Origin of the sequence: Paeniglutamicibacter sp. ZC-3 (genome assembly GCF_025847175.2) — a bacterium.
Classification (GTDB): domain Bacteria; phylum Actinomycetota; class Actinomycetes; order Actinomycetales; family Micrococcaceae; genus Paeniglutamicibacter; species Paeniglutamicibacter sulfureus.
Map to the genome: position 1 here is coordinate 57,183 of NZ_JAOYTG010000015.1, position 57,671 is coordinate 114,853.

Consider the following 57,671-nt stretch of genomic DNA (forward strand, 5'->3'; position numbering starts at 1 on the left):
TAAAGTACCGCAAGCAGCACCACCCCAATCGGAGTGGCGCAGCTTCGGGCGGTACCACGGTAGCCTTCGGTGAGTACGGTATCCAGGCCCTTACACCGGCCTACGTTACCAACCGCCAGATCGAGGCAGCTCGTATCGCAATGACCCGCCACATCAAGCGTGGCGGTAAGGTCTGGATCAACATTTATCCGGACCGTCCGCTGACCAAGAAGCCTGCCGAAACCCGCATGGGTTCCGGTAAGGGTTCGCCGGAATGGTGGGTCGCAAACGTAAAGCCGGGACGGGTTCTCTTCGAACTCTCCGGCGTCAGTGATGAGGTAGCACGCGAGGCATTGCGCCTGGCAATCCACAAGCTGCCGTTGAAGGCACGCATTGTGCGTCGCGAAGGTGGTGAATAAGGAATGGCAATCGGATCCAAGGATCTAGCAACCGAAGCACTGGACGGCTTTGATAACGCCCGTCTGGTCGAGGAGCTCAAGAAGGCCAAGGAGGAGTTGTTCAACCTCCGTTTCCAGTCGGCCACCGGTCAGCTCGAATCGCACGGCAACCTGAAGTCTGTCAAGCGCGACATCGCACGTATCTACACGGTACTTCGTGAACGCGAGCTGGGCATTCGTGCAGATGTTGTTGTCCCGGTAGAAGAAGCCAAGAAGACCAAGAAGTCTTCCAAGAAGGCCGAAGCTACCGAAGAAGCAACTGAGGAAGCCAAGTAATGAGCGAGAAGGAGAACGTCGTGGATGCAGCTTCAGAGCGCAACGACCGCAAGACCCTCCGCGGGTACGTGGTTTCCGACAAGATGCAGAAGACCATCGTCGTTGACGTCGAGGACCGTGTAAAGCACGCCCTCTACGGCAAGGTCATGCGTCGCAACAAGAACGTCAAGGCTCACGACGAAGAGAACAGCGCCGGTATCGGCGACCTCGTTCTCATCGCCGAGACCCGCCCGCTGTCTGCCGACAAGCGCTGGCGCCTCGTGGAAATCCTCGAAAAGGCCAAGTAAGCCCTTTCGCTGGTTTTCACTCTGACGTGAACCAAGCAAGACACCCCGGAACCGCTGGATCTATCCAGCCGGTGCCGGGGTGTTTTGCGTTTCCCCACATCTACCGCCGGTAGCATGGGTGCCTTGGCGTGAACCGAACCGGTTCCGCGGGAAAGGCAACGGGGGCGGAGTACCGGTGGGAAGTACTCGAAGGGCAAACCCGGCAAGGATGCGGAGACCGCTGGCCCTGCGCCTGGTTCCGGTGCTGGTTCCCGGAGTGCTCCTGGCCGCGCTGCCGCACCTCTCCTTGGGTCCTTTCAGGATCCTGGCGGTGTTGCAGGCACTGCTGCCGCTGTGGTGCTTGGCCGCCCTGCTCGTCTTCCTCTTCCTGGCGTTGCGCCGCGCCGTCGTTCCCGCCGCGGTGTTGCTGGTCCTTGCCGCCGCCTCGCTGGCACCGGTCATGGCGCCCGTCGTGGGGTCGGTGACCGGGACGAGGTGCACGCCGGGGGAGCAGGTGCGCGTGCTTTCGCTGAACGCCGAGCACGGACGCGCCGACACGTCCTCCCTGGCCGAGGTGATCCGCGGTTCGGCCCCGGATGTGCTGGTCCTTGTCGAGTCCAGCGAACCGATGCTCACGGCGCTGGCAGCAAGGTTCCCCACATGGGAGTACACGCACCGGACGGGAAAAGTGGTCACGGGCGGAAGCGTGGACACCGTGATCTTCTCCAGGCACCCGCTGCAGGAACAGGCAGCGGCGGCGCTCCAATCGAACGGTGCGCTCTTCGACGTTCCCGTGGCCGTCATCGAACATCCGCTGGCAGGTCCCATCCGGGTCGCCGGTGTCCATCCGGCGCCGCCGACCTACTCGCCGTCGTCCTGGGCAGGCACCCTTCAAGACCTCGGTTCCTGGAAGCATCAACAGAACGGTATGCCGCTGGTGATGGCGGGGGACTTCAACGCCACGGCCGCGCACCCGCAATTCCGGGCACTTGCAGCCGGCCTCATGGAAGCCTCCCCGAGGTTGGGACCATGGGCGGGGGCCACCTGGCCCGCCGACATGGGCCTGCCCGCGTTCGCGGGGATCGACCATGTCCTGGTTCGCGGTCTGGCGGTGCTCGACTCCGAGCGTTTCTCGGTGCCCGGCACCGACCACCATGGGATCGTGGCGCATCTGGCTTCCTGCCGATGACCCACCGCCCCAAACGGCGCGGAATTCCGGGGGGCGTGTGTGACCAAGGACCACCCGCGGGCACATAGCATACGGTTTCGGGATCGTGCATCCGTGCGGTAGACTTTATTTTCTGTGCGCGTTGTGTATGGGGACTATCCACCTCCTTCATGACGCATAGTGCGGCCGGAGGGTTTTTTACGGGCCCGAAAGTCGTGCGGCATAGCTCTGAGCCTAAGCCTCGGCCCTGCTTCCCCAGCTTCACATGTTTTTCGCCCTTGGGCGTTGTGCATCGTGGTGTTTGGAGGTGGGGGTAAGCAGAAGCTGAGATGGACCATATCCGTTCCGCAAGGCTCCCTAGGAGAACCAGCGAGACGACAGGAGTAAAAAGTGATTCAGCAGGAATCGCGACTGAAGATTGCCGACAACACCGGTGCTAAGGAAATCCTTACCATTCGTGTTCTCGGTGGATCTGGCCGTCGCTATGCAGGCATCGGCGACGTAATCGTCGCCACCGTCAAGGATGCAATCCCGGGCGGAAACGTAAAGAAGGGTGACGTCGTCAAGGCTGTCATCGTTCGCACCAAGAAGGAACGTCGACGCGTCGACGGTTCCTACATCAAGTTCGACGAGAACGCAGCTGTCATCCTCAAGGCTGACGGTGAGCCCCGCGGTACCCGTATTTTCGGTCCGGTGGGTCGTGAACTTCGCGATAAGAAGTTCATGAAGATCGTTTCCCTGGCTCCGGAGGTACTGTAACCATGGGTGCAAAGATTAAGAAGGGTGACCTCGTTCAGGTCATCGCCGGTTCCGACCGCAACAAGCAGGGCAAGGTGCTGAAGGTATTCCCCGCAGCACAGCGCGTGCTTGTTGAGGGTGTCAACCGCGTCACCAAGCACACCAAGGCCGGCCAGACCGAGCGTGGCACGCAGACCGGTGGCATTGAGGTCGTTGAGGCCCCGATGCACATCTCGAACGTCGCAATCGTTGACCCGGAAACCAAGAAGCCGACCCGCGTTGGCTTCCGCGAGGAAACCGTGGAGAAGAACGGCGTGTCCAAGACCGTCCGTGTTCGCTTCGCCAAGTCTTCCGGAAAGGCACTGTAATGACTGAAGCAGCTGTGAACATCCAGCCTCGCCTTAAGGCCAAGTACAACGCCGAAATCCGCGAAACCCTGACGAACGAGTTCAGCTACGCCAACCCGATGCAGGTCCCGGGCCTGGTCAAGGTTGTTGTGAACATGGGTGTTGGCGAAGCCGCCAAGGACTCCAAGCTCATCGAAGGCGCAGTTCGCGACCTCACCGCCATCACCGGCCAGAAGCCGTTGGTAACCAAGGCACGCAAGTCGATCGCACAGTTCAAGCTGCGCGAAGGCATGCCGATTGGTACCCACGCCACCCTGCGCGGAGATCGCATGTGGGAATTCGTGGACCGCTTGGTTTCGCTGGCTCTGCCGCGTATCCGTGACTTCCGTGGCCTGAGCCCGAAGCAGTTCGACGGCAACGGAAACTACACCTTCGGTCTCACGGAACAGTCCATGTTCCACGAAATCGATGTTGATTCCATTGACCGCGTTCGCGGCATGGACATCACCGTAGTGACCACCGCGAAGACCGACGACGAAGGTCGTGCCTTGCTCAAGGCACTGGGCTTCCCGTTCAAGACCGCCAACTAGATCAACTACGTTGCAGGTCCGCGCTTGCGCGGAAACCGTAGCGAGGAAGGGCAGAAGCCCAAATGACAATGACAGATCCTGTCGCAGATATGCTGACTCGTCTGCGTAACGCCAACTCGGCTTACCACGACACGGTTTCCATGCCGTCGTCGAAGCTGAAGGTGCGCGTTGCACAGATCCTCAAGGAACAGGGCTACATCGCCTCGTTCGTTGAAGAAGCAGCAGAGGTTGGCAAGAAGCTGACCATCACCCTGAAGTTCGGCCCGAGCCGCGAGCGTTCAATCGCTGGCGTTCGCCGTATTTCCAAGCCGGGCCTGCGTGTATACGCAAAGTCCACCAACTTGCCGCACGTCCTTGGTGGCCTCGGCATTGCAATCCTGTCCACGTCCTCCGGTCTGCTCACCGACCGCCAGGCAGCCAAGAAGGGTGTAGGTGGGGAAGTCCTCGCCTACGTCTGGTAACGGGAAAGGGAGAAAGAAACCATGTCACGTATTGGACGTCTTCCGATCACTGTTCCTGCCGGCGTAGAGCTCAAGATTGATGGCGACATTGTCTCCGTCAAGGGCTCCAAGGGCGAACTGACGCACACCGTACCCAGCCCGATTGCGGTTGTTCTCGAAGAGAACACCGTAACCGTGTCGCGCCCGAACGACGAGCGCGATTCGCGTTCGCTGCACGGCCTGACCCGCACCCTGATCGAGAACATGATCATCGGTGTCACCGCTGGCTACGAAAAGAAGCTCGAAATCCACGGTACCGGTTACCGCGTAGTGGCAAAGGGTTCGAACCTCGAGTTCGCCCTGGGCTACTCGCACCCGGTGGTTGTCGAAGCTCCCGAGGGCATTGCCTTCGCGCTCGACGGCAACACCAAGATCACCGTCTCGGGTATCAACAAGCAGCAGGTTGGCGAAGTTTCCGCCAACATCCGCAAGCTCCGCAAGCCTGACCCGTACAAGGGCAAGGGCGTTCGGTACGCTGGCGAAATCATCCGCCGCAAGGTCGGAAAGGCTGGTAAGTAACCATGGCTCTGGGAATCAAGGGTAAGAGCAAGGCAGCCGCACGCGGCCGCCGCCACTTGCGTGTCCGTAAGCGCATCACCGGCACCGAGGTGCGTCCGCGCCTGGTCGTCAACCGCTCGGCACGCCACATCTTCGTCCAGATCGTAGACGACAGCAAGGGCATCACCGTTGCTTACGCGTCGACGATGGAAGCCGACTTGCGCACGTTCGATGGTGACAAGACCGCCAAGGCCAAGCGCATTGGCGAGCTCGTTGCCGAGCGCGCCAAGGCCGCAGGCATCGAGTCCGTGGTCTTCGACCGCGGCGGCAACAAGTACCACGGTCGCGTGGCAGCTGTTGCTGAGGGTGCACGTGAAGGTGGGCTGGCACTGTGAGCGAAGCAACTAACAAGAAGGAAACTCAGGTGTCTGAAGCTACTGAGGCAGCTGCTGCTGCTCCTGCCGCCGACAAGGCCGGCGCCGCTCGCGGCGAAGGCCGTGGACGTGGCGGCGAAGGCCGTGGCCGTGGCGAGGGTCGTGGCCGTGGCCGCGATTCGAAGGACAGCCGCAACGACGACAAGGACAAGTTCCTTGAGCGCGTTGTAGCCATCAACCGCGTATCCAAGGTCGTCAAGGGTGGTCGTCGCTTCAGCTTCACCGCACTTGTCGTCGTGGGTGACGGCAACGGTCTCGTTGGCGTCGGCTACGGCAAGGCCAAGGAAGTTCCGGCAGCAATCGCCAAGGGCGTTGAAGAAGCCAAGAAGTCCTTCTTCCGCGTTCCCCGCGTCGGCACCACCATCCCGCACCTGGTGCAGGGTGAAGCCGCTGCCGGCGTTGTCCTCCTGCGTCCGGCTTCGCCGGGTACCGGCGTTATCGCCGGTGGTCCGGTTCGCGCCGTACTGGAATGCGCAGGCATCCACGATGTTCTGTCGAAGTCCATGGGCTCGACCAACCAGATCAACATCGTCCACGGCACCGTTGCCGCGCTGAAGGCCCTTGAAGAGCCTCAGGCAGTAGCAGCACGTCGTGGCCTGCCGTTGGAAGAAGTTGTTTCGGCACAGATGCTGTGGAACATCCAGAACCAGAAGGCAGGTGCGTAAGTAGTGGCGAAGAATTTTGTCCCTAGCGACGCAAATCTGGCAATCACCCAGATCAGGTCCATCATTGGTGTAAAGCAGAACCAGCGCGATACCCTTCGCTCGCTTGGCTTGAAGCGCATCGGACACACCGTGTTCCGTACCGCTGATGCAGTGACCGTTGGCATGATCAACACGGTTCCGCACCTCGTAAAGGTTGAGGAGGCGAAGTAATCATGGCTGAAAAAGAAAACGCACTGAAGGTACACCACCTGCGTCCGGCCGAAGGCTCCAAGAAGGCCAAGACCCGTGTGGGTCGTGGTGAAGGATCCAAGGGTAAGACCGCGGGTCGCGGTATGAAGGGCACCAAGGCGCGCTACCAGGTCAAGGCCGGCTTCGCCGGTGGCCAGTTGCCGCTGCACATGCGCCTTCCGAAGCTTCGCGGCTTCAAGAACCCGTTCCGCGTCGAGTACCAGGTTGTTAACCTGGACAAGATCTCGGAGCTGTTCCCCGAAGGTGGCGAAGTCACCGTTGAGGCACTGATCGCGAAGGGCGCCGTTCGCAAGAACGAACCCGTCAAGGTCCTTGGCTCGGGCGAACTGACCGTCAAGGTCGACGTGAAGGTCAACGCCTTCTCGTCCTCCGCAGCGGAAAAGATCGCCGCAGCCGGCGGCTCTGCAGTAGAGCTCTAAGCTACGTGGTCAATTGATCACACAGTGAGAGGGGGGTGGACCCGGAATTCGCATGGCGGATTTCCGGGACCACCCCCCTTTTTCTTACCATTTCACCACACCCCCTGCTCCCACCGGCATCAGCAGGACGCCGGCACCCGGTCACTGGGGCTGTTTTCCCGCCTAATATCCCCATCGGACCGGGAATGATTTCGGTTTTGCCGCGGTGCATTTGGCGAGTCACGCTCGCCACCCGCTAGAATCAGTAGGTCAACACCCGGGTTTGCCGGGCCACCATCCTTCAGGAGGACGCTTGTTCGCCGCCATTGCCCGGGTATTCCGGACGCCTGACCTGCGACGCAAGTTGTTGTTCACGCTCGCCATTATCGCGATTTACCGCATGGGTGTCTATATCCCTGCTCCCGGCGTGGACTACTCGAACGTCCAGCAGTGCCTTGCCGCGGGTAACACCACCGGCGGGCTGTACCAGTTCGTGAACCTGTTCAGCGGCGGCGCCCTGCTCCAGGTTTCCATCTTCGCCATGGGCATCATGCCGTACATTACGGCCTCGATCATCGTCCAGCTTTTGCGCGTGGTGATTCCGCGCTTCGAAGAGCTGCACAAGGAAGGCCAGTCCGGACAGGCCGTCCTGACCCAGTACACCCGTTACCTGACGATCGCGTTGGGCCTGTTGCAGGCCACCACGCTGGTCTCGCTGGCCCGCAGCGGCATGCTCTTCCCCTCCTGCCAACTGCCGATCGTCCCGGATGACAGCTTGTGGATCATCGTGCTGATGATCTTCACGCTGACCGCCGGCACGGGCCTGATCATGTGGATGGGCGAGCTGGCCACCGAGCGCGGCGTCGGCAACGGCATGTCCCTGCTGATCTTCGTCTCCATCGCCTCGGGCTTCCCCTCCGCCATGGGCGCCATCGCCACCTCGCAGGGCTGGGGCGTCTTCATTGGCGTCATCCTCATCGGCGTCGCCGTGATCGGCCTGGTTGTCTTCGTGGAGCAATCCCAGCGCCGCATCCCGGTCCAGTACGCCAAGCGCATGATCGGGCGCCGCACCGTGGGTGGCACCTCCACCTACATCCCGATCAAGGTCAACATGGCCGGCGTCATCCCGGTGATCTTCGCATCCTCGATGCTGGCGCTGCCGACCATGCTGGTCTCGTTCAACACACGGGCCGACGGCACGCTGCCGGACTGGGCGCTGTGGGTGCAGACGAACTTCTCCGGCTCGTCCCCGCTCTACATGGTCGCCTATACGTTGCTGACCATCGGCTTCACCTACTTCTACGTTGCGATCACGTTCAACCCGACCGAGGTTGCCGACAACATGAAGCAGTACGGCGGATTCATCCCGGGCATCCGCGCCGGACGTCCCACGGCCGAGTACCTCGAGTACGTGCTCAGCCGCATCACCTTCCCCGGTGCCATTTACCTGGCATTCGTGGCCCTGATTCCGTTGATTGCCTTCGTGCTCATCAACGCCGATCAGAACTTCCCATTTGGCGGCACCTCGATCCTCATCATGGTTGGTGTGGGTCTCGAGACCGTCAAGCAAATCAACGCACAAATGCAGCAGCGACACTACGAAGGACTTCTGCGATGACAAGACTGTTGATCATTGGACCACCCGGTGCCGGCAAGGGCACCCAGGCGGACCGCATTTCCGAGCGCCTCAACGTTGTGGCCATCTCCACCGGTGACATCTTCCGCGCCAACGTCAAGGGCGGCACCCCGCTGGGCGTCGAGGCCAAGAAGTACATCGATGCAGGGAACTTCGTTCCCGACTCGGTCACCAACTCGATGGTGCGCGACCGCCTGTCCCAGGACGATGTCAAGGACGGCTTCCTGCTGGACGGCTACCCGCGCACCAGCGCCCAGGTCGACGAGCTGGATTCGATCCTGGCAGACGCCGGCGTGGAGCTTGACGCGGTGCTGCAGCTGACCGCCGATGACGACGAGCTCGTCGCCCGCCTGCTCAAGCGCGCCGAGATCGAGGGCCGCGCGGATGACAACGAAGAGGTCATCCGCCACCGCTTGGGCCTCTACCACGAGGAAACCGCCGTCGTGGTCAACCGCTACCAGGAGCGCGGCATCGTGCGCCTGGTCGACGGCATCGGCGAGATCGACGAAGTCACCGACCGCGTCATGGGCGCGCTGGGACAGAACGTCTAAATAGCTTGCACACGCGCAAACCGCGGGGACCGGCACCACACGTGCCGACATCCCCGCGGTTTTTGCGCTAACGCCGCCCAGAAGATTCCTTGGAAGGGGACACACACCATGGCTTTCCGCCAACCAAAAATCGAGTACAAGACCAACACGCAGATCCTGAAGATGCGGGAAGCCGGATTGGTGCTGGCCGAGGCACTGGACGAAGCGGTTGCCGCCGCACAGATCGGGGTCACCACCGCGCACCTTGACGAGGTGTTTGCCGCGGTGCTCGAACGCCACGGTGCGACGTCCAACTTCAAGGGCTACCACGACTTCCCCGCGAACATCTGCGCCTCGGTCAACGACGAGGTCGTCCACGGCTTCCCGAGCGAGTACGTGCTCAAGGACGGGGACGTGCTGAAGATCGACGGCGGCGCCATCATCGATGGCTGGCATGCCGACTCGGCACGCACCGTAATCGTGGGCAACGCGGACCCGGAGGACCAGCGACTGTCCGACATCACGCAGGAGGCCATGTGGCGCGGCATCGCGGCACTTGCCGAAGCCCGTTTCGTCGGCCAAATCGGCGATGCCATCGACGACTTCGTCTCGGCCGTGCCGGGCAAGCCGCTGGGCATCCTGGAGGACTACGTCGGCCACGGCATCGGTTCGGAAATGCACCAGGCCCCGGACGTGCTCAACTACCGCACCGGCCACCGCGGTCCCCGCATCAAGCCGGGCATGTGCCTGGCCATCGAGCCCATGCTGGTGCGCGGGGGCCTGGAGACCAAGGTGCTCGAGGACGACTGGACGGTTGTCACCGTCGACGGCGCGCGCGCCTCGCAGTGGGAGCATTCAGTTGCCGTGCACATGGGCGGCATCTGGGTGCTGACTGCCCACGACGGGGGAGTGGCAGGCCTTGCCCCCTTCGGCGTGACGCCGTCCCCCATCGCTTCATAGCTTTCTTCCGCACCGGCCCACCTGCGGGCCGGTGCGGCAGCTGCCCGCAAAAAGTGTGGGCGATCTAACAAATCGGTTGGCCACAATGATTTCCCTTTAAGCCATGTACCACGTAGGCTTGACTGTTGGTTGTCTGTTCCTTGGTGCCCAAAAGCTCACGCTTCGGGTGCCTCTGTTCTTGATGGCCAAGACCATAAACCTGTCGGGGGCAAAAGTCGCCGGCAACAAAAGTTAGCGGAGGATATGGCCAAGAAAGAGGGTGTCATCGAGGTAGAAGGCACCGTGTCAGAGGCACTGCCCAATGCGATGTTCCGTGTTGAGCTGCCCAACGGGCACGTTGTACTTGCAACTATCTCGGGAAAGATGCGTCAGCACTACATTCGAATCCTCCCTGAGGATCGCGTAGTGGTGGAACTCAGTCCGTATGACCTCAACCGCGGACGTATCGTTTACCGCTACAAGTAAAGATTTTTGTTCTTCCATCCCCTGGGGACGGGCGACAAAGGTAGTTACGCTCCACTTGAAACCGCAACCGCAAAAGGACAAAGCCTTGAAGGTTAACCCTAGCGTGAAGCCGATCTGCGATAAGTGCAAGGTGATCCGTCGTAATGGCGTGGTCATGGTGATCTGCGAAAACCCACGCCACAAGCAGCGTCAGGGCTAATTTCCCTCACGGGAAATCCTGCGCGTAGTAAAAGTAATTGGCAGCACAGCATCCACCGCGCGATGCATACCCACGGCACGGAGGCCGTGGACCGGGAACACCCGGGATTGTGCTGTTTTAGACCTCCGCACATCGAAAGGTAGACAGCATATGGCTCGTCTAGCTGGCGTAGACATCCCGCGCGAAAAGCGCGTGATTATTGCGCTCACATACATCTACGGCGTGGGCAAGACCCGTGCAGAACAGACCATCGCCGAGACCGGGATCAACCCGGATACTCGCGTGAAGGATCTGTCCGACGCTGAGCTGGTTCAGCTGCGTGACTTCATTGAAGGCAGCTTCAAGGTCGAGGGTGACCTCCGCCGCGAGGTGGCAGCTGATATCCGCCGCAAGGTTGAGATCGGCTCCTACGAAGGCATTCGCCACCGCAAGGGCCTGCCGGTCCGCGGTCAGCGCACCAAGACCAACGCTCGCACCCGCAAGGGCCCGAAGCGCACCGTCGCCGGTAAGAAGAAGACCCGCTAAATCTAGCGGTCGTCACTAAGCCAAATTTCTCGTAGGAGTAAGCATGCCCCCCAAGACTCGTGGAGCGGTCCGCAAGCCGCGTCGCAAGGACAAAAAGAATATCCCGCTCGGACAGGCGCACATCAAGAGCACCTTCAACAACACCATTGTTTCCATCACGGATCCCAACGGTGCTGTAATCTCGTGGGCCTCGGCCGGCGAGGTTGGATTCAAGGGTTCGCGTAAGTCCACTCCGTATGCTGCACAGATGGCCGCCGAGGCTGCTGCAAAGCGTGCACAGGAGCACGGACTTCGCAAGGTTGACGTTTTCGTCAAGGGCCCGGGCTCGGGACGCGAAACCGCGATCCGTTCGCTCCAGGCCGCTGGCCTGGAGGTTGGGTCCATCCAGGACGTTTCCCCCAGCGCACACAACGGCTGCCGCCCCTCAAAGCGTCGCCGCGTCTAATTGACTGTCTGGCTTTGATGCCGCCGCGTCTTTCTTCCGCAAGGGAGTAGGGCGCGGCGGCATGATCGCCACGGCAAGCCAGACCGAACCAGACGAACGCCGACGAGGCTTACGTCGTTTCCACCCCCTGTGTTGCGTCATATAGCGGACGCTCGCTGAAAGGAAATGTAAGTGCTTATTGCACAGCGCCCCACCCTGACCGAAGAAGTCGTAGCGGAGAACCGCTCCCGTTTCGTAATTGAACCGTTGGAGCCTGGCTTCGGCTACACCCTGGGCAACTCGCTTCGCCGTACCCTTCTCTCCTCCATTCCTGGTGCAGCTGTCACCAGTGTGCGGATCGACGGAGTACTGCACGAGTTCACCACCGTAGCCGGTGTTAAGGAAGATGTCACCGAGCTGATTCTGAACATCAAGAATCTCTCGGTCTCCTCCGAACACGATGAGCCGGTCGTCGCCTACCTGCGCAAGCAGGGCCCGGGCGTCGTTACCGCAGCCGACATCACCCCGCCAGCCGGCGTGGAATTCCACAACCCGGACCTGCACATCGCGACATTGAACGCGAAGGGCAAGTTCGACATGGAACTGACCATCGAGCGTGGCCGCGGCTATGTTTCTGCAGCGCAGAACAAGAACGTGGACGCCGAGATCGGTCGCATCCCTGTGGATTCGATTTACTCGCCGGTACTCAAGGTGACCTTCCGCGTGGAGGCCACCCGTGTCGAGCAGCGCACCGACTTTGACAAGCTCATCGTCGATGTCGAGACCAAGGATTCGATGGCCCCGCGCGATGCAGTTGCATCCGCCGGCACCACCCTGGTTGAACTGTTCGGACTGGCTCGCGAGCTGAACACCGCCGCTGAAGGCATCGAGATCGGCCCGTCCCCGACGGACGCCGCCCTCGCAGCCGACATGGCGTTGCCGATCGAGGACCTCGAATTGACCGTTCGTTCGTACAACTGCCTCAAGCGTGAGGGCATCCACTCCGTGGGTGAACTCGTTGCACGCTCTGAGGCCGACCTGATGGACATCCGCAACTTTGGTGCGAAGTCCATCGACGAGGTCAAGGCGAAGCTGATCGATTTGGGTCTGGCCCTGAAGGATTCCCCTCCGGGCTTCGATCTTGCAGCACGTGCCGCCGCCATTGGCGACGATGACGTTTACGGTGACGAAGAAGTCTAAGACTTCTTGGCCCACCAGCTATAGAACTTAAACCTTTGTGCCCGGGTTCCCCCGGGGTTCCGGGCACAAAGGCCACCATAATAGGAGAACACTATGCCTACCCCTCCCAAGGGTCCGCGTCTCGGCGGCAGCGCAGCTCACGAGCGTTTGATGCTCGCGAACCTGTCCGCGCAACTGTTCGAGAACAAATCCATCACCACCACGCTGACCAAGGCCAAGCGCCTTCGTCCGCACGCAGAGCGCTTGATCACCTTCGCAAAGCGCGGAGACCTGGCCTCGCGTCGCCGCGTTCAGGCAGTCATTGCCTCGCGCAGCCGCACCAACAAGTCGATCGTTCACGAGCTGTTCGAGAACATCGCACCGCTCATGGCCGAGCGCCCGGGTGGCTACACCCGCATCACCAAGATCGGCAACCGCAAGGGCGACAACGCTCCGATGGCTGTCATCGAATTGGTGATGGAGCCGGTTTCCCCGAAGCAGGCCGTTGTGAAGGAAGCCGAAAAGGCTACCGCAGTGGCTGCTCCGGCTGAAGAGGTCGTTGAGACCGAATCAACCGAAGCCGCAGAGGTCGCAGAGACCGAAGCTGCAGAGGAGAACAAGGCCTAGTCCTTGTCTACTCGGCAATAGCTGAATCGTTGGCCCGGTGCACTTATGCACCGGGCCAAAGTTTTAAGCACTGAAGCCCCCGCCGTGCCATGGACGCCCCAGTCGACAGGCGTTGACGGGGGAGGAGCCGCTCCGCGTCGGTGGAGAAGGCCACAGAACCAGGATCGTGAGATGAACACTTCCCCCATTGACCTCCGGCACTCCGGGCTCGCGCCCGCCGGAGGCGCCACCGAGCCCGCCACCGTGCGCCTGGCCATTCGGATCGGCTATGACGGAACCGCCTACAACGGCTGGGCGCTGCAGCCGGGCCTGCCCACCGTGCAGGGCGTGCTCGAGGCCGGCCTCTCAATGCTCATCCGCCGCAACATCCGCACCGTGGTGGCAGGGCGCACCGACGCCGGCGTGCACGCCCGGAACCAGATCGCGCACTTCGACCTGACGCCCACCGAGGTCGCGGGCCTGGCCCGCGGATCGGGCCTTGAACCGGGCTTTGCCCTGCTGCGTCGACTGCGCGGGGTGCTGGGACGCGAGAACGGTGCGGTCCTGGTCCACGATGTCTGGATCGCACCGGATGGATTCGACGCACGCTTTTCCGCGCTCTGGCGCCGCTACTCGTACCGCATCGCCGACGGTCCGGCACGCTTCGATCCGCTCACCCGCGCCTACACGATGTGGCACAAGACAGAACTCGACGTCGGTTTGCTGAACTCCGAGGCCGTCAGCCTGCTCGGGCGCCACGATTTCCTGTCCTTCTGCAAGCCGCGGGAGCATGCCACCACGATCCGCACGCTCACGGAATTTTCGTTTGTCCGCGATTCCGAGGGGATCATCGTGGCCCACCTGAAGGCCGATGCCTTTTGCCACAACATGGTCAGGGCCATGATTGGTGCCTGCATCAAGGTCGGCGACGGACGCGAGACCCCGGGGTGGGTTGCCAGGCGACTGGCGGAGGCAGTGCGTGATTCACGGATTATGTTGGCCGACCCCCGCGCCCTGGTGCTGGAGGAAGTTGCCTATCCGCTGGATGACCATGAGATCGCAAGACGAGCCGAATTGACGCGTACCCGGCGCAAGCCGGACGATATCACCACCGACTTGCCGGAGTTGCGCGGATTCACCGACTAGGAACCGCTGTGGCGGCAAGGCCTGAGGCGAGAGCGTCGATCGGCCCGTGGTGGATTCCCTCGCCTGCAAGGGGGGAGCCAAACGCCGGTTCACCGCGCTGAAGTAGGCCTGCGCAGCGAAGCGGCTGAAGCTAGCTGCGGACCATGCCCACGCCGTGAAACTTTCGGATCTTGGTAATGACATGCCATGCGACCCCGTATGCGGCCAATGCCATCATCGCCCCGGCGCCGCTTTGTCGGATGACGATCTGCAGGAACACTTCGGCACTTGCCGGATCTTCGACCACCGGAACCACATCCTGGCCCAGGCCCACAAAAACAGCCGTCTCGGCAGGGACCAATAAGAACATGGCCAGCATCAGGGTGCGCACATAGCGGGCCCTGAGTTCGCCGGCACTTTCGAGCGTGTCGGAGGCCTTTCGCCGCTTGAGGTACCAGATTGCCAGGAACCCCAGGCCGACGATGCTGCTGCCATGTTGCAGGATGCGGAAGAGGGGAATGCTGCCAAAGGGTGAAATGCCCAGGAAGGGCAATTGCTGAACCACCCACCCGGAAGAATGCGTAAACGAGTCCCACACGAGGTGGGTGAGAAGCCCGAGCATCAGGGAGTAGAACGTCCACAACACGATGCGCGCGCTGGTGGGCCGACGTCCCGTGCGTGCCGGATTGACCGGTACCCAGGACTTGGGAAGTGCCCATCGAACTGGTTCCCCCACCAGCCACAGGAATCCGGCCAGCACCAAGGCCAGCGGCAATCCGACGGACAAGATCTGGGTGAAATCGTGCGAATTGACGCCATTGAGGATGGGGGCGAACCGGCCGTGCCTGCTTGGTGGCACCATCAGGAAGTATGGAAGGTCAGGGGCCATCGCGCCCGCGACAAGTGCGAGCGGAACGAGCGGCTGGCGCGCGAACGGAAGGACAGCGGCCGCATGGGCCAAGGTAAAGGGCAATGGGATCCTTGAATCGTTGCGTCGTAGTCCGGGAGGCAACATTTTTTTGATGCGCAGGAGGTAACTTCCAGCCTAATTGGCTCGTTGCGGGATGTCCCTGCCGTGCACTGTTGCGACCGACACGTTGGCCTTGGTTGTGGGAGCAGTGCCCTGCGTCATGGGAACGGACGTTTGGTGCCGCGGGTACGGGCATGCGTGGCTTTCGTTGACTTGAAGAAGGCCTGTCGGCAGGCTCACTGCGGGCGCTTTGGCGGTGTCGGGGTTAATCCGATAGACTATGGGCTGTTGTGCGTGTCCTTTGTTCGACACAACCTTCTCCGCGTGACGGCTCAGTTGCAGAGCCACTGGTCTGCTGGGATTGCGAACATTCATGGACGGCCGGTCTTTTCAGTCCTCACCTGGCGAACTGGTTACAGCGCATCGAACACAGCACATCTACAACAGTGGATCTCACAGCCGCTGCTTGGAACTGTGCTTGACCAGTAACCAATAAAACAAAGGCAATTACAGTGCGTACGTTCACTCCAAAGCCGGCTGACCAGACCCGCCAGTGGCACATCATTGATGCCACCGACGTTGTACTTGGTCGCCTCGCCGTCCAGGCCGCAACCCTGCTGCGCGGCAAGCACAAGGCTACCTTCGCCCCCCACATGGACATGGGCGATCACGTCATCATCATCAACGCCGAGAAGGTTGCCCTCACCGGCGCCAAGCTCGAAAACAAGCGCGCCTACCGTCACTCGGGTTTCCCGGGCGGCCTGAAGTCCGTGACCTACGCCGAGCTTCTTGAAAAGAACCCGGTCCAGGCAGTGGAGAAGGCCATCAAGGGCATGCTCCCGAAGAACTCGCTGGCTGCGGATCAGCTGTCCAAGTTGAAGGTCTACCGCGGTGCCGAGCACCCGCACGCTGCACAGCAGCCGCAGACCTTCGAAATCACCCAGGTCGCGCAGTAGCGCTGGGCCCCGAGAACAAGACTTTAGGAGATTATCGTGGCTCAGAACACTGAAGAGATCACTGAATTCGAGGGTGAAGCTCCGACTTCGTACACCTCGGAGACCGTTGCCGTTGAAGCAGAAGCCGTCAAGGAACGTCCGGCACTGACCGTTGCAGGCGCAGCAGTCGGCCGTCGCAAGCAGGCAATTGCCCGCGTGCGCGTCGTTCCGGGTACCGGCAAGTGGACCCTCAACGGTCGCACGCTGGAAAACTACTTCCCGAACAAGCTGCACCAGCAGGATGTCAACGAACCGTTCAAGCTCCTCGAGCTCGACGGTGCCTACGACGTTCTTGCACGCATCCACGGTGGCGGCCCCTCGGGCCAGGCCGGTGCGTTGCGCCTGGGCATTGCCCGTTCGCTGAACGAAATCGACCGCGACAACAACCGTGCAGCCCTCAAGAAGGCCGGCTACTTGACTCGTGACGCCCGCGTCATCGAGCGCAAGAAGGCTGGTCTCAAGAAGGCCCGCAAGGCTTCGCAGTTCTCCAAGCGCTAAACCGCTTGTTCCGGCCCCTGGGCCGGATGTACGAAGGTCCCGCAACCCCAAGGGTTGCGGGACCTTCGTTTTCTTAATGTGTTTTTGGCTTCAAGTGGCCCGCCGGGGCAAAGCCGATCGTTGCACTAGCCCTGCTCTTCCCGTGCAGGAAGGGCAGCGGTGCCGGAGGACTTCGGCGCGGCATCGCCCCCGGTGGGGAGGCATGGCTGTTCCGCCGCTGCCGACGTTGCAGTTGCGTCCAATCCAAGTTCCGGATCGCAGGCTTCCGGGATAGCAGATGGAACCGGGACCGATGGTGCAGGCTCCGGGGTAGCCTTTGCGCTCGCTTCGGGCGACGGTGCAGGCTTGTCAATTGCCGGCGGTTCCACCGTTTCGGCTTCCGGAACGGGCTTGGGCACCGGCTTCGGTGCAGGCTGAGGCGCCGGTTCGGGGGCAGGTTTCGGTGCCGGCCTTGGCTTGGCTTCCGGTGTCGGCACCGGGGCAACAACTGCGGGCGCTTCTGACGCGTTGCTTTCCGGCGCAGGCACAGGCTTTGGCTCGGGCGATGTTCCGGGAGTCTGCTCCGGCGCGGGCTTTGGCGTGGTTTCGGGCGTCGGCTCTGGTTGTGGCTTTGGCTCGGGTTGGGGCTTTGGCGTGGTCTCAGGCGTTGGCTCGGGTTGGGGCTTCGGCGTGGTTTCGGGCGTCGGCTCTGGTTTGGGCTTTGGCGTGGTTTCGGGCGTCGGCTCTGGTTTGGGCTTTGGCGTGGTCTCAGGCTTCGGCGCGGGAGCCGGCTTCGGGGTCGGCTTGGCGGTTGGATCCGGTGCGGGTTTCGGCTTCGGAGGCGCCTTGACGGCCGGTATGGTGTCTTGTCCTGGATCGGACTTTTTCTTGCCGGATTTTTTGGATTCCGTCTTGTTCGGCAGCTCGAGCTCCAGGTCGTGACCAAGCAGGGCCCTTGGGCCTGGGGTATTGGTCTTACTCACCAGGTTGCCGGCATTAAGGGACTGACCCGGTTGCCCATTCGACCCGGGAAGATACGGCCTCGGGTCCACCCAACGGCCATTGATGATGACCTCGAAATGCACATGGCATCCTGTGGAGTTTCCCGTGGTACCGCTCAAGGCAATGACCTGGCCCTGTTTCACAAAATCCCCAACTCGGGCCAGCAGCTTGGAGTTGTGGCTGTATCCGGTCCGAACGGAGCTTCCGTGCTCAATGGTCACGCGCATTCCGGAGTGGCCGGCCCATGCCGATACGACGACAGTTCCATCGGCGGTCGCATATACGGGCGATCCACATGCGATTCCATAATCTTGCCCGACATGTGTCTGGTGTCCAGCCCCTGTGGGGTTCTTCCGCCAGCCGAAGCGACTCGTGATGAATCGTGTTGTCACCGGATGAATGAGGTGGATCTTGCCGGGCAGAAGTCTTTGCGCGGACACCTGCTGATTTGCAACCATGTCCGCTGTGTTTCCACCGGTGACGCGGTTCCACAGAGTGTTTCCGCCGCTCGAATCAGCGCTGCTCGAACCAGGGCTGCTCGAATCAGGGGTGGCAGTTACGGGAAAACCTGGTGCAGCGCTTCTGAAATCCAGCCACTGCCGAGACATGGTGGTGCCCCCGCCTTGAAGACCTAACCACACAGAATCCAGTCCGGTCTCCGCATACGCGGAAGTTCCCATCGGGGACTGCGAAACCAATCGGAATTGGCCTGTTTGAAAGGCGGGTGCAGCCGTAGGCGCCAATCCGAAGGCAATGGCCATGCCCAACGCAGTCACACGTGTTGCCTTGTTCGATGTATTCTTCCGGTGTTTGGCACGGATAGAACCGTTCGAATGCAATTTTTTCACCGAGTAACGCCCCCCAAGAATAACCACATGCAGCGCATAGCCTAGCGATGGCTCAAGAAGGATGCCTACCCCGAAAAAAATCGAGTGGTGGTTGCGGTCACCCCAATAACCGAACGCTTAGGCATCACGGTAACGCACGAGCGGCATTGTGAGAAGAGCAACGGCTGGCGTATTTTCTTCCCCTTGCCGGCGGACGCGGGAGCGTCTCCCGCCCAGGGGCGAAGGCCGGGCGCAGTAACCCCAGACCAAGTGCCAATATCCTCTTTTGCCCCGGGATGGGAGGGAACGATTCCAGGACGCCATTCCAGAGAACCGCGGGTGGACGGGACGCCATCCGGAACTGGACTGAGTGGCACGGGCTGATTAAACAAGTCTGATCGATCTATTTACTTCTCCGGATTCGTGATCCATAGTGGGTTCATCTTGGGGGGCATGGTCTTAGCTTGGGAAGCATAGGGGCCGTCTTCTGGGTACACCTTGGCCCAATGACGAACAGCGCCGGGCCAGATTTTTGGGGAGAATACGGTGCACAAGAAAAGCAGCGTGTCCGGATCGCCGGGCAGAAAGCCAACGTCCGGCTCACCGGGCCGGAAACTGGGGTCAATTGCCGCGGCTGCGGCAATGGTCATAACGGGAGCGTTTGTGAACGTTCCGGCGGGATTGGCGGCACCGCCGCCTGGTCAGGACTTCAACGTTTCACAGGGCGACCTTGAATTCATCATCAAGCAAATTGAAATCTCCGAGGCGCATGCCGAAGATAGCTTGACCAACGCGAATTCGTCGCCTTTGTGCAAGTCAACGGCTAAGTTCGACATTCCAACACAAACACATATCGACCTTGATGGAGATCCCTGCGTGGGGTCTCCTCTGTTGCCGTTCGGACTGCGAACAGTTGACGGTCGGTGGAACAACTTGATGCCCAACCAGGACGGATATGGAACGGCGCAGGAGGTCTTCCCGCGTCTGCTTGAAGCCGAATACAAAGACGCCCAGGTCAGGCCCGATGGTGCGCCGGGAGCTCCCGGTCCCACGAGCTACGCACAAACCGACGGCTTCGTTTATGACTCGGAACCACGCACCATCAGCAACCTGATTGTTGACCAAACCGTCGACAATCCCGCCGCCGGCGAAGTCGCTGCCCGTGTTGACGGCGCAGGCTTGGAAATGGGCGAGGCAACCACGCGTCTCTTCGGACCCAACGCGGCGGGAACTTCTGCCGCGATCAGCAAATCCCACTTCCCGGCAAACACGGAAAACGTTGTCATCTCCCGATCCAATGACTATGCAGATGCATTGGTGTCCGGCTCGGTGGCCAAGGCACTCAACGCCCCGGTATTGCTGGTCAATTCGAACAGCATTCCTGCCGACATTGCAACGGAGCTGACCCGGTTGAACCCGGTCAACATCATAGTGGCCGGCGGACCCACCGCTGTCTCCGATGCCGTGTTCACGGAACTTGGTACCTTCGCATCCGGGGCTGTTACGCGTATAGCCGGTGCCAACCGGTACGAGACCGCTGTGGAACTCAGCAAGTTTGCGAACCCCGATGCATCTCCGACTAACCCGGAGGCTCGTGTTTATGTCGCAACGGGCGCCAGTTTCTCTGACGCCTTGGCTGTTGCCGCTCCTGCTGCACGGGACGGACACCAGGTCCTGCTCGTCGGGCAGAACACAGTTCCGGCCGTGGTCCTGGCCGAATTGCAACGACTAGCCCCACAGGAAATTGTCATCCTGGGCGGACCCATTGCAGTTTCCGAGTCGGTTGAAACCACCCTGCGGGCGTCCTGGCCCGTGACCCGTATTGGCGGAGCCACGCGGTACGACACCGCGGCAATGATTTCCGCCGCCAATTACACGCCTCCGGTGGACACGATCTACGTGACGACAGGTGTCAACTTCCCGGATGCGCTGAGCTTGGCACCGGTGGCGGGAGCCAAGGGCGCACCGATCCTGCTGGTTCCGGCAAACGGCACCATCCCACCTGCGATCCTCGCTGAAATCCAACGACTTCAGCCAAGGAACGTCGTGGTCATCGGCGGACCTGTAGCGCTTGCACCGGCTCTGGACGCACGATTGGCACCGATGATCACCAGTGACAATTACCAGATCCCGGACATTGCCACCGATGAGGGGCTGTCGGCCTCGGCCACTGGCCTGTTCACCATCTTCGGACAGTTCTTCGACCACGGACTTGATTTGGTGTCAAAGGGCGGCAACGGAACGGTTGTCATCCCACTCCAGCCGGACGATCCGCTGTTCGTTCCGGGTTCACGCACCAATTTCCTGATGCTTACCCGTGCAACCATCGACTCCACCGATGGCCAGCGCGAGCACGTCAACAGGACCACTCCGTTTGTGGACCAGAACCAGACCTATGGTTCACATGCCTCACACCAGGCATTCATGCGAGAGTACGTGTTGGTTGATGGCCGGCCTACGCCGACCGGAAAGATCCTCAACGGTGACGGCGGCGAAGGCCTCCCAACCTGGAAAAACGTCAAGGACCAGGCCCGCACCATCCTGGGCATCGAAATGGACGACTTCGACGTCCTGGACGTGCCGATGATCGTCACCGACCCGTACGGCGGTCTTGTTCTTGACGCCAACGGCCAGGCACAGGTCGCCTTCGAAGGCAATGAACTCAGGTCGGGCAACCGCGCTGCTCCGCTGTCAACCGATGGCGCACTGACCGCGAATGCCTCTTTCCTGGACGACATTGCCCACGGGGCCACCCCCTTGCCTGACACCCAGAGCCCTGACGGTACCGTCATTCCGGGCTATGACAATGCATCCCTGGAGTCGCACTACATCACCGGTGACGGTCGCGGCAACGAGAACATCGGCCTGACCTCGGTCCACCACGTGTTCCACGCCGAACACAACCGGGCCATGGCACAGGTGAAGGACGAACTGGAAACCAACATGCCGGCGGCATTGCTCGAGCGCTACCAGGCAGACGGTTTCTGGAACTACGGCGAGCGGCTCTTCCAGGCGGCACGGTTCTTCACCGAGATGCAGTACCAGCACCTGGTCTTTGAGGAGTTTGCACGCCGCGTGCAGCCCTCCATCGATCCGACCGTGCTGAACGAGAACTCGTACCAGCCCAATGTGAACTCCTCCATCAGGGCGGAATTCGCACACGCCGTCTACCGGTTCGGTCACTCCCTGCTGCGTGAGACTGTCCCACGCACGCACGGTGACGTCACCACGGAAGTTCCCTTGCTGGACGCCTTCCTGAACCCGAAGGCATTCGCCACCGGACCAGACGGACAACCAATGTCTGCCGACGATTCCGCCGGCGGCATCCTGAAGGGACTGGCCAACCAGACCGCAAACGGCATCGACGAGTTTGTCACCGATACGCTGCGGAACAAGTTGCTGGGACTCCCGCTGGACCTGCCGGCCATCAACCTGGCCCGTGCACGGGACACCGGCGTTCCCTCGATGCAAACGGCGCGGGAAACGTTCTACAACGATTCCGGCGACTCGCAGCTCGAGCCGTACAGCAGCTGGGAGGATTTCCGGCTCTCGATGAAGAACCCGGAGTCCATCTCCAACTTCCTGGCTGCCTACGCCAACCACGCCTCCGTGAACGATGCGACCACGCTTGAAGCCAAGCGTGCCGCGGGCACGGCGCTTGCCGCCGATGCCGCATTCATGAATGCACCCGCCGCAGAGACAGGTCTCAACGACGTTGACCTCTGGATGGGCGGCATGGCCGAAAAGCCGTACATCTTCGGCGGCATGTTGGGCTCGACGTTCAACTACGTCTTCGAGCACCAGCTCGAGGACCTGCAGAACGGCGACAGGTTCTACTACCTGTCCCGCAACCTGGGCAACACGCTCTTCCACTCGCTGGAAGGCAACTCGCTGTCCCAGATCGTGCTGCGCAACACCACCGCGGACCGTGTTCCGCATGACGTGTTCGCATCTCCGCAGGCAACGTTCAACCTGGATTCCACCCAGGCGGAACTGAATGCCGCGGGGCTGACCGGCAGCCAAGCTGACGGCTGGCGCTTCAACGGACCCGAACACATCGTCATCCAGGACACCGACGCCGCCAGCAAGATCCGCGGCGGTATTGGCGACGACTCCATCTGGGGCAAGGGAGGCAACGACAGGATCGAAGGCGACGACGGCGTCGACGCACTGATGGGCGGCGACGGCGACGACATCATCACCGACCTCTTCGGCGACGACAGGTTGCAGGGTGAAGCCGGCAACGACGTGCTGAACCCGGGTCCGGGCATCGGGGACCTGACCTTCGGCGGATCGGGCATGGACTTCATGCTCGGTGGTCAGGACAAGGTCACCGCACACGGCGGCCTTGGCGATGACTTCATGCTGGGGACCCCGGGCCCCGACGTCCTTTACGGAGACGAAGGCAACGACTGGCTCGAAGGCGGCGGAGGCGCCGACCTGGTGCAGGGCGACATGGGCAACACCATGTTCAATGATCCGAACCTGTACCACGGCGGACACGACGTGCTCATCGGCAATGGCGGCAACAACGACTACGATGCCGAGGGCGGGGACGACATCATGGTTGCCGGTCCGGGTACCGACAGGTACTCCGGGGTGCTGGGCTTCGACTGGGTGACCCACAAGGACCACACCACACCGGTCAACGCCGACATGGGATTCATCGTGGGCATGCCGCAAACCCTGGAGAGCATCAGGGACAGGTTCCTGCAGACCGAGGCACTGAGCGGATGGAACGGCGACGACATCCTGCGCGGCAGCCAGGGCGGCATCGACCTGACCTTCGATCCAGCCGGCGGCATGATCGGCTACGGCCACGACCTGACCCAGGGACACCTGGATCGCGTGGACAACCTGCGCACACTGCTCGGCGGGGGAGAAATTCCGCCCTACGCCCGTCCGTTCCTCGAGAACGATCCGATCGAGTTCGAAAACGACGTCAACAACAACATGTTGCTCGGCGGCATCGGTTCGGACCTGCTTGAACCACGCGACGGACGCAACTTCGTCGATGGCGATGCCTGGCTGAATGTGCGCATCGAGTACCGGCCCGCGGGCGGCGCGGTGGAATCCCAGGATTCCATGGCGAAGTTCAGCACCCGGATGCTCAACGGCACCATCAACCCGAGCGAACTGCACGTGGTTCGCGAGGTCCTGCAGCTGGAGAACGAAGCAGACAACATTGATACGACGGTCTTCGAGGGAGTCGCGGCGGATTACACCGTGACCGAACTCGAGCCCAACGTCTTCAAGGTCATGAACACGCTCGAGGGCGAGGGAACTGCCAACGTCCTGCGCAACATCGAGCGCATCCAGTTCAACGACCAGGTTGTCTGCCTGCCGCTTGGAACCACCGCAAATTGCGGCCAGGCAGCCGGCGAGGTCCTGCTGGGCACCGTCGATCCGATCACCGAAAACGGCGAGCTCACCACGAATGCCAGCGGCGTCACCGACGTCGACGGCATCGAATCCGGGCTGACCTACTCGCTGCAGTCCTTCGTGGCAGTGGACGCCGATGCGGGCACCGGCTCCTGGGTCACCACCCAGGCGAATGAAACGGGCACCTTCACCCTCACCGACGCCGAAGTCGGCGCCCCGGTCCGGGTGCAGGTCACGTACATTGACGGTGCGGGAACGCACGAACAGATTGCCTCGGCAGCCACCGAAGCGGTCGCCAACGTCAATGACGCACCGGTTGGTCCCGTCATCGCCCCGCAGGCAGCCCAGGTGGCTGACATCCTGCGAATCGAGACCCAAATGAGTGACGAGGACGGCGCAGAAGCCGTAACCGATGGGTCGGGCGGGGTCTACACCTGGCAACAGAGCACCAACGGCACTGACTGGACGGATATCGCCGGAGCCACCGGCGATGCAACGACGATGGGAAGTTTCATCGTCACACCCGCACAGCAGAACAACTTCGTTCGCCTGGCCATCGCCTACACCGATGACCACGGCACCGATGAAGTTGCAGTCTCCAACGCAACGGACCTGGTCCCGAGCGCTGTGAACCCGCTCCCGCTTCCTTAGTAGGCGGCCCCCCACCTACAACTAGCTGGAGCGCATAAACGATGGGTGTCGTTTCCTTACCCGAGGAAACGGCACCCATCGTCTTGTCACCGGCCGTTTGGACCGGTTGGCCTTGCTGGCTACTTGAGGCTCAGGTTTCCATAGGCCGTGAGATAGGGGAGGAGAGCGGGTTTGCTCCTTGGCCCCAGACGTATCGTCATGGCCGCGGAACCCGAGCGAAGACCAAGGCTGAGATCAAGGATTGCTGCGGGGTTGGCAGCGGATCTGGTGCCCGCGGGAATCAGGAACCTCGCTCCGTCCCCGGTGATCTCACTGGGTTCAATCGTTTGTGCCTGGCCGGGATCATGCGAGCCACGCGCGGAGATGATCAAATGCAGTGAATCGACAACCAGTTGTTTTTCCTCCCAGTCGATGTCGACTTCGAGTTGGCCATCCGGTCGGAAACGGATGCAGCCCAGATAGGGCTTGACGAGGCCCAGCACGGAAAGTGCCCGCTGGTTGCCACGGGCCAAATCCAGAGTTTCCTGCCAGCGTCTGGAGATCGCGGGGCTGGTGAAATCCTGGGCTTGCTCGAATCCCCGCACAGACATACTCGAAGAAAGGCCTATGACAAGGTTTTCGTTGCAGGTCCGGCTGCCATTGCGCGGCACAAGGCGCGGTTGATCGACTTTGATTTTGAAAAGCTCGTGGTGACCGGCAGGCCGCAACTTGATGTGGATTTTGAGCCGACCCTATCGGAGAGCGAGCAGCGGACGGTCATGTATGCGCCGACCTGGGAGGGAGAGAACTACGACAACAACTACACTTCAGTGGACGTGTACGGTCTGTCCATCGCGCGTGCCCTCATGTCCACGAAGGACACCAGGTTGATCTACAAACCGCACCCTCGCGTTGCCGATTCCAGGAATGTGGATGTCCGCCAGGCCCACGAAAGAATTTGTGGCCTGATCGAGAGAAACCGGGAACGTGGGGCTAATCACGAGTATGTTCCGGCCGGCAATATCCTGTCGATGTTCGATCCGATTGATGCCTTGGTGACTGACATTTCGAGCGTTGGACTGGACTTCCTCTATCTGTGCGTTGACAGGCCCTTGATCCTGACCGACCGCCGCGGAGACATCCGACAATTGCATGAAGATGCCCCGGTCTCCTCGGCCTGCCAGGTGGTCAACCAGGCGGGCCACGGTTCACTCGACACCCTGCTCGAAGCTTGGATCGAGGATGACGAGATGGCCGATGAACGCCTCAGGGCGCGGGAACTTTACTTCGGGGGCCTCGCGCGCGGAGACTCGACCGAGCGCTTCTATGAGCAGGTGTCGGGACTCATGGCGGAAAGGCAGTCCAAGCTTCCCAAGCCCCGGGCCGGGGTTTCACGCTAGGTCGTTGCCCAAGGAGGCCTGAACGCCCCAACGAAGGGTTCCGCTAGAGTTCCTGGTTGGGTTCGAGGCGAACGTTCGTGACGTGGTCCCTGCGGATGGAAACCGAATGCTCCACTGCCTGCCAGGTGGATTCACCGGCGGTGCACAGGACGAGAACGTCGTAAACCCCGGGCAGCAGGTCGAAGTCGGTGGAGCCGGCCGGGGACACCGGTCCCAGCGCAGTCGAGGCGCCGCCCAGCCCGCCGCCGCCGGAGGTGACCTCACTGGTGTTCTGCGCGCTGGTCTGGCAATCGGCACCCGTGGGGAGCCCCGTGTCCGCCAACTCCAGCACCATTGATCCCTTCACGGAGCCAGCGCTGGAAGATGGGAGCTCGCCGGTGCCCGGGGAAGCCGAGGCGTTCGACGTGGAGCTCAGCGTGGGGCTTTCGAGCGCTGCCGAGGATGAAGGCGCTGGTACCGTAGTTTCCTGTGCGGACGGGTCGGCGGTCGGACCGGGTGGTCCCGGCTCGAAGAAGGCGCATGCCGAAAGCAGGCAGATGATGCTTGTGCCACCCAAAAAGATTGCACCTATCCTGGATTTCCCCCGAGTCCCCATGGGCCCAGTATGTCAGGCCACGCTTCGCCTGTCAGGAGTGGAGCGCAGGAAATGTCGTGGTTCTTTTTCCGTGGCTTTCCCCTGGCGCGGCCTGCCAATTCCAGACCGGCCATGAGGATGCGAAACGTGGGTTTCCCCTTCGGTATTTTCGAGTCATCCCCCCAGAGGGACCGGCAGCGATGCGGGCGATCGAACCGCTGCCGAATAGTGCATGAACATCCAACGATCTTGATCTTCATCAGGGGAGGATTCGCGCCGATACCTGCGTCATTACCGCCCGGGCTTGTGGTTTTGCGGGCACCGCGCGGGAGCTCCGGAAAAGAGTCAACGCACGCTATTTACATTGGAGAGCTCTCGCGCCATAGTTATCCGTACTTGGGGGGTTCAGGTCACTCGTAAAGCTTTTGGGGGAGTGCCCGTTCCTCGGTCTTTTCACGGTCGGCGGTCAATCCGTCGCGCCGTCATCACCTTGGGGAGTGCATTAAAGTGAATAAAAAAGGGGACAGGTCCGCGCAATCGGGCAAAAAATGGGGGGCCTTCGCAGCTGGGGCTGCGTTGGTGGCCGGAGGCGCCTTCGCGCCGATTCCGGCGGCATTCGCCGCACCTCCGCCGGGTCAGGACTTCAACGTCACGCAAGGCGATTTGGAATACATCATCAAACAAGTCGAAATTTCCGAGGCGCACGCCGAGCGGACGCTCACAAATCCCGATTCATCACCGCTGTGCGGAAACGACAAGCGGTTCGACGTCGCGTCGCAGACCTTCTTCGACGCCAAGGACCAACCCTGTGTGGGAAATCCGCTGCTGCCGCACGGCCTGCGGACCGTTGACGGGCGGTGGAACAACCTCATGCCGGGCCAAGACGGATTCGGCACCGCACAGGAAACGTTCCCGCGCCTGGTTCCGGCCCAGTACAAGGACGCCGAGGTCACGCCGCCGCGCGCCCCGGGCAACGACACCGACGCACCCGGAGCAGCCACGAGCTACAAGCAGATCGAGGGATTCGTCTACGATTCGGAACCACGCACCATCAGCAACCTGATCGTCGACCAGACGACCGGCAATCCGGCCGCCGGCGAAGTCGTCCAGCGGGTCGACGGGGCAGGCCCGGAGGGCACAAACAACACCTTCATCCCCGATATCGCCACCGACGAAGGGCTTTCGGCCTCCGCCACCAGCCTGTTCACGATCTTCGGCCAGTTCTTCGACCACGGTCTGGACCTGGTGTCCAAGGGCGGGAACGGCACCGTTGTGGTGCCCCTGAAGGAGGACGACCCGCTCTATGTCCCGGGCGGGCGCACCAACTTCCTGACCCTGACCCGCGCCACCATCGACACCGGTGATGACGGCACGGCGCGCGAACACGTCAACCGCACCACGCCGTTCGTGGACCAGAACCAGACCTATGGCTCGCACGCGTCCCATCAGGCGTTCATGCGCGAATACGAGCTCGTCGAGGGCAAGCCCGTTCCCACGGGGAAGATCCTCGACGGGGCAGCCGGAGGTCTTCCCACATGGGACGATGTCCAGGCCCAGGCAGCCGATAAGCTCGGAATCATCCTGGACGACTTCGACGTCCTGGACGTGCCGCTGCTCGCCACGGACCCCTACGGACACCTGATCCCAGGAGCCTCGGGCATGCCCCAGCTGGCCACCAGCGAAGGGTTCAAGGAAGGCAACATCGGCTCGCCGATCGTCACGGACGGGCTCACGGCAAATGCATCGTTCCTGGACGACATCGCCCATGGTGCGACGCCTGCCGAGCCAAAGCCGTCGGTTCCCAATGATCCGAACTCCCCGCTGATCCCCGGCTACGACAACGACGCCCTGGGCAAGCACTTCATCACGGGCGATGGCCGCGGCAACGAGAACATCGGCCTGACCGCCGTGCACCACGTCTTCCACTCCGAGCACAACCGCCTGCAGGCACAGATCCAGGAAGAACTCGCTTCGATGCCGGCTGACCTACAGAACCGCTTCAACGCAAACGGATTTTGGGACAAGGGCGAGCGACTGTTCCAGGCCGCCCGCTTCCTGACCGAGATGCAGTACCAGCACCTGGTCTTCGAGGAATTCGCCCGCCGGATCCAGCCGGAGATCGACACCACCGTGCTGAATGAGAACTCGTACCAGCCGGACGTGAACTCCTCGATCCGCGCCGAGTTCGCCCACTCCGTCTACCGGTTCGGGCACTCCATGCTGCGGGAGTCCATCCCGGTGGAGCAGGCCGACGGCACGTTCGCCGACAAGCAACTCCTGGAGGCCTTCCTCAATCCCGCTTTGTTTGCGGCTTCGGGAACCGATTCCGCGGATGCCGCGGGCAACATCCTCAAGGGCCTGGCCAACCAGACCGCCAACGGCGTCGACGAGTTCGTCACCGATACCCTGCGCAACAAGCTTCTTGGCCTCCCTCTCGATCTCGCCACCATCAACATGGCGCGTGCGAGGGAAACCGGTACTCCGGGCCTCCAGGCGGCGCGCAAGGTGTTCTTTGCCGAGACGCGCGATCCGCAGCTGCAGCCCTACTCCAGCTGGCAGGACTTCAAGCTCTCGATGAAGAACCCGGAATCAATCGTCAACTTCATCGCCGCCTACGGCAACCACCCCTCCCTGACCGACGCCACCACCCTGGCAGCCAAGCGTGCAGCCGGTACGACGCTCGCGGGCGACACGGCATTCATGAACCTGCCCGCGTCCGAAGCCGGACTGGACGACATTGACCTGTGGATGGGTGGACTGGCCGAGAAGCCGTTCGTCTTCGGCGGCATGCTCGGGGCCACGTTCAACCACGTCTTTGAGAAGCAACTTGAGGACCTGCAGAACGGTGACAGGTTCTACTACCTCTCCCGCAACCTGGGCAACTCGCTCTTCCACTCGCTGGAGGCGAACTCGCTGTCCCAGATCGTGCAGCGCAACACTACCGCGGACCGCGTCCCGCACGATGTCTTTGCGGCACCGCAGCTGACGTTCAACCTGGACGACGGCGCCAATCGCCAAGCAGATCTCAACACCGCGGGTCTCACCGGTTCGCAGGCCGAGGGCTGGCGGTTCACCGGAGACGAACACATCGTCGTCCAGGACGCCAAGGATGCCGAGGGTGCCGACCAAAGCAGCACCATCCGAACCGGCATCGGCGACGATTCGGTCTGGGGAAAGGGCGGCAACGACACCATCGAAGGCGACGACGGCGCAGACTCGCTCATGGGCGGTGACGGCGACGATGTCCTGACCGACATCTTCGGCGACGACCGCCTCCAGGGCGAAGCCGGCAACGACGCACTCAACGGCGGACCGGGCCTCGGCGACCTGCTCTTCGGTGGTTCCGGGCAGGACTTCATCGTCGGCGGCCAGGACTTCTCCACCAGCTTCGGCGGGCTCGGGAACGACTTCATCCTTGGCTCCACCGGCCGCGACAACGTCCGCGGCGACGAGGGGGATGACTGGATCGACGGCGGCACCAACGCCGACCTTCTGGTCGGCGACTTGAGCGGCACCGCGCAAAACGACCCCGGGATGTATCACGGCGGACATGACGTCCTGGTGGGCCGGACCGGCAACAACGACCACGACGCCGAAGGCGGCGACGACGTCATGGTCGGCGGCCCCGGCACCGACCGCTTCCACGGCATGCTCGGATTCGACTGGGTGACCTATGACAAGACCACCCACCCGGTTCGCGCCGACCTTGACCCCGTCCAGATCGTGCCGGGCGTCGAGAGCTCCATCGTCGATCGCTACGACGAGGTCGAGGCGTTCTCCGGATTCGACGGGGATGACGTCGTGCGCGGTGTGCGCAACCGCGATGCGTTCGAAGACCCCCAGAGGGAGAAGATCGGGTACGGCCACCGGCTGACCCAGGCGCAGCTGGACCGCGTCACCGGCCTTCGCGACCTGCTCGGCGGCGGCGAGCAGCCTGTCTACGCCCTGCCCTTCCTTGACGGACAGGCCTTCGAGGCCGAGGACATGAACAACAACCTCATCCTCGGTGGCGGCGGCAGCGACCTGATCGAGCCCCGTCGGGGCGAGAACTTCGTCGACGGCGATGCCTGGCTGGACGTGAACATCGCCCTGGGCGATGAACGTTCCGATACGCTCGAGCCCTTCATCGAGCGCATCTTCGATCGCGCCATCAACCCGTCGGAGCTGACGATCGAACGAAAGATCCAGATCGCCACGGGCGGCAGCGACACCGTCGTGTACGGCATCAATGCCGACGAGGCGCAGCTCGAAGCCCTGCCCGGGAACATGGTCAAGGTGACCACTACCGGAAACGACGCCAGCGTGGATGTGCTGCGCAACATCGAGCAGCTGCAGTTCGCCGACGGCATCATCGACATCAGCAACGGCCTCGGCGATCCCGATCCCGAGCCGGGCGTCGCGCTTTCGGTGGCACTTTCCTCCAACGCGGTTCCGGCAGTCGGCGGCCAGCTCACGGCCAATGTGCAGGGACCGGTCACCGGCGGCAGCGAGGTGGCCTTCGAACTCCAGGTCCTGCGCCTGGCACCGGACAACACCCAGTTCGCCACCACCACGCAGTCGAACACCACGGGCAAGTTCACCTTCACCGAGGCCGAGGCCGGATTCCCGGTCCAGGTCGTGGCGACCGTGACAGGGGTTGACGGTGCACCTTCACAGTTCATCTCCACCCCCACCGAAGGCACCCTGAGCACCCTGAAGGAAACCGTCACGGCGCAGGCTCCGGACCACAACCTGTCCAACAAGACCGTGACCATCCCGAAGGTCACCGGAGTTGCCTACTCCATTGACGGAGCCCTCAAGGAAGCCGGAACCTACCCGGCAACCACGCAGGTGACAGTCACGGCGGAGGCGGCCTCGGAGAACTACATCGTCGAGGCGCGTTCGTGGAAGTTCGATCTGCGGACCGAAGTGACCCCGGCTGCTCCGACCTTCAGTGCCACGGCCAATCAGGTCAAGATTCCGGCTTCAACCGGAGTCGGCTACTTCATCGACGGTGAAGCGAAGGCTGCGGGTACGTACGTCAACGCCGGATCGGGAACCGTGAGCGCCAAGGCCGTTGACAGTTCGCACAAGGTGGCCGAAGGAGCGACGACTTCATGGACGTTCAACAACAAGAACTCCGTGACGCCAACGGCACCCACCTTCAACGCCAGCAAGAACACCGTGGTGATTCCCGCCAAGGCGGGCGTTGCCTACTTCATCAACGGCGCGGCGAAGAAGGCAGGGACGTACTCCCACGGCGGCACCGGCACGGTCAGTGCCAAGGTTGCCAGCGGGGCCGAGGCCCTGGCCGGAACCACCTCGTGGAAGTTCGACAACCGCAACGCGGTGGTGCCCACCAAGCCCGCCTTCAGCGCACCGGGAAACACGGTGAAGATCCCGTCCAAGACGGGCCTCCTCTACTACGTGAACGGTGTGAGGAAGGCTGCAGGTACCCACAAGTACAGCGGTTCGGGAACCGTCACCACCAAGGCGTCCTCCAGCTGGTACAAGCTGGCCGGAACGACATCGTGGAAGTTCAACAACCGGAACACGGTGACCCCGACGAAGCCGGCCTTCAACGCCGGCAGGAACACTGTCACGATTCCCGCGAAGGCGGGCGTGGCATACTCCATCAACGGCGCGGTGAAGAAGGCCGGGACGTACTCCTACGGCGGCACCGGCACGGTCAGCGCCAAGGTTGCCAGCGGGGCCGAGGCCTTGACCGGAACCACGTCGTGGAAGTTCGACAACCGCAACGCGGTGGTTCCCACGAAGCCGTCCTTCAGTGCATCGGGAAACACGGTGAAGAACCCGTCCAAGACGGGCGTCCTCTACTACGTGAACGGTGTGCGGAAGGCTGCGGGTACCCACCGGTATACCGGTACGGGCACTGTCACCACCAAGCCGTCCTCCAGCCACTACAAGCTGGCCGGAACGACGTCGTGGAAGTTCGACAACCGCAACGCGGTGGTGCCAACCAAGCCGGTCTTCAGTGCATCGAAGAACACGGTGAAGATCCCGGCGAAGGTAGGGGTTGTCTACTACGTCAACGGCGTGAAGAAGTCGGCCGGTACCCACCGGTACACCGGATCGGTCTCCGTCACCACCAAGGTGTCCTCCAGCTACTACAAGCTGACCGGCACGCAAAAGTGGAACGCCCGCCTCTAGTGAACATCCGCTAGCAGCGACAAGGCAAAAGAGAGGCAGTCAACTTTCAGTTGACTGCCTCTCTTTTCGGCGTCTGCGGCTATTTACCCTCCGCCGGCCGGGCAGAAACCGCGTTGACGGTGCGCGGCGGGGGATTCGCAGGGCGAACCTGGCACGGAGGAGTGAGGAATCCGGAAAAAACTGGCCCACCGCTTCGTGAATGCCGCTTGGCCACCTCGGCAGTAGCCGGAGATGGGGCAGCGCCCCGGGGAAATGATGGGGGAGGGTTGCCGCAGGCGCCTATTGATCGGCGGGATCCGCGGTGTACTCAACATCCAGGCCGTCGCCGGATCCAGCTGTCGGGGTGGCTTCGCTGCCCCTCCGCTCCTCCAGCAATACTGGCCGCTCGCTGTCCAGGCCGGGCTCGGTGTCGGGTTCATCCACGGGCCTCGCCTCGTCGGGCGCGATCATCCCGGCGGCAATGGCCTCGGCGTCCCCGGCGTCCAGTGGTTCAATGACTTCACCCATGACGTACCTCCTGCTCGGTGGGATTCCACCGTAGAACACGAAGGGTACCGGCTCAAGGGGCGGATGCGGATCAGTTGGGCCGGTTGGCGCGAACGGTCTCACGGCTGGTCGGCATGGTAGCCGGCGGTGCGGTGCGTGGCCAGGTCCAGGCGGCGCGCAGGATGAAGGCCAGGATCAGCACCTCGACTCCGATGGTGAAGGCGTAGTAGAAGGCATAGTCCGGGGGCGACCCCAAAAAGTTCATCCCCACGGCTGGGATGTACAGCAATGCCACGACGAGGTTCGTGATGCGGTTGGCACGGGCGGGCAACGTCATGGAGAGCATGATCATCAGGGCCGGGGTCGCGATAACCACGAAGAAAATGGACATCAATGTCCCGCTGATTTCGAACACAAAGATGTCGCCGCCCCGGATTTCGTCTATTTCGCCGGGCTGGTAGAGGTGGAAGTAGTCGATGTAGATAACGAGGAACATGAGGCTGGTCCATGCTGCCGCGAGCTTGGCCTGCACTGGGATCGGTGGGTTGTCGAGCAGGTTCGGGGTTTTCGTTCGGGTGGTCATCGGTTCGTCTTTCAAGGTGAGCTGTCCGTCCGCCGTAGTGGCGGCAGGTTTGGGTGTGTATACGTACGGGTTGGGTCGATCTCGTCGGTCCGGTCGTCAGGCGGTGATCACGACCTTCCCTCGTCTGTGGCTGGCCCCGACGTGGCAGAGGGCGTCGGCTGCCTTGTCGAGGCGGGTGGGTGCGGTCGATGACGGGCGTGACCTGTCCGGTCGTGAGCAGGTCGGCCAGGGCGAGCAGGTCCTGGCGCTTCCCGACCGGCAGGAAGGGTTTCGACTGCTGACGGGTGGACCCGGACAGCACGGGCGCTTTGACGATCCGGCCGAATTGGCCGAGCCAGCGCCCGCCGCGTCCGCTGTTGCTGCGGCGATCGCGGCTTCCTTGATCTCGGTTCCCATCATTCCTCCGCGTCGTCGGTTGATGCGTTCTCGGGGCGCTCGGCTGTTCGAACGCGCGCCAGCCGTACGCCGGTCGCAAACAGCCACACGAGCCAGGCGGCGAGGCCGGGCAGCCCCACGAACAGGAGCGCCGAGCCGTCAGCGATCGCGAGGTTGGCCACCCCGGCGGCGAGCAGCAGGCCTCCTCCGAGCAGGCCATGCAGACGCTGCCATGGCGGCGTCAGCCCGCTCATATGTGCCGCCAGCGTAGCTCCGATGAAGGTGGTGCCGAGCGCCGGCAGAGCCAGCGCGAACGCTGCTGCATGCAGCTGCCAGGCGAGCTCGAACGTTGGGGTCGGCTCGGCGAGCTCGCCGGCGGACAGTACAACGCCGATCCACAGAACGGAGTAGAGCGCGAAGACCGCCGAGAGAGTTGCGCCCGCGGCCACCGCGAGGCGCGACCAGTGGGCGCCCGCACCCCCGCGACGCCCGACGATCCCGTGGAGGCCGGTCACGAACCCGAGCAACAGCGGCAAGTGCAGCGCCTCCTGGCCGACCGCGATCGCGACCACGACCCGGTTCTGCTGATGCCATGCGAGCACCTCCTCGATCGGGTCCCCGTAGCCCGGAGGTCCGGTCGCGACAAACATCGCGTTCTGGATCACCATCGACGCGGCGAGCGCGATCGCCGTCGCGCCGACAACCCGCATCGTCGCCGTCCCGGCCGGACTCGCCCCCGGCACCACCCGTGCTCCGGCATTCGATCGCTGTTTGATTCCCATGGGAGCCTCCTCACCTCCGAACCGCGACGTTCGCGGCCCGTACACCGTACGAAGTACGCTGTACGGTAGACTATGGGCGTACGCTGTACTATTGTCAAGGCTTTCGAAAGGGCGAGGTGACGAGTGTCTGCGAGGGAGCAACGCCAGGTCGCGTCAGACGTGGGACTGAGCAAGCAGCGGGTGGTGGTCGAGGCGGTCCGGCTCGCCGACCACGAAGGGGTCGACGGGCTGAGCATGCGCCGGCTGGCTGGCGCGCTCGGCGCGGGCGCGATGTCGCTCTACCACTACGTGGCGAACAAGGAAGAGTTGCTGGACGCCATGATCGACATCGTGTTTGAGGAGATCGAGCTCCCGCCCGAAGACACCGACTGGCAGTCGGCGATGCGACGCAGGGCGATATCCGCCCGAGAGGTTCTTGCACGCCATCCATGGGCGATCGGCCTGCTGGAGTCGCGGACATCGCCGGGCCCCGCGAACCTCCGCCACCACGAAGCGGTCACCGCCTGCCTGCGGAAGGCTGGCTTCCCGGTCTTGATGGCGACGCACGCCAACTGGTTGATCGACAGCCTTGTCTACGGTTACGCCCTGCAGGAAGCCAGCCTGCCGTTCGACACCGCCGATGAGCTCGCGGACATGGTCGAGGACGTCTTCCTGCCCCAGCTTCCTTCTGACGAGTTCCCCTACCTCAACGAGTCCGCCGCGGCGCTCGTCGCTGCCGGCTACGGCCCGCCGGAGGAGTTCATCTTCGGCCTCGATCTCGTCTTGGCCGCCCTCGAACCCCTGAGAGCCTCCGCATAGCGATGCTCGCGGACCGTCGCGCGGCCCTCTGCGCCGCAGCTCCGTAGTGGGTTCGTGGCGGCCGTGCGGCTGGGGTGCCTACATGACCTCGTCGATTGCCTCTGCTGCACCGGCAACAGCAGCCAAGTCAACTACGGTCGATTCCGTATACAACCACGCTCGTTGCCGAACCCACGGCGGCCTTCGACCAGGTCGAGGCTCCTGCCCACCCTGCGGAGTATTGCCGGCGCGAGTCGCGGACCACCGCTTATCCACCGCACCTTTTGCCCGTGTCGCAAGCGTTTCCCCCACGCAAAAGAAAGAACCCTGCCCGAAGGTTGATCCTTCGGGCAGGGTTCCCCAGGTGTTCGATGGCACCAGGCTCCTCGTACGCTCGACCTAGACTTGACGGCCGGTTGCAAACGCAACGCCCCGTCGCTTCGGAGGCACTGACCCCGCTAACGCACGTGGCAAAGGAGGAATGTTCTTGATCCGGGATTACAAAGGCTGGATGTTCTCCGCCTGCGGACCCTTGTCTCCCCGGACGATATCAAACTGGACCTTCTGGTTCTCTTCCAGGGAGCGGTAGCCGCTGCTGGCGATCGCCGAATAATGGGCGAACACATCATCGGATCCATCATCGGGAGCGATGAAACCAAAGCCCTTTTCGGAATTGAACCACTTGACTACGCCTGTTGCCATTGTTGCATCCTCTTGTTGTGTCGCATCTCCGTCGGCCAGAAGCTGACGTTGACAGGGATCTTCCCTGTCGCAATGCTACGGCCGTGCCTCGGCCAAGACAATGTATTGGACCTGCAACCACTGCCGGATGACGGGATCTCGTGTTTGTACCGGCTTCCAGGTATCCGAACATCGGCCTCCGGGACCTTCGAGACGTGCACCCTCGGACGGACATGGAGTGACAGCCGGACGGCGACGCCCCCAGGATTCAGCGCAATCGCGGCAGTCGCGGCAGTCCTTCCGGCCGCCGACCGCACCGCGGGGCCGGGTGGGGATCCGGTGGTTTCATCCCTTCCCTCACGCGGGGAGGGGTTCTTAGACTGGAGATGGACGGCAAGCAGGGTCCGGCCTTAACCACGGGGCGGCGATGTCCCCGATGGGTACCTCGGAGATCCAGCATGGCCTGTTCACCCACCGTCCCGGGCACCAGGACTCGGCCTTGCCGCACAACATCCGAGATCCCTGTTCATCGGAGCGCCCCACCCGCCATCTTTGCCCCCGGACGCGTCATGGACCGACGGGTTTCCCCCACCAGGCAGCGGTCAGGGGCGGGACCATGCTCATCCTGGCATTGATGTGCGGCCCGGAGTCGATCCGCTACCAACTGCGCCACTGTGAACACGCGGATGCCCAGGACGCATCGGTTCTGCTCGCCTCGGGCGAGGTCCCCAAGAGTGGCGGGCGCCCGGAGATCTCCGGGAGCGGGGACGGAAACCAGGCCCTGGCGCACATCAAGAACCAAGTGCAAGAGTTCCTGGGCGAAAGGACGATCGATGCCATCGGACACCGCGTGGTCCACGGCGGAGAGAAATTCACCGAGCCCGTGGCACTGACCGAGGAAACGATCGCCGCGCTGGAGGACCTGACGCGGTTGGCCCCGCGGCACAACCCCGATGGACTTCAGGGGATCCGGGGCGCCGGCGCCTTGTGGCCAGGAATCCCGCAGGTGGCTGTCTTTGACACCGCCTTCCACCAGACGATGCCCGAGACCGCTTGGCGCTATGCCATCCCCGGGGGATACTACAGTCGGCACGGGATCCGGCGCTACGGATTCCACGGGATCTCGGTCGGCCAGGTCACCCGCGCCGCATCGCATTTCCTGGGGCTGGGAGTTGGACAGTTCGACGGCATCATTGCGCACCTGGGCGATGGCTCATCCGTGACAGCCATCAAGGGGGGCCGCAGCATCGACACGTCCATGGGTTACTCGCCGGCGGACGGTTTGATCGGGGGCACCAGGTGCGGGGACATCGATCCCTCGGTCCTGCTCTACCTCCAACGAAAAGGGCTCGATCCCGAGGGCGCGGAGGAAATGCTGGATCGGCACTGCGGGTTCCAGGCCCTGTGCGGCCTTGACGACCTGGCCTTCATGGAGAAAGTGGCAGCGAACGGGGGGAAAGAGGCCGGCCTCGCCCTGGAAATGGCCGCCTACCGGCTGGCAAAATACGCGGGCGGCTACCATGTGGCCGTCGGCGGTGCCAAGGCCCTGGTCTTCACCGGAAGCATCGGGGAAAGCGCGGCCGGTTTCCGGTCATTGGTTGTCGGCAAGCTGGCGGCACTGGGCTTGGCCCTTGACGAGGCGGCGAACCGGGCCCCGGTGCGGGAGCCGCGGTGCATCAGCACCGCCGGCTCCGTGTTCCCGGTGCTGGTGGTGCCCACCGACGAGGAACGGGCCATCGCCGAGGCCACGGCCGCACTCCTGAGCCGGACCGGAACCGGGCGGATGGCGCAGCGTCCGGATCCGGTGCCGGCCGGCCCTGGCGCCCTCGCGACCCCGCCTCCGCGCCACGGCCGGTAACCAGTGCCGTACCTGCTGTTCCCGGCGAGGTTGGCACGCTCAGTTGAGCGGCACCGCCGCGTGCCGGTCAGCGGACAGGTACTCCCGAACGGCCCGGGCGGGAATCCGGTAGGACTTGCCGAAACTCACCGCAGGCAGCTTGCCCTCCTGCACCAGGTCGTACACTGTCATCCTCGGCACGTCCATCGCTGCGGCGGCCTCGGCCACCCTCAGGTAGTCGCTGTCCCCGGGGTCTTGTGGCTCAACCATTTCATCCCTCAATCAATGTGCCGTCATCCCCCCGGTTGAACGACTGGTTCGCAGGTTCCCCGTTCCGGGGACCTCATGGGTTCCCATGGTAGGCGCGGGTGCGGCGACCCTTCAAGGATTATGCACACCCGTCCGGCGAAGAGGACTCCCTGGCACCTCCTGCCCGGATTCGACAGCCCAGTCGATGCGCGGCAGGATGTCGGCCGCAGTGGCGAGGTGGTTCAGGTGAAGCCACACGGCGGTGGAACCCGGGGCGATGGCTTGTGACTCTCCGTCCACGTCCCCGTGTGGATACACCGTCACCGGAATTGATCCGTGGTTGGTGACGGCGGCCGAAGAGGTGAGCGTGTCCCCGGGGTGGATGCCCGGGACGGGCGGGCCATAGTTGGCCAGCAGGTCGGCCCGGGAAGCCACCAGCTGCGCGGCGGCCTGGCCGACCTCCTTGCCCGCAGCCCCATAACCGGCATCCGCCTGCCCGAGGACCAGATGCGGTTCGGTGAACCCGAAGTGCCGCGGGGGAGCGGGGGTGATCGAGCGGGGCACGACTTCGACCAGGAGTTCCGGGTGGCCGGGCAGCGGGCGGGGCCCGTGCACGGGGTCTGCGTCCATCGGGCCGGTGGCGATCGGGTTGAGGGCGGCAGATGCGGTGAGCGCCGCGAGCGGGATGCGGGCGAAGACGATGTCCTCGTAGGCGCCGCGCTCGTAGAGCACGCCGATGGAGCCGTCGGGCAGTTGCGCGGCGGTGGAGTAGGCCGAGGCGCCGGGGCAGAGCACCACGGTTCCGGCCCAGCTGGTTCCGGCATCGGGACTGTGCCGCAGCACGGTGTTGCGGCGCAGGTGCCGGTGCGCATTGTGGGTCGCCACCAGCCCGCCGCCGGCCAACGCGATGAGCGAGCCGTTGTCGGAAGGATCCGGCAGTTCCGGGACAGGGACGGGGCGGGAGAAGGTGGCACCGCCGTCCAGAGAGCGGGCCGACAGCCGGTGCGGCGTGGCGCGCGAATGCAGCAGCACGGTTCCGTCGGGCAGGGCGGCGAGCGAGGATTCGTTGGTGTGGGTGCCGTCCGCTGTAGGTTCCAGCGCATCTCCCAGGCTCCAGCTGTGCCCGTGGTCATCGCTGTGGGCCACCGCGGCGGCGATCCGCCCGCCGTCAGTCAGCAGCACCACGCAGGGCTGGAGCAGCCGGCCGGCGAAGGGTCCGTGCCCGATCCGGGTGCCGGCGCCCGAGGCGGCGAAGATGCCGCGGATCCCGGGGCGTTTCAGCTGGCCGGTGATCCGGCGGTGCGTCCAGCTGTCGCCGTCGTCGGTGGAGACGGAGAGGTCAACGTGCTGGGTTTGCGTGGTGCCTTCCAGGGATTCGAAGAAGCCCCATTGCGTGGTCGAGGCATGGAAGCAGAAAATGGTGCCGGTGTCGGGGTCCACCAGCAGGGAGGCGTCGCCGAATCCGTTGAGCCCGGTGCCGGTGCGCAGGATGCGCTGTGGTTCCCAAGTGTGCCCGTGATCGGTGCTGCGGCGCAGCACCAGGTCCGCGGGGGAGGGCAGGTCATCGAGCGTGGGCCGCCCGTCATAGACCGCCAGCAGGGTTCCGGCCGTGGTCACGGCCAGCGCGGGGATGCGGTATTGCCGGTAGCCGCCGGCGCCGCGGGTCGCCAGGACCGTTTGGCCGGTGGCCAGGGGGCCGGCGCTCGCAGGGTCGGCGATGAAACGGTGGGTGCCAAGCGGTTCGGTGCTCATGATTCCAGGGCGTCGAGGAACCAGCCGGTCAGTGTTGCCGGGTGGGTGATGGCGGTGCCGACCACCACTGCGTGGGCACCGGCATCAAGTGCCGCGCGGGCCTGGGCCGGGGTGTGGATCCTGCCCTCGGCGATGACCGGGACACCCAGGTCAGCGGCAACAATGGCCTCAAGCAATTCCAGGTCCGGGCCCTGGGTCTTGGGACGCTCCCCGGTGTAGCCGGCCAGCGTGGTGCCGATCAATTCCGCCCCGGCGGCGGCCGCGGCGATCGCGTCTTCCAGCGAGCCGCAGTCGGCCATGACGGTGGCTCCGGAGCCCGCGCGGATCCCGACAATGGTTTCGGCCAGGGTGAGCCCGTCGGGCCGCGGCCGCCGCGTGCCGTCCAGGGCCACCACGTGGGCGCCGGCGGCGGCAACTGCCAGTGCGTGGTGCAGCGTGGGGGTGATGAACACGCCTTCGTGCCCGTCCTTGAACAGGCCGATGACCGGGACCTGTACCGCCGAACGGGTGGCGGAAATATCCGCCAGGCCCTGCACGCGCACCGCCTTGGCCCCGCCGATCACCGCGGAGGCTGCAACCTGAGCCATGGTGCGTGGATCGCGCATGGGTTCGCCGGGGTAGGCCTGGGCGGAAACGATCAGCGCGCCCTTCAGCGCGGCAAGATCGGAAGCTGTCAACAGCACGGGGTTGGCTCCTTGGAAGCGGGAAGATGGGTGGAAGCGGCGGGGGCCAGCAGCAGGGAGGCGGCCCCGGCCAGCGCGGCGTCGGCACCCAGGGCAGCGGGTTGCGGGATGAGGGAGGCGAGCGGGCCGATGAGTTCGGCGGCGAATGCGGCGCGCAACGGCGCCCACCAGGAATCCCCCGCATCCGCCAAGCCGCCGGAGACGATGACCGATGCGGGGTCCAGCGCATTGGCCAGCCCGCCCAGCGCCCGCCCGGCGGCGGTGGCCGCGGTGTCGATGGCAGACAAAGCCAGGCGATCCCCGGCCGCGGCGCGGTCGAACACCGCACGCGCGTCGGGCACTTCCGGGTCCCCGCCGCTGCGCAGGTAGAGCGCGTGCAGCGAAGGCCCGGAGGCGATGGCCTCCAGGTGTCCGGTACCCCCGCAGGGGCAGCGCAGCCCCGCGGCCTCGACGCTGGGCACATGCCCCAGATGCCCGCCAACCTGACGGGCGCCAAAGAGCGGAACCCCCTCCAGCAGCAGCGAGCCTCCGATGCCGGTGCCGAAGGCGGCCAGCAGGACCGATGAGGCCCCCGCGGCTGCGCCCAGCCAGCCTTCGCCCAGCGCGTGGGCATGCACGTCGTTGACCGCGTGCACGGCCGAGGGGTGGATCTCCAGCCGGGCACCAAGCCCGGCGCGCAGGTCGGTGCCCGCCCAACCGGGCAGGTGGTCGGTGGCCGAGAGCACCCGGGCGGTGGCGGGGTCGATGACCCCCGCCGCCCCGATGCCGACCCCGAGGGCCGGGGCACCGGCGGCGGCGGCCGCAGCCAAGAGCGGAGCGGCAAGCTCGGCAATGGCATCCAGCACGGCCTCGGGCCCTGCCGCCGCGGGGGTGGGCAGCGAGGCCCGGGAGGAGATGGTGCCGTCGGCGCCCACCAGGGCGGCGGCGATCTTGGTGCCGCCCAGGTCGATGCCGACGGCGGTGGGAGGTACCGGCGGGGGAAGTGCTGCCATGGACCTAGAGCAGCCCGGCGGTGGACAGGATCTCACCGATGCGCGCTGCCTCGGCGGCGTTCAGCGATTCCATGGGCTGGCTCATGGTGTTGGCGCCGATGACGCCAAGTTGCACCAGGGCCGTCTTGAACGCGCCCAGGCCGCCGGCGCCGGGGGAGACGCGGGAGGCATCCGGGACCTCGACGATGCGGAAGAGTTCGGCCAGGCGGTCCTGTTCCTTGACGGCGGTTTCCCAGTTTCCCGACACCGCGGCGTCGTAGAGCCTGCGGTAGCCGGCGGGGTCCACGTTGGCCAGGCCCGGGACCAGTCCGTCGGCGCCCGAGAGCATCGCGGCATCGCAGATGACCTCGTGCCCGGAGAACATGGCGAAACCGGGCAGCTCGCGGGTGAGCAGGCGCAGCTGGCGGAAGGCGATGTCGTTGCCGGAGGAGTCCTTGACCCCGGCCAGGGTGCCCTCGTGGGCGAGTTCGGCCAGCAGTTCGGGGGCCAGCTTGAAGTGCGTGCGCACCGGGATGTCGTAGGCGAAGACCGGAAGGTCCACCGCCGCGGCCACGGCGCGGAAGTGCCGCTTGACCTCCGCGGCATCGAAGATCGCGTAATACGGGGTGGTGATGACCACGGCGTCGGCGCCGCCGGCGGCAACCTTCCTGGCCTCCTCGATCACCCGGGCGGTGGTCTGTTCGTTGGCGCCCACCAGCAGGGGCACGCGCCCGGCGGTGGCCGAGGACACGCAAGCCAGCACCTGCGTGCGCTCGGCGTTGGTGAGGTACGGGGTTTCCCCGGAGGAGCCCAGCGGGAACAGGCCATGCATGCCGCCGCCCACCAGGTGCTCGACCACTGCCTCCAGTCCCGGCAAATCCAGTGCGCCCTCGGTGGTGCGCGGTGTGACGACGGGTGGGATGACGCCGGTGAATGCGGGGGTGGTGCTCATAGTTCCTCCAGGGGAGTTTGGGTGGTTGCCGGGGCCGCGAGCAGGCTCGGGGCGGCTCCCAGCAGGGTTCGGGTGTAATCGTTGGTGGGGTTGTCGAAGACCTGGGCGGCGGAGCCCTGCTCCACGATTCTTCCGGCGTTCATCACGCAGATGCGGTCAGCGACGTAGCGGACGGTGGAGATGTCGTGGGAGATGAAGACCAGTCCCAGGTTGAGCTTGGCCTTCAGGTCGGTGAGCAGGTTCAGCACCTGCGCGCGGACCGAGACATCCAGCGCGGACGTCGGTTCGTCCGCGATCACCAGCTCCGGGTCAAGCGCCAGTGCCCGGGCGATGGCCACGCGCTGGCGCTGCCCGCCGGAGATCTGCGCGGGGGAGACCTCCGCGGCGGAGGCCGGAAGGCCCACCAGTTCCAGCAGCTCGTAGACCTTGGCCGAGCGCGAGGCCCGGGTGCCGATGCCGTGCACCATCAGCGGGTCGGTGAGGATGTCGTGCACCGTCATCCGCGGGTTCAGCGCGGTGGCCGGATCCTGGAAGATGATGGACACCGCCTTGCCGAATTCCCTGCGGGCGCCCCCGCGGCGGGAAAACGGTGCATCGTGGAAGAGCACCGAGCCGCTGGTCGGTTCGCGCAGGCCAACCAGCACCGAGGCGAGGGTGGATTTCCCGCACCCCGATTCCCCGACGATGCCCACGGTTTCCCCGCGGCTGATGGTGAAGTCGACGCCGTTGACCGCGCGCACGATGGTGGGATGGAAGAGCTTGCCGCCGCGGGCGCGGTGGTGGACGTGCACGTCCCGCAGTTCCAGGACCGGGGCGGCTGACACGCCGGCGCCGCGGGCGCCGGCCAGGGCGGTGGTGCTCATGCGTTGGCTCCTTCAGAGGACGTGGCGTCGGAGGTGGCGGTGGAATCGGCAGTGGTGGCCCAGTAGTGGTCGGCGGAACCGACCTGCACCAGCTCCAGCGCGCGGCCCGGATCGGCCGCGGGGTCCAGCGAGCGGGCGGCGAACCTGTCCCCGGCAGCGAAGTCGCGGGGACTGGGCACCGATCCGGGGATCTGGTGCAGGCGCTGCGCCCCGGATTCGATGGAGAGCACCGCGCCGAGCAGCCCGCGCGTGTATTCGTGCCTCGGGTCCGCCAGCAGCTGCCCGGTGGCACCGGATTCGACGACCTGCCCGGCGTACATGACGGTGGTGCGGTGCGCCAGGGAGGCCACCAGCGCCAGGTCGTGGCTGACGAACACCATGGCGAAGCCAAGTTGTTCGCGCAGCTCGTTGAGCAGGTCAACGACCTGTGCCTGCACCGTGACATCCAGTGCGGTGGTCGGCTCATCCGCGACCACCAGCTTGGGGGAGCGGGAGAGCGCCATGGCGATGAGCACGCGCTGGCGCTGCCCGCCGGAGAGTTCGTGCGGGTAGGAGCGCAGCGTCCGGCGCGGATCCAGCTTGACCAGCTTGAGCAATTCCTCCGGGCTCATCCGCCCGTTGCGCCGGGTCAGCTGTTCCATCTGCTCGCGGATCAGCATCGAGGGGTTCAGCGAGGACAGGGCATCCTGGTAGACCATCGCGATCTGTTCCCCGCGCAGGCCCTTGAAGAGCTTTTCGCGGGTGGTCTCCCGGTTGTCCGGGCCCACGAGTTCGCGGCCCTCGAACTTGATCGATCCGGTGACCGAGGCGTTGGGTGCCAGCAGCCCCATGATGGCCAGGGAGGTGATCGACTTGCCGCAACCTGACTCGCCGACCAATCCCATGGTCTCGCCCTCGTTGACGGTGAAGGAGACCCGGTCAACAATGGCGGTGTCGCCGTAGCGGTCGGGGAAGCGGATGGACAAATCGCGCACCTCGAGGATCGGGCGGGCGGCGGTGTCCGGGTGCAGCCTGTCGGAGCGGCCCAGCTCGGTGGAGCGCAGGGCCTCGAGCTGGGCGGCGAGCAGCGGCGGGGTCGCCGCATCAGCGGAGGAGGACAGGTGAGCAGCGGCAGCCTCGTGGCCGGACTCGGCGCGCAGCACCGCGGCGGCGGTGTTGTCCTTCTCGGTGATCTTTGCCGGCTTGCGCAGCCGCGGGTTCACCATGGCGTCGGTGAGGCCCTCGGCGAGCACGTTCAGGCAGAGCACGGTGAGCAGGATCAGCAGGCCGGCGTAGGTGGTGGCCCACCAGGCTCCGTTGAGCACCAGGGTGCGGCCGTAGGAGATGACGTTGCCCCAGCTGGGGGCGGGGTCCTGGACGCCGGCGCCAAGGAAGGACAGGGAAGCCTCGAAGATGATGGCATCCGCCACCATGACGGTGGCGAAGACCAGCACCGGGGCCGCGGTGTTGCGCACCACGTGGCGCACCAGGATGTGCAGGCGCGAGGCACCGAGCACTTGTTCGGCGCGGACGTAGTCCTCGCCCCACTGGGCCATGACGTTGGCGCGGACCACGCGGGCCAGCTGCGGGATGTAGATGACGGCAATGGCCACGATGATCACCGGGACGGAGTTGCCCAGGGTGGCCAGCAGCACCGCGGCCAGCGCGATGCCGGGGAAGGCCATGATGACATCCATGATGCGCATGACCGATTCGCTGACCCACTTGGAGGCCGTGGCGGCGATCGCGCCGAGCACCGCACCGATGGCGATGGCCAGGGCGACGGCGCCCAGGCCGATGAGCAGCGAGGAGCGGGCACCGTAGAGCAGGCGCGAGTAGATGTCGCGGCCCAGCCGGTCGGTGCCAAAGGGATTGGTGGCACTGGGTGCCTGGGCGGGGATGCCGGTGGCCAGCGGATCGTGCGGGGCAAGCCAGGGGGCGAAAATGGCGGCCAAGGCGACGATGCCGAGGAAGAGCAGGGCGGCCTTGGAGCCCAGGGGAAGGGCCTTGAAGGCCAGGCCGGGGCGGCTGAGGCGGTCAGCGAGTCCGTACCGCATGGTCATACCGTCCTAATCCGGGGGTTGATAAGCAGGTAAAGCAGGTCCACGGCGATGTTGACCAGGACGAAGGTGATGGCGATGGTCAGGGTGACACCTTGGACCAGGGAGACATCGTTGTTGGTGATGCCGTTGAGGATGAGCTGGCCCATGCCGGGCAGCGAGAAGATCATTTCAATGACCACCGCTCCTCCCAGCAGGTATCCGATCCGCAGGCCCAGCACGGTGACAGGGGTGATCAATGCGTTGCGCAGCACGTTGCGGCGGATGACCTCCGGGCGCGGGACGCCGTTGCCGATGGCGGTGCGGACGTAGTCCTTGTCCATCTCCTCCACCATGGAGGTGCGCACCACGCGGATCAGCGAGGCGCACACCGGGATGGCCAGGGCCAGGGCGGGCAGGGCGAGGGAGCGGAAGTAGCCGGCGGGGTCCTGGCTGAAGGGGACGAAACCGCCGGAGGGGAAGGTTCCGGTGCCCAGGGCCAGCCACTGGATCAGCAGGATGCCGAGCCAGAAGGAGGGGGTTGCCACCGCGGCGATGGACAGCACGCGGATGCCTTGGTCCGGCCAGCGGTCGCGGTAGAGGGCGGCGGTGACGCCCAGGAGCAGGGAGAGCACCACGGCGATGGCCACGCCGAAGAAGGTCAACTGCAGGGTCAGCGGGAAGGCACCGGCAATGATGTCGGAGATCGGCTGGGCCGGCGGGGTGGTCTTGCCGAAGTCGAGCACCAGCAGGCGGCCCAGGAAAGCGATGTATTGGGCGATGACTGGCTGGTCAAGACCGCGTTCGGCGCGGTAGGCGGCCTTGGCTTCTTCGCTGGCGCCCTCGCCGAGCGCGGTGGTGGCCTGGTCGCCGGGGGAGAACTGCAGGACCAGGAAGACCAGCAGCGTGACGCCCAGGATCATCAGTGGCAGTGCCGCCAGGCGTCGGCCCAGCAGGCGGAGGATATTGCCCACGTCTATGGTGCTCCTCGGTTTGGGGAATGGAGGAAAGAATTCTTGGGAAAGAATTGGCGCGCCGCCCGCCCGCCATGGGGGAGGGGGAGGGCGGCGCGCCAAGTATTTTTAGGCGTGCGCGACGTCCACGAAGGAAAGTCCGGTGGTCGGCAGCGGGCGGAAGCCCGTGAGCGTGTCCGGGTTCCAGGCGGTCGGGAGCATGCGGTGCAGGATCGGGTAGAGCGGTGCCTGCTCGGCGATCAGGTCAATGACCTGGTTCCAGACCTTCTGTGCCGCGACCGGGTCGGCGGCACGGACCGCGTCATCCAGCTGCTTCTGCACCGTGGCGTATTCCTTGGATTCGTGCCAGCGGAAGCGGTCCTGCGGCCACACGGTGCCGCGGAACCACCAGGAAAGCAGTAGGTCCAGGTCGTTGCCGAAGACCGAGGGATCGCCCGGGGCAGCGACGACGCGGAAGGTGCCCGAGTCGACGTGGTCGGGATACAAGGCACCGGACTGCATGGACTTGAGCGTGACCTTGACCCCGGGAAGCTTGTTCCAGGATTCGATGATCACCGGGGCGGCGTCCTTGACCCAGGAGGTGTCGGTGGTCAGCAGCTCGAAGGAAAGCTCGGTGACCCCTGCCTCCTTGAGCAGGGACGCAGCCTTGTCCGGGTCGTAGGTGTAAACGGTGGAGGCGCGGTGGTAGCCCGGGTGGTTTTCCTGCACGAAGGAACTGGCGGCGGTCGCGTTGCCCAGCAGGGCGCGGTCGATCACGGTCTGGGTGTCCAGGCCGTAGTGCAGGGCCTGGCGGACCAGCTTGTTGTCGAAGGGCTTCTGCGCGCAGTTGAACATCAAGAAGAGCAGGCCGAAGGACTGCACGGACTCGACTGTCGCATTGGCCTTGAGCCGCTCGATGTCCAGGTAGGGGACGTCCTCGATGGCCTAGACGCGGCCGGACTCCACGGCGGTGACGCGGGCAGCTGCATCCGAGAGCAGGAACCAGGTCATGCCCGGGGCCTTGGCAGCCATGGGGCCGTTGTAGGCCTCGAACTTCTCGAAGACGATCTTGTCGTCCTTGACCGCCGAGATGAGCTTGTAGGGTCCGGTGCCCACCGGGGCGGCGTCGAAGCCGGCCTGGTCGGCGGAGGCCAGCTTCTTGGGGACGATCTTGACGATGGAAATGCGCTCGGCGAAGAGCGGGAAGGGGTACTTCAGGGTGAAGGAGACGGTGTCCTTGCCCTTGGCGGCGACCTTGTCAATGAAGGGAATGAACTGGGCGAAGAGCGAGGCATTCTTGGCATCCAGCACGCGGTCGAAGGAGTAGACGACGTCCTCGACGGTGACCGGGTCCCCGTTGTGGAAGGTGGCACCGGAGCGCAACTTGATCTCGTAGCCCAGTTCGCCGACCTTGACGGGTTCGGCGGCGGCCAGGGCCAGGTAGCGTTCGCGGGTGGAGGGGTGCAACTCGGTCAGGCCCTCGAAGATGTGCAGGTTCGCCGCCATCGGGGTGGCGCCCGAAGAGGTCATCGGGTCGAACCCGGTGGACAGGGCGTAGGACATGCCTGCCTCGATCGGCTTGGTCCCGGCGGCACCTGCCGCCCCGGTGGTCGCGGTGCCGGTGGCGCCGCTGGGCCCGCAGGCAGAGAGAGTCGCGGCGAAGGCGCCGGCAACGCCCATGGCCCCGGCGATCTTGAGGAAATTGCGGCGGGAGCTGGCCATGTTCATTACTTCGTTGTGTTGCGTCATGGTGGGTCACCTCGAGTGGGATGGAAGTGGAGATCGGATGTAGGATGTCCTATGCCTGAAGTACAATGTATGCGAAGTCACATTGAACGTCAACCATGGCCCCGCACCCCGCGGGACCGGCAGGCACCACGCGGTAGATGAAAGGGAATCCCCGATGAGCGCAGCACAGCCAAGCGGCCGGCAAGCACGGGCCAACGCGGCCAACCGGCTGCAGGCCCTGCAACAGGAAATCATGGAATTGATCCTTGAGCGCGGGCTCGTTCCGGGGGATCCGCTGCCCACAGAGCATGAGCTCGTCGAGGTGCTCGGAGTGGGACGCAACACCGTGCGCGAATCGCTCAAGGTACTCCAGGCCCTGGGCATTGTGGATGTGCGGCACGGATACGGGATGTTCGTGGCCACCAAGCAGCTCGGCGCGCTCGCCGCGACCCTCGAGTTCCACTCGCGGCTCTCGCTGCGCAACGGCGGACACGAGGCATTGGAACTTGTCGAGGTCCGCCAGGCTCTTGAGTCCGGGCTGATCGGCGCCGCCATCGATGCGATGACGGCGCCCGCGCTGGAGGCCGTGCGCGCCGCCGTGGAAGACATGGAGTCCAAGGCCGAGGCCGGACAGCCGCTGGGCGAGGCGGACGAGCGTTTCCACCGCGGGCTCTTCGAGCCGTTGGATAACGGGATGCTCACCAACCTGTTGGGAGTCTTCTGGTCCGCCTATTCGAAGCTGCACGAGCAAATGGACCCGACCGACGACCTGCTCGTCGAGACCGCCCGCAACCACCGGGAAATCTACGAGGCCGTGGCAGCGGGCGACAAGGCAAAAGCGGGAGAACTCATGGCAGGTCACTTTGACGGGATCCGCGGACTGATCCACACCACTGTCGGGAGCTAGCTTCCCCGATCGTATTAGTCGCGGTCTACGGGCACCTTTCGTCAGTCTGCAATCAGTAGTGAAAATCGTGGGGATGCTGGCAGCACAACTGAAGATAAAAATCCCTGACACTACGGAAGATGTCTGCGAACCTAGATTTGAGTAGATGGAATCGGGGCCTTCCCGATGTCCGAAATCATGCGAAGGATTCGTGGGCTGTTATGAGCTGACGGACGCTGGATCGGATGGCTGTCGGCCAATTGTCATTGGTCCAGAAGCCGGATCTATCCTGAGCGGAAGCACCTTTAGGACCTTCCCCTGATAGATTCGTTTTTTTCTTCGCTCAATGCCCGCTCGTAGTCCAATGTCAGATTCGCGATAGCACTTTGGCTCACCAATGTCAGGCGTTCGTCTTGGATCGCCAGATTTTTGAACCATTCAATATCTGTAGCAATTGCGGCGGATTCTTCGCCAGACCAGGAACGATGGGAGTTGATACGCTGGGCTATGCAGGCCGGTGAAACTCCCTCCTCGAGGAGTGCGAGTGCCAAGACTTTTGCTTCCAAATCGCGTTCACCTGATAAAGCTCCGAGGATTTCATCGGTAGTCACCGTACCCTCCTTGAGCAGGGTCTGAGTTAGTTCCGCATCGTGTCCGATCAGAGCGAACAACAAAGAACTCTGCAGTCCATTTTCTGTATGTGTGCGAGATATCAGAGCGCGCTGCTCACGAGGAAGCTTGCGGGCGATGCTCACGAATTCGTGGTGGCTGAATGCGGCGTCACTTTGCAAGCTGTCTAAGTGAAGAATGAACCACTCGGCACAGAGAGATACGTCCTCGATGCTGCAGACCTTAAGCGTCTCGACCAGCCTCCATCTTGCATGGTCGGTCGCATTCTCAGGCCTGACCTCGAGAAAAGCCGCTCGCCACCGCGGACGCCACTCTTCTGGCAAAACGTATCCGTATTTGCCAGCCGCAGAAAACACCAATGAAGTCTGCGCCCGAATCTGGGAAACCTCATGAGTAAGAAGACGCTCGACTATCGGAGCGGGCGTTTCGTTCGACACGATGACCTCGACATGACGTGCATCGTCCGCTTGAAGCGAGTTGAGGATGAACTCCGAGACTGCGTCGATGCTTCCATCCGCCAAGATTGCCTTGATAACGGCGGCCCGGGTGCTTGCTCTGGCTAGACCGGCTTGGAGCACACTGAAGTCAATCCCGAGCCCGCGACTCCGCGACTCCCGAGTGAAATGGTAAGACAAACTATTCGAATCGGCAGTGATTGCCTGTTTGAGCCAATCGAGTGGGTTAGCCGCCCTGCCGGACAGCTCAAGTGGAAGAAACCGGCCGTCATGGCTGATCCCGATTTCGGCTGCCATGTTCGTTAGTTCCAAATATCGCTCAGTTCCTTGAGTCGGACCAAGGATAAGCAGTCGGTCGGCCAGCAGCGCACTCTCCTTTTCGCGGTTTGTTTGCCACTCCTCAACGGAAATTTCGTGGTTTCGATGCCCCACAAAGAATTCAAACTCTTCGTCAACCTCGATGACTGGCCAAGGCTCCGCTGGCTGTAGCTTCCAGAGATGCGCCAGATCCAGTGCACCAACTGCCAAATGACCGGCTCCTGGATGTGAATTGAGGAGAGATCGAAGGTCTGTAATCATCGTCCATGAGCCTGCCAGTGCTTCTCTTCGTTGATCCGCGCTTGCCTTCGATGTGCCGGGACTTATACCGGCTGCAATTCGAAGCCAGGTTTCCAGGAGCTCTATTACTCGCTTTAACTGCGGTCCTCCGATAGAGGCATCAATCTGCTCTAAGAGTGGGGCTACATTTTGTCGCCACAATACTATGAGGTCTTTCAGATGTGTTGCCGGTTCAACGGTTTGGGCCATCGTGATCGATCCGGATTCTGCAGGCTCAGCCCACGTGCCTTCGGCGGTAGGGGATAGTGCGTCTTTCAGTACTTCGCCGAAGATATTCCAACGGTCTCCGGAACTGACGCTCTCTCTCAGCCAACTGCAAACGTAACTGATAAGGATCCTCCGGACGGGAAAGATCGTCCCTCTGTCCGGGTCCAAGTGCGTTGCCAAGTCGCCTAGGACCCGGAGAGGATTGTCCGAGTGGTTGCGCGTTGACCGACGGTCACGTAGCGCAAGGTCGAGTAGCCCATGGACAGCCTCTATATTGCACCAAGAGTTCACAGATTTACGAAGTACTGCTTTGGCGGCGTCGCCGATAGGGTCATATGTCGTTTCCCAGATCGAGATTGGGGTCCGCTCAATTGCTAGGACGGTCCTAGCTCCTGCAGAAGCGAAATCCGCCGCTGCTTCATCCAGACGGGCGTATTCGAGGAGCAGTTTGAGGGTATCTGCATCCCAATCTTGAACCTTGGACAGAGAACGCGCCCAATCTCGTGCAGCCTGTTCGGTATCAGCCGTTCCCGAGGTCCCCGCGGCTTGCAAAAGGGCTCGTACTAGATCGGTACTACGTTCCGGAAAAGCGATTGTGAGTGAATTCCATGTTCGGGAAGGTGCAGGACCAAAAAACCAGCGACTGATCAACGGTGCACCCAGTGCCTTCTGCAGGTGCCATCGGCCCTTGCGATTCTCGATTAATCCTCGCCTGGCCTGCCCCCTTAACGAAGCCATGAGCAGCGGCAAAGGCCGGTATTGAATGCCTGCGATTTTTTCAAGATCATGAGGAGTAGCCCCTTTCAACGCAGCGATGCAAGCAAGCACGTCTAAGGCAAGTGGATCGTCGCTAACTTGGCGCAAGTGCCGCGTGACATTATCGAGCAGTGCCTCGCCTGAAAAGACCTGCGCTCCGTGCCTATCGACAAGTGCCTTGCAGAGCGTTAAAGCCCACCCCACTCTGCCTTCCGCTTGGGTAAGGATGAGCCGTCTAGCACGGATCGCGGTGACTCCCGACTCAACGATGAGATCGTCGATGATCTTTCTAGGGAGTAACTCAATCGGGAGTGTGCCGGCCTTGTTCAGGGGCAGCGCAGTATTTTCCACTTCGTCTGGCCAGCAGGTCGCTACGATGGAAAAGGTTAGCCCCTCTTGACCCCGAATCTGGGCAATTTCTGCGATTAACCCGCTATGCAGGTGTGCGTCATCGAGGACGACAGTTCGCGGAGAGAGCCTTATCAAATCGTCGAAGAGGTGCGTTCGAGCAAGAGGTTCGACCAGATACGAGCCGTTCAACTGGGAGAGGATCCGCGTCTTCCCAACACCAGCGACACCGGTTAAGACGACGTCCTTGCCTTGATCTACGTAACTTAATAGTTCTTCTAGGACGCTATCGCGACCTAGGAGAGACGGAGAATCGTCCTCCATCAACTCGGAAACTGGGACCAATGCATCGAGTCGACCTTTGACGCCGATTAGCTGTTCGCGCCACTCGGCATCGTTCTTCAGTGCATTCACCAACCACTTACGCCCGTAGCATTCCGGCAGAGGTAGCTGGTTCAGCTGGCAGTACTCGTCGAGCTTCTTACGGGCGGTACCTGTGAGATTCTTCGATGTTGCGATGACGAGCGCGTCAATACGGAACTCGCCGTGAAGCTGTTCCTTTCGCCAGCTCTTGTGGCTGCGCTTAAGGTTCGCTAAGGGATCGCCTGTGGTAGCCAGTAGCCTTCCGCGGCTCATAGGGTTGATTGGGTCCGTTCTATATATATCTCCATCGCGCCCAAAATCCCGGCCGGCTTCAACCGGAGACAACCAGGGATAGCGGATTTGCAGCAGAGCAGTGGCTGCATCTTCAAACAGGTCATGATCCACACCTTGGTCGAGGGCCTGCTCGATCCTATTAATTAGTGTCACTGTCTCTCCCCGTACCGCTGGTTTGAAGATGGTTTAGGCGTCTGATCAGTTTCGCCGTCGCCTCAGCAGACAGTCGTCGCTGTGCTGGTGCTAATTTCAGTCTAGCGATGGCCTTCCGAAGCTGGGTGTTCCTGCAGAGCGGGCTGAAAAGCAACCTAGTCTCCGCACATTTTCCATTTTGTGAATGCGCGCAGCGTTAAGATTTCGGCGGGATGGCTGCGAAGGGTAGATATCAGGCGGGGTCCCGTTCCACGGTGGTTTCGTAGCCATAGCGGTCCCCGCGGTATAGCGTCTCGGTGGCCTCGATGGCCAGGCCTTGGTCGGTGAAGCCCACGCGGTCCACCCGCAGGGCGGCGGCACCCACGGGCTGGTCAAGCAGATGCGCCTCGGTGACCGAGAGGTTGGTTGCCGTGATGCTCTGGCCGGCCCGCATGATGCGCTGGCCATGTTCGGCCAGCTGTACATCCAGCGAACCCTCCGGATCGGGAAGTGCCTCGCCGAACAAACCGGGCAACAGCCGCGCGGTTTCCAGCGCCATGGGTGCACCGTCGGCCAGCCGCAGCCTGCGCAGCAGCAGTACCTCGGAACCCTCCTCCACACCGAGCGCCCTCGCGGTCTCGGTCGGGCACGGCTCGATCCTGCAGTCCAGGGTGCGGGAGGATGCCTTGAATCCGCGCTCGGCCATGTCCTGGCTGAAGCCGGTCAGGCGCGTGCCCTTGCGGATCTGCGAGGGATCCGCGACATAGGTTCCCGACCCCTGCACGTTGTAGACAAGCCCCGCCGCCGCCAGCCTGGCGATGGCCCGCCGCACGGTGTCGCGGCTGACCTGGTAGCTCGCCTGCAGCTCCCGTTCGGTCGGCAACGGCTCGCCGATGGCAAGATTCGTGCGGATTTGCTCGGCTAGGACCTTGGCCAAAACCACATATTTCGGCGATCCGGTCCGAACCAATTCGAGTGAAGTCTCCATATTCCCGAGTATAGAGCGAACCATTTTGATATTGGTACGGACAAATCATTGATTCATGGGTACTCTGGGCAAGGTGGAAATCATCGTGCTCTCAGACCCCGCGGCCGTGGGCCGCCACGCCGCCCGCCTCATCGCCGACACCCTTGCCGGGAAACCCGACCCCGTGCTCGGCGTGGCCACCGGCTCCAGCCCGCTGGCCACCTACGCCGAACTTGCAGCCCTGGTGCACAACGGACTGGATCTTTCCCGCGCCAGTGCCTTTGCGCTGGATGAATATGTGGGACTGGCCCCTGCGCATCCCGAGGCCTACCACTCGGTCATCCACCGGACCGTGACCGTCCCCTTGGGGCTTGATCCCGCCCGGGTCCACGTGCCGAACGGCGCGGCCGCAGACCTGCGGGCAGCCTGCGCGGACTATGAAGCGGCCATCGAGGCTGCCGGTGGGATTGACGTACAGCTGCTGGGTATCGGTGCCAACGGGCATATCGGCTTCAATGAACCCGGCTCCTCGCTGGGCAGCAGAACCCGCGTGAAGACGCTGGCCCCGCGGACCCGGCGCGACAACGCGCGGTTCTTCGGGGGAGAGGCCGAGGCTGTTCCGGTGCATTGCCTGACCCAAGGCATTGGCACCATTCTGCGCGCGCACTCCGTGTTGCTGGTGGCCACCGGAGAATCCAAGGCGGCCGCCGTGGCTGCCATGGTGGAGGGTCCGCTCGGGGCCTTCTGCCCGGCGAGCGCGCTGCAGCTCCACGAGCGGGCGACCGTGGTGGTGGACGAAGCCGCAGCCTCGTCGCTGCGGGACCGCGAGTACTACGACTTTGCCCGCGACAACGCGCCCAAAGGTGCCTTCGACCTCGACTGATCCATCCTCCGACGCTTGACACCTGTGGCACACATCACGTATCCATAGATCGGATGTCCTACCTCTTAGCTCGACCTCACCGACCCTCCCCAAGCCGGAAAGGCACTTCCCAAGAGATGACCGCACACCACAAACCCCGACTTCCCCGCGCCACACGCCCCTTGGCGACAGCCGCCATGATCGCAATGCTGGCCCCTGTCGCACTGGCCGGATCCGCTTCCGCGGCCCTGCCGGTGCCCGGCAACGACCCGTTCGCCGCCCCGGGCAGCTACAGCGAAGAAAACCTCGCCGCCGACCGGACCGGCGAAAACTACTTCTACCGCATCCCCGCCCTCGCCCACCTGGGCAACGGCGTGGTGCTCTCCTCCTGGGACGCCCGCCCGAACTCCGCTGCCGACGCACCCAACGCCAACAGCATCGTGATGCGCCGCAGCACGGACAACGGCCAGACGTTCGGGCCCATGACCACCATCGCGTCCGGACACCTGGGCGATGCCGAAGAACCAAAGTACGGCTACAGCGATCCCAGCTTCGTGGTTGACGAGCAAACCAACACCGTCTTTGCCTTCTTTGTCTATTCCAAGGACCAGGGCTTCCATGGAAGCACGTGGGGCAATGACGATGCCGACCGCAATGTCATCAGCGCCGCCGTGGTTTCCTCCACCGACGGCGGGGTGAGCTGGAGCGAACCGCGCCTGATCACCGATGTGGCCAAGCCCGGTGCCGACTCGACCCCGGAGCCCGGGGACGTGAAGACCACGTTCGCCACCTCAGGGGCCGGGATCCAGCTGCGCTACGGGCCGCACGCCGGGAGGCTGATCCAGCAGTACGCCGGTCGGGTCCTGCAGGAGGACGGGAGCGCGCCGATCCAGGCCTACTCGCTCTACTCCTCTGACCACGGACAGACCTGGGAACGCGGGGAATTCCTTGGCACCGGGATGGATGAAAACAAGGTCGTGGAACTCTCCGACGGACGCGTGATGCTCAACTCCCGCGACTCAAACAACGGCGGCTTCCGCAAGGTGGCCATCTCCACCGACGGCGGACACAGCTACTCACCTGTCGAAACGGACACCGAGCTTGTGGATCCGACCAACAACGCCCATGTGACCCGGATGTATCCCGAGGCGGCGGAGGGCAGCCAAGATGCGAAGATGCTGCTCTACACCGGGGCCAACCACCCCACCGAGCGCCGCAACGTCTCGGCCCGGGTCTCCTGCGACGACGGGGAGACCTGGCCGGGGCTGCGCACCATCCGTTCTGGCTTCTCCGCCTACTCTGTGGCCACCGCGCTGGATGGCGGTATGTACGGGGTCTTCTATGAGGGCAGCTACACCAACGACCTTCCCCTTGCCACCTTTGACCGCGACTGGCTGAACGTGGCCTGCGCCCCGCTGGCAGCCGAGGCCCTGGCACTGGATGCGGGGGCCAGCGCCGAGGCGAGCCTGGTCATCAGCAACCAGGAAGAGGCCGCGCTGTCCGGAATGCTGACGCTGACCGGACCGGCGGGGTGGAGCGCCGGCACCGCCGAGCTCTCCGCACTGGCGGCCGGGGCCAAGACCACGCTCACGCTGCCGGTCACCGCACCAAGCACCGCCAACGGGGCCCTGAATCTGCAGGCACGGTTCACCGCCGCCGACGGACGCACCTCGCACAGCACCGTGACCGCCCAAGTAAAGGGTCAATCAATCATCTCGCTCGAGGTGTCGGGCAAGCGCTCGGACGCCGGCCGCGACCTCGCCGCGCTGCCCTACGCGGCGGGGGAGAAGTTGCCATACACCTTCCACGTGGCAAACACCGGAAACACCAACGCGTGGGTGGTCCCGACAGCGGGCAACTTCGTCCCGCTGGTCGCCGCACCGGTGGGCCAGCCCAGCCCGGCGGGCAATTGCCGCTACTCCTCACTTGCGGCAGGTGCATCCTATGACTGCACCACTCCCCGCCACACCGTGACAGAAGCCGAAGTGGCCGACGGCTTCTTCAAGCCCTCCAGCACCTGGACCACCGGCAGGATCCCTGAATACGCCACGGTGGTGAAGGAATATTCCATTGACGGAGGCGAGGTCGACCTCATCGTTCGCGCGCCGGGCCTCTCGGCCTCTGCCGCGGCCGGCACCTTCACCGACGTGGACGGAAACGGACATGCCTCCGCCGGGGACACCGTCAAGCACGCGGTGGACCTGGGCAACACGGGCAACGTCCGGCTCACCGGGATCCACTCCGGGGACCAGGCGCTCGCCGGGGAACTCGCTCCCGGTGCCACCCTGGAAACCGAGATCGTCCACGAACTGACAGCCGAAGAGGCAGCCGCCGGCGAGGCGGCCGAACGCACCATGGAATTCGAAGCAGCCAACGGCTCCAAGCGGGCAGTTGCGCAGCTCGAACTTTCGGCCGTCCAGCTGCCGCGGGACCCCGCGATCTGGGAGCCAAACGACGCTGAAACGCAGGCCCCGGCAGCCAGCCGGCTCTCATTCGTGCCGGAGGCGGGAGCCGCCCGCTGGGACGGAAACTACTCCGTGGCCCTGGACCTCGCCCGCGGGACCAATGCAAGTGTCTTCCGTCTCTTTGAGGATGGGAAGCTAATCCACGGCCAGCAGCTTGAGGCCAACAGCCCGCAGTCGCAGCGCGCCGTGGTCCAGCTGCGCGGCCGCGCCAACGGAACCCGCGTCTACACCGCCGAACTGGAAAACGCCGCAGGCATCGCAAAATCCCTTCCGTTGCGGGTCACTGTGGATTCCGGGAGAGCCGAGTAGCCCCCGCCTGCAAGGGACTGAAACGCACGTGACGGGGGTCCGCGGCCACCGGGTCGCGGACCCCCGT

52 protein-coding genes and 1 pseudogene (1 of these 53 only partly in view) are annotated in these 57,671 nt (G+C 63.5%); 33 read left to right on the forward strand and 20 right to left on the reverse strand.

Going from position 1 to position 57,671, the window contains the following annotated elements; translation table 11 throughout:
- The 23 genes from rplP to OIU93_RS14910 form a co-directional block, all read left to right on the forward strand.
- Window positions 1-398, forward strand: partial view of a 50S ribosomal protein L16 gene (rplP, locus tag OIU93_RS14800; protein ID WP_217389425.1) — the 3' portion only. It extends 19 nt beyond the left edge of the window; the window shows 398 of its 417 coding nt (coding positions 20-417); its start codon lies beyond the left edge, outside the window; the stop codon is at window positions 396-398.
- A gap of 3 nt (window positions 399-401) precedes the next feature.
- A complete protein-coding gene (gene rpmC, locus OIU93_RS14805) occupies window positions 402-713 on the forward strand; it encodes a 50S ribosomal protein L29 (protein ID WP_264270834.1) in 312 nt (103 codons plus the stop codon).
- Complete coding sequence (gene rpsQ / locus OIU93_RS14810; protein WP_264270835.1) at window positions 713-1,000, forward strand: 30S ribosomal protein S17; 288 nt, start codon at window positions 713-715, stop codon at window positions 998-1,000. The genes rpmC and rpsQ overlap by 1 nt, the downstream gene beginning before the upstream one ends.
- A gap of 208 nt (window positions 1,001-1,208) precedes the next feature.
- Entirely contained in the window at window positions 1,209-2,168 is a 960-nt protein-coding gene (locus OIU93_RS14815) for an endonuclease/exonuclease/phosphatase family protein (protein WP_264270836.1), read from the forward strand.
- A gap of 369 nt (window positions 2,169-2,537) precedes the next feature.
- Complete coding sequence (gene rplN, locus OIU93_RS14820) at window positions 2,538-2,906, forward strand: 50S ribosomal protein L14 (protein WP_264270837.1); 369 nt, start codon at window positions 2,538-2,540, stop codon at window positions 2,904-2,906.
- A 2-nt stretch (window positions 2,907-2,908) separates the two neighbouring features.
- Window positions 2,909-3,253 carry a 50S ribosomal protein L24 gene (gene rplX / locus OIU93_RS14825; protein ID WP_071212944.1) on the forward strand — a complete coding sequence of 115 codons (345 nt, stop codon included), beginning with the start codon at window positions 2,909-2,911 and terminating at the stop codon, window positions 3,251-3,253.
- Entirely contained in the window at window positions 3,253-3,822 is a 570-nt protein-coding gene (gene rplE, locus OIU93_RS14830) for a 50S ribosomal protein L5 (RefSeq protein WP_264270838.1), read from the forward strand. The genes rplX and rplE overlap by 1 nt, the downstream gene beginning before the upstream one ends.
- A gap of 62 nt (window positions 3,823-3,884) precedes the next feature.
- Entirely contained in the window at window positions 3,885-4,283 is a 399-nt protein-coding gene (gene rpsH, locus OIU93_RS14835) for a 30S ribosomal protein S8 (RefSeq protein ID WP_007271041.1), read from the forward strand.
- A gap of 21 nt (window positions 4,284-4,304) precedes the next feature.
- Window positions 4,305-4,841, forward strand: a complete 537-nt coding sequence (rplF, locus tag OIU93_RS14840) for a 50S ribosomal protein L6 (protein WP_264270839.1) — start codon at window positions 4,305-4,307, stop codon at window positions 4,839-4,841.
- A 2-nt stretch (window positions 4,842-4,843) separates the two neighbouring features.
- Window positions 4,844-5,215 carry a 50S ribosomal protein L18 gene (rplR, locus tag OIU93_RS14845; RefSeq protein WP_264270840.1) on the forward strand — a complete coding sequence of 124 codons (372 nt, stop codon included), beginning with the start codon at window positions 4,844-4,846 and terminating at the stop codon, window positions 5,213-5,215.
- Window positions 5,212-5,919, forward strand: a complete 708-nt coding sequence (rpsE, locus tag OIU93_RS14850; protein WP_264270841.1) for a 30S ribosomal protein S5 — start codon at window positions 5,212-5,214, stop codon at window positions 5,917-5,919. Before rplR ends, rpsE begins: the two co-directional genes overlap by 4 nt.
- Window positions 5,920-5,922: 3 nt before the next feature.
- Window positions 5,923-6,129, forward strand: coding sequence for a 50S ribosomal protein L30 (rpmD, locus tag OIU93_RS14855; protein ID WP_217389431.1), 207 nt, complete (start codon window positions 5,923-5,925; stop codon window positions 6,127-6,129).
- A 2-nt stretch (window positions 6,130-6,131) separates the two neighbouring features.
- Window positions 6,132-6,587 carry a 50S ribosomal protein L15 gene (gene rplO, locus OIU93_RS14860; RefSeq protein ID WP_264270842.1) on the forward strand — a complete coding sequence of 152 codons (456 nt, stop codon included), beginning with the start codon at window positions 6,132-6,134 and terminating at the stop codon, window positions 6,585-6,587.
- A 292-nt stretch (window positions 6,588-6,879) separates the two neighbouring features.
- Window positions 6,880-8,184 carry a preprotein translocase subunit SecY gene (gene secY / locus OIU93_RS14865; protein ID WP_264270843.1) on the forward strand — a complete coding sequence of 435 codons (1,305 nt, stop codon included), beginning with the start codon at window positions 6,880-6,882 and terminating at the stop codon, window positions 8,182-8,184.
- Window positions 8,181-8,753 (forward strand): adenylate kinase, encoded by a 573-nt coding sequence (locus OIU93_RS14870; RefSeq protein ID WP_264270844.1) that lies wholly within the window; start codon window positions 8,181-8,183, stop codon window positions 8,751-8,753. The genes secY and OIU93_RS14870 overlap by 4 nt, the downstream gene beginning before the upstream one ends.
- A 108-nt stretch (window positions 8,754-8,861) precedes the next feature.
- Window positions 8,862-9,692 carry a type I methionyl aminopeptidase gene (map, locus tag OIU93_RS14875; protein WP_264270845.1) on the forward strand — a complete coding sequence of 277 codons (831 nt, stop codon included), beginning with the start codon at window positions 8,862-8,864 and terminating at the stop codon, window positions 9,690-9,692.
- 243 nt (window positions 9,693-9,935) lie between these two features.
- The gene (infA, locus tag OIU93_RS14880) at window positions 9,936-10,157 is read left to right on the forward strand and encodes a translation initiation factor IF-1 (RefSeq protein ID WP_068731548.1); all 222 of its coding nucleotides are present in this window, start codon (window positions 9,936-9,938) and stop codon (window positions 10,155-10,157) included.
- Between the two features lie 85 nt (window positions 10,158-10,242).
- Window positions 10,243-10,356: a 50S ribosomal protein L36 gene (rpmJ, locus tag OIU93_RS14885; RefSeq protein WP_013349661.1), complete on the forward strand. Its 114-nt coding sequence runs from the start codon at window positions 10,243-10,245 to the stop codon at window positions 10,354-10,356.
- Window positions 10,357-10,506: 150 nt separating this feature from the next.
- Window positions 10,507-10,881 carry a 30S ribosomal protein S13 gene (gene rpsM / locus OIU93_RS14890; RefSeq protein WP_113762222.1) on the forward strand — a complete coding sequence of 125 codons (375 nt, stop codon included), beginning with the start codon at window positions 10,507-10,509 and terminating at the stop codon, window positions 10,879-10,881.
- 43 nt (window positions 10,882-10,924) lie between these two features.
- Entirely contained in the window at window positions 10,925-11,326 is a 402-nt protein-coding gene (gene rpsK, locus OIU93_RS14895; RefSeq protein WP_264270846.1) for a 30S ribosomal protein S11, read from the forward strand.
- Between the two features lie 171 nt (window positions 11,327-11,497).
- On the forward strand, window positions 11,498-12,505 hold the full coding sequence (locus OIU93_RS14900) for a DNA-directed RNA polymerase subunit alpha (RefSeq protein ID WP_217389437.1): 1,008 nt from the start codon (window positions 11,498-11,500) through the stop codon (window positions 12,503-12,505).
- Between the two features lie 93 nt (window positions 12,506-12,598).
- On the forward strand, window positions 12,599-13,111 hold the full coding sequence (gene rplQ, locus OIU93_RS14905) for a 50S ribosomal protein L17 (RefSeq protein ID WP_264270847.1): 513 nt from the start codon (window positions 12,599-12,601) through the stop codon (window positions 13,109-13,111).
- 171 nt (window positions 13,112-13,282) lie between these two features.
- The gene (locus OIU93_RS14910) at window positions 13,283-14,236 is read left to right on the forward strand and encodes a tRNA pseudouridine(38-40) synthase TruA (RefSeq protein WP_264270848.1); all 954 of its coding nucleotides are present in this window, start codon (window positions 13,283-13,285) and stop codon (window positions 14,234-14,236) included.
- Between the two features lie 130 nt (window positions 14,237-14,366).
- On the opposite strand, the gene OIU93_RS14915 is transcribed toward OIU93_RS14910, so the two are convergent.
- Complete coding sequence (locus tag OIU93_RS14915) at window positions 14,367-15,188, reverse strand: DUF4184 family protein (RefSeq protein ID WP_264270849.1); 822 nt, start codon at window positions 15,186-15,188, stop codon at window positions 14,367-14,369.
- Window positions 15,189-15,697: 509 nt separating this feature from the next.
- Between OIU93_RS14915 and rplM the strand changes: the two genes are divergently transcribed.
- Entirely contained in the window at window positions 15,698-16,141 is a 444-nt protein-coding gene (gene rplM, locus OIU93_RS14920) for a 50S ribosomal protein L13 (RefSeq protein WP_071212959.1), read from the forward strand.
- A gap of 36 nt (window positions 16,142-16,177) precedes the next feature.
- Complete coding sequence (gene rpsI / locus OIU93_RS14925) at window positions 16,178-16,678, forward strand: 30S ribosomal protein S9 (protein ID WP_217389440.1); 501 nt, start codon at window positions 16,178-16,180, stop codon at window positions 16,676-16,678.
- Window positions 16,679-16,803: 125 nt separating this feature from the next.
- Here the strand turns inward: rpsI and OIU93_RS14930 are convergent, their stop codons facing one another.
- On the reverse strand, window positions 16,804-18,117 hold the full coding sequence (locus OIU93_RS14930) for a M23 family metallopeptidase (protein ID WP_264270850.1): 1,314 nt from the start codon (window positions 18,115-18,117) through the stop codon (window positions 16,804-16,806).
- Between the two features lie 776 nt (window positions 18,118-18,893).
- The gene (locus tag OIU93_RS14935; protein WP_264270851.1) at window positions 18,894-19,136 is read right to left on the reverse strand and encodes a hypothetical protein; all 243 of its coding nucleotides are present in this window, start codon (window positions 19,134-19,136) and stop codon (window positions 18,894-18,896) included.
- Window positions 19,137-19,422: 286 nt separating this feature from the next.
- Here OIU93_RS14935 and OIU93_RS14940 point away from each other — a divergent pair, with 286 nt between their 5' ends.
- On the forward strand, window positions 19,423-24,519 hold the full coding sequence (locus tag OIU93_RS14940; protein WP_264270852.1) for a peroxidase family protein: 5,097 nt from the start codon (window positions 19,423-19,425) through the stop codon (window positions 24,517-24,519).
- 119 nt (window positions 24,520-24,638) lie between these two features.
- Here the strand turns inward: OIU93_RS14940 and OIU93_RS14945 are convergent, their stop codons facing one another.
- On the reverse strand, window positions 24,639-25,109 hold the full coding sequence (locus OIU93_RS14945; protein ID WP_264270853.1) for a hypothetical protein: 471 nt from the start codon (window positions 25,107-25,109) through the stop codon (window positions 24,639-24,641).
- Here OIU93_RS14945 and OIU93_RS14950 point away from each other — a divergent pair.
- The gene (locus OIU93_RS14950; RefSeq protein ID WP_264270854.1) at window positions 25,086-25,898 is read left to right on the forward strand and encodes a CDP-glycerol glycerophosphotransferase family protein; all 813 of its coding nucleotides are present in this window, start codon (window positions 25,086-25,088) and stop codon (window positions 25,896-25,898) included. The two genes, OIU93_RS14945 and OIU93_RS14950, sit on opposite strands and share 24 nt — an antisense overlap.
- Window positions 25,899-25,941: 43 nt before the next feature.
- Here OIU93_RS14950 and OIU93_RS14955 read toward each other — a convergent pair whose 3' ends face one another.
- Window positions 25,942-26,244 carry a hypothetical protein gene (locus tag OIU93_RS14955; RefSeq protein WP_264270855.1) on the reverse strand — a complete coding sequence of 101 codons (303 nt, stop codon included), beginning with the start codon at window positions 26,242-26,244 and terminating at the stop codon, window positions 25,942-25,944.
- 891 nt (window positions 26,245-27,135) lie between these two features.
- Between OIU93_RS14955 and OIU93_RS14960 the strand changes: the two genes are divergently transcribed.
- Complete coding sequence (locus OIU93_RS14960) at window positions 27,136-32,622, forward strand: peroxidase family protein (RefSeq protein WP_264270856.1); 5,487 nt, start codon at window positions 27,136-27,138, stop codon at window positions 32,620-32,622.
- A gap of 279 nt (window positions 32,623-32,901) precedes the next feature.
- On the opposite strand, the gene OIU93_RS14965 is transcribed toward OIU93_RS14960, so the two are convergent.
- The 3 genes from OIU93_RS14965 to OIU93_RS14975 all read right to left on the reverse strand — a co-directional run bounded on the left by OIU93_RS14965 (window position 32,902) and on the right by OIU93_RS14975 (window position 34,848).
- Complete coding sequence (locus OIU93_RS14965; RefSeq protein ID WP_264270857.1) at window positions 32,902-33,129, reverse strand: hypothetical protein; 228 nt, start codon at window positions 33,127-33,129, stop codon at window positions 32,902-32,904.
- A gap of 70 nt (window positions 33,130-33,199) precedes the next feature.
- Window positions 33,200-33,691: a DUF6326 family protein gene (locus tag OIU93_RS14970; protein ID WP_264270858.1), complete on the reverse strand. Its 492-nt coding sequence runs from the start codon at window positions 33,689-33,691 to the stop codon at window positions 33,200-33,202.
- 395 nt (window positions 33,692-34,086) lie between these two features.
- The gene (locus tag OIU93_RS14975) at window positions 34,087-34,848 is read right to left on the reverse strand and encodes a hypothetical protein (protein WP_264270859.1); all 762 of its coding nucleotides are present in this window, start codon (window positions 34,846-34,848) and stop codon (window positions 34,087-34,089) included.
- A gap of 123 nt (window positions 34,849-34,971) precedes the next feature.
- Here OIU93_RS14975 and OIU93_RS14980 point away from each other — a divergent pair, with 123 nt between their 5' ends.
- Window positions 34,972-35,646, forward strand: a complete 675-nt coding sequence (locus OIU93_RS14980) for a TetR/AcrR family transcriptional regulator (RefSeq protein ID WP_372342939.1) — start codon at window positions 34,972-34,974, stop codon at window positions 35,644-35,646.
- A 477-nt stretch (window positions 35,647-36,123) separates the two neighbouring features.
- Here OIU93_RS14980 and OIU93_RS14985 read toward each other — a convergent pair whose 3' ends face one another.
- Window positions 36,124-36,327 (reverse strand): cold-shock protein, encoded by a 204-nt coding sequence (locus tag OIU93_RS14985; RefSeq protein ID WP_264270861.1) that lies wholly within the window; start codon window positions 36,325-36,327, stop codon window positions 36,124-36,126.
- A gap of 595 nt (window positions 36,328-36,922) precedes the next feature.
- On the opposite strand from OIU93_RS14985, the gene OIU93_RS14990 reads away from it, so the two are divergent.
- Window positions 36,923-38,164 (forward strand): acetate/propionate family kinase, encoded by a 1,242-nt coding sequence (locus tag OIU93_RS14990; protein WP_264270862.1) that lies wholly within the window; start codon window positions 36,923-36,925, stop codon window positions 38,162-38,164.
- A gap of 39 nt (window positions 38,165-38,203) precedes the next feature.
- Here OIU93_RS14990 and OIU93_RS14995 read toward each other — a convergent pair whose 3' ends face one another.
- From OIU93_RS14995 to OIU93_RS15035, 9 genes and pseudogenes are all read right to left on the reverse strand, one after another.
- Window positions 38,204-38,413, reverse strand: a complete 210-nt coding sequence (locus tag OIU93_RS14995) for a helix-turn-helix domain-containing protein (protein ID WP_264270863.1) — start codon at window positions 38,411-38,413, stop codon at window positions 38,204-38,206.
- 111 nt (window positions 38,414-38,524) lie between these two features.
- On the reverse strand, window positions 38,525-40,144 hold the full coding sequence (locus OIU93_RS15000) for an exo-alpha-sialidase (RefSeq protein ID WP_264270864.1): 1,620 nt from the start codon (window positions 40,142-40,144) through the stop codon (window positions 38,525-38,527).
- The gene (locus OIU93_RS15005) at window positions 40,141-40,824 is read right to left on the reverse strand and encodes an N-acetylmannosamine-6-phosphate 2-epimerase (protein WP_372342940.1); all 684 of its coding nucleotides are present in this window, start codon (window positions 40,822-40,824) and stop codon (window positions 40,141-40,143) included. The genes OIU93_RS15000 and OIU93_RS15005 overlap by 4 nt, the downstream gene beginning before the upstream one ends.
- Window positions 40,818-41,819, reverse strand: coding sequence for an ROK family protein (locus OIU93_RS15010; RefSeq protein WP_264270866.1), 1,002 nt, complete (start codon window positions 41,817-41,819; stop codon window positions 40,818-40,820). The genes OIU93_RS15005 and OIU93_RS15010 overlap by 7 nt, the downstream gene beginning before the upstream one ends.
- Window positions 41,820-41,823: 4 nt before the next feature.
- Entirely contained in the window at window positions 41,824-42,750 is a 927-nt protein-coding gene (locus OIU93_RS15015; RefSeq protein ID WP_264270867.1) for a dihydrodipicolinate synthase family protein, read from the reverse strand.
- Window positions 42,747-43,613 (reverse strand): ABC transporter ATP-binding protein, encoded by an 867-nt coding sequence (locus OIU93_RS15020; protein ID WP_264270868.1) that lies wholly within the window; start codon window positions 43,611-43,613, stop codon window positions 42,747-42,749. Before OIU93_RS15020 ends, OIU93_RS15015 begins: the two co-directional genes overlap by 4 nt.
- On the reverse strand, window positions 43,610-45,649 hold the full coding sequence (locus tag OIU93_RS15025; protein WP_264270879.1) for a dipeptide/oligopeptide/nickel ABC transporter permease/ATP-binding protein: 2,040 nt from the start codon (window positions 45,647-45,649) through the stop codon (window positions 43,610-43,612). Before OIU93_RS15025 ends, OIU93_RS15020 begins: the two co-directional genes overlap by 4 nt.
- A 2-nt stretch (window positions 45,650-45,651) precedes the next feature.
- A complete protein-coding gene (locus tag OIU93_RS15030; protein WP_264270869.1) occupies window positions 45,652-46,605 on the reverse strand; it encodes an ABC transporter permease in 954 nt (317 codons plus the stop codon).
- A 108-nt stretch (window positions 46,606-46,713) separates the two neighbouring features.
- A pseudogene (locus OIU93_RS15035) lies at window positions 46,714-48,333 on the reverse strand (ABC transporter substrate-binding protein).
- Between the two features lie 154 nt (window positions 48,334-48,487).
- On the opposite strand from OIU93_RS15035, the gene OIU93_RS15040 reads away from it, so the two are divergent.
- The gene (locus OIU93_RS15040) at window positions 48,488-49,219 is read left to right on the forward strand and encodes a FadR/GntR family transcriptional regulator (protein WP_264270870.1); all 732 of its coding nucleotides are present in this window, start codon (window positions 48,488-48,490) and stop codon (window positions 49,217-49,219) included.
- A 284-nt stretch (window positions 49,220-49,503) separates the two neighbouring features.
- Here the strand turns inward: OIU93_RS15040 and OIU93_RS15045 are convergent, their stop codons facing one another.
- Together OIU93_RS15045 and OIU93_RS15050 are read right to left on the reverse strand one after the other, a co-directional pair.
- A complete protein-coding gene (locus tag OIU93_RS15045; protein WP_264270871.1) occupies window positions 49,504-53,022 on the reverse strand; it encodes an ATP-binding protein in 3,519 nt (1,172 codons plus the stop codon).
- 232 nt (window positions 53,023-53,254) lie between these two features.
- Window positions 53,255-53,989, reverse strand: coding sequence for a GntR family transcriptional regulator (locus OIU93_RS15050; protein ID WP_264270872.1), 735 nt, complete (start codon window positions 53,987-53,989; stop codon window positions 53,255-53,257).
- Between the two features lie 73 nt (window positions 53,990-54,062).
- On the opposite strand from OIU93_RS15050, the gene nagB reads away from it, so the two are divergent.
- Window positions 54,063-54,851 carry a glucosamine-6-phosphate deaminase gene (gene nagB, locus OIU93_RS15055; RefSeq protein WP_372342941.1) on the forward strand — a complete coding sequence of 263 codons (789 nt, stop codon included), beginning with the start codon at window positions 54,063-54,065 and terminating at the stop codon, window positions 54,849-54,851.
- 176 nt (window positions 54,852-55,027) lie between these two features.
- Window positions 55,028-57,604, forward strand: a complete 2,577-nt coding sequence (locus OIU93_RS15060) for an exo-alpha-sialidase (RefSeq protein ID WP_264270874.1) — start codon at window positions 55,028-55,030, stop codon at window positions 57,602-57,604.
- Window positions 57,605-57,671: the final 67 nt, after the last annotated feature.

Excerpts from the sequence above, each read along its gene's own strand:
- rpmC (WP_264270834.1), top strand. The coding sequence starts at position 402 with ATGGCAATCGGATCCAAGGATCTAGCAACCGAAGCACTGGACGGCTTT.
- rpsQ (WP_264270835.1), top strand. The coding sequence starts at position 713 with ATGAGCGAGAAGGAGAACGTCGTGGATGCAGCTTCAGAGCGCAACGAC.
- OIU93_RS14815 (WP_264270836.1), top strand. The coding sequence starts at position 1,209 with ATGCGGAGACCGCTGGCCCTGCGCCTGGTTCCGGTGCTGGTTCCCGGA.
- rplX (WP_071212944.1), top strand. The coding sequence starts at position 2,909 with ATGGGTGCAAAGATTAAGAAGGGTGACCTCGTTCAGGTCATCGCCGGT.
- rplE (WP_264270838.1), top strand. The coding sequence starts at position 3,253 with ATGACTGAAGCAGCTGTGAACATCCAGCCTCGCCTTAAGGCCAAGTAC.
- rpsH (WP_007271041.1), top strand. The coding sequence starts at position 3,885 with ATGACAATGACAGATCCTGTCGCAGATATGCTGACTCGTCTGCGTAAC.
- rplF (WP_264270839.1), top strand. The coding sequence starts at position 4,305 with ATGTCACGTATTGGACGTCTTCCGATCACTGTTCCTGCCGGCGTAGAG.
- rplR (WP_264270840.1), top strand. The coding sequence starts at position 4,844 with ATGGCTCTGGGAATCAAGGGTAAGAGCAAGGCAGCCGCACGCGGCCGC.
- rplO (WP_264270842.1), top strand. The coding sequence starts at position 6,132 with ATGGCTGAAAAAGAAAACGCACTGAAGGTACACCACCTGCGTCCGGCC.
- OIU93_RS14870 (WP_264270844.1), top strand. The coding sequence starts at position 8,181 with ATGACAAGACTGTTGATCATTGGACCACCCGGTGCCGGCAAGGGCACC.
- map (WP_264270845.1), top strand. The coding sequence starts at position 8,862 with ATGGCTTTCCGCCAACCAAAAATCGAGTACAAGACCAACACGCAGATC.
- infA (WP_068731548.1), top strand. The coding sequence starts at position 9,936 with ATGGCCAAGAAAGAGGGTGTCATCGAGGTAGAAGGCACCGTGTCAGAG.
- rpsM (WP_113762222.1), top strand. The coding sequence starts at position 10,507 with ATGGCTCGTCTAGCTGGCGTAGACATCCCGCGCGAAAAGCGCGTGATT.
- rpsK (WP_264270846.1), top strand. The coding sequence starts at position 10,925 with ATGCCCCCCAAGACTCGTGGAGCGGTCCGCAAGCCGCGTCGCAAGGAC.
- rplQ (WP_264270847.1), top strand. The coding sequence starts at position 12,599 with ATGCCTACCCCTCCCAAGGGTCCGCGTCTCGGCGGCAGCGCAGCTCAC.
- OIU93_RS14910 (WP_264270848.1), top strand. The coding sequence starts at position 13,283 with ATGAACACTTCCCCCATTGACCTCCGGCACTCCGGGCTCGCGCCCGCC.
- OIU93_RS14930 (WP_264270850.1), bottom strand. The coding sequence starts at position 18,117 with ATGGTTGCAAATCAGCAGGTGTCCGCGCAAAGACTTCTGCCCGGCAAG.
- OIU93_RS14935 (WP_264270851.1), bottom strand. The coding sequence starts at position 19,136 with ATGACCATTGCCGCAGCCGCGGCAATTGACCCCAGTTTCCGGCCCGGT.
- OIU93_RS14940 (WP_264270852.1), top strand. The coding sequence starts at position 19,423 with ATGCCCAACCAGGACGGATATGGAACGGCGCAGGAGGTCTTCCCGCGT.
- OIU93_RS14945 (WP_264270853.1), bottom strand. The coding sequence starts at position 25,109 with ATGTCTGTGCGGGGATTCGAGCAAGCCCAGGATTTCACCAGCCCCGCG.
- OIU93_RS14965 (WP_264270857.1), bottom strand. The coding sequence starts at position 33,129 with ATGGGTGAAGTCATTGAACCACTGGACGCCGGGGACGCCGAGGCCATT.
- OIU93_RS14970 (WP_264270858.1), bottom strand. The coding sequence starts at position 33,691 with ATGACCACCCGAACGAAAACCCCGAACCTGCTCGACAACCCACCGATC.
- OIU93_RS14975 (WP_264270859.1), bottom strand. The coding sequence starts at position 34,848 with ATGGGAATCAAACAGCGATCGAATGCCGGAGCACGGGTGGTGCCGGGG.
- OIU93_RS14985 (WP_264270861.1), bottom strand. The coding sequence starts at position 36,327 with ATGGCAACAGGCGTAGTCAAGTGGTTCAATTCCGAAAAGGGCTTTGGT.
- OIU93_RS14990 (WP_264270862.1), top strand. The coding sequence starts at position 36,923 with ATGCTCATCCTGGCATTGATGTGCGGCCCGGAGTCGATCCGCTACCAA.
- OIU93_RS14995 (WP_264270863.1), bottom strand. The coding sequence starts at position 38,413 with ATGGTTGAGCCACAAGACCCCGGGGACAGCGACTACCTGAGGGTGGCC.
- OIU93_RS15000 (WP_264270864.1), bottom strand. The coding sequence starts at position 40,144 with ATGAGCACCGAACCGCTTGGCACCCACCGTTTCATCGCCGACCCTGCG.
- OIU93_RS15010 (WP_264270866.1), bottom strand. The coding sequence starts at position 41,819 with ATGGCAGCACTTCCCCCGCCGGTACCTCCCACCGCCGTCGGCATCGAC.
- OIU93_RS15015 (WP_264270867.1), bottom strand. The coding sequence starts at position 42,750 with ATGAGCACCACCCCCGCATTCACCGGCGTCATCCCACCCGTCGTCACA.
- OIU93_RS15020 (WP_264270868.1), bottom strand. The coding sequence starts at position 43,613 with ATGAGCACCACCGCCCTGGCCGGCGCCCGCGGCGCCGGCGTGTCAGCC.
- OIU93_RS15025 (WP_264270879.1), bottom strand. The coding sequence starts at position 45,649 with ATGCGGTACGGACTCGCTGACCGCCTCAGCCGCCCCGGCCTGGCCTTC.
- OIU93_RS15040 (WP_264270870.1), top strand. The coding sequence starts at position 48,488 with ATGAGCGCAGCACAGCCAAGCGGCCGGCAAGCACGGGCCAACGCGGCC.
- OIU93_RS15050 (WP_264270872.1), bottom strand. The coding sequence starts at position 53,989 with ATGGAGACTTCACTCGAATTGGTTCGGACCGGATCGCCGAAATATGTG.
- OIU93_RS15060 (WP_264270874.1), top strand. The coding sequence starts at position 55,028 with ATGATCGCAATGCTGGCCCCTGTCGCACTGGCCGGATCCGCTTCCGCG.